We start from the raw sequence: 55570 nt of genomic DNA on the forward strand, positions 1-55570 counted from the left end.
TCCCCGCGTCCATGTCGACGTTCATCTGCTGGCCGTACTCTCGGAGCGTCTCCGCATCGTCCCGCGCGGGGTCGAACGTAATCGCCAGGAACGTCACGTCCCCGTCGATTCCCTTCTCGACGGTTCCCTGCTGGACGCCGGCCAGCTGCCCGATGAGGCGGACACACTCTACCGGACAGGTCGCAAAGAAGCCAGTCACGACCAGCGTCTCGCCCAGGTCGGCCGTCGAGACCGTCTCCCCGGCCAGCGGGTCCGGAACGGAAAAATCCGGAAACGCCTGTCCGTAGGCCGGATAGGGGATGTCCTCACTGTCGTACTGCTGGTCTGCGGGCCTGTCGAGTACTGGCTCGCTTTGTCCGTCACTGTCTCCGAGGACTGACGTGAGACAACCTGCGCTCGCGACGGCAGTCCCGATGCTGGCTGCAAGATACGTCCGTCTGTCCATCACTCAGCAGTAGCGGACTGACGCAGGTAAGCAATCTGGTGCACTTCTCGAAATACTTCGATGGGTGCACCAGACTACATTTGTATTTCTCTGACGTACCTCTCGGTATGCCCAGACGAGACGGTCCAGCCCTCGACCGACGAACGCTGCTCGCACTGCTCGGAACCAGTTCCGCTGCCGCCCTCGCGGGGTGTGGCGGTGACGACGGAAACGGCGGCGATGATGGAAACGGCGACGACTCCCCGGACGCTACGCTGACCGACGATGTCCCCGACGAGTACGAGACGGCAACCGCACTGAACGGGCAACAGCGCGACCCCGACTCGCTCTCCTCGAAAGACGCCGTGAGTTACCAGGACCAACCAGAAGGGGGCCAGCAGTGTTCTGGCTGTGCCTTCTACATCCCGGACAAGAACGGCGACGACATCGGCGCCTGTGCGATCGTCGAGGGGAACATCGAGCCAGATGGCTACTGTGTCAGCTACGTCGCACACGAAGAGGACGGCGACGGCGGCGACACCGTTCAGGCCGTCGACGTGCCCGAGGACGCGACGTGTGCTGTGTGCGATATGGACGTCGCAAACTTCCCCGAATGGAACGCGCAGACGGTCCACACCGACGACACGCGGGAGTTCTTCTGTACGTCGGGCTGTGCGACGACCTACTACGCAGCCACGGACGAGTTCGCCGAGACAGACGCCGATATCGCGGGGCTTTGGGTCAGGGACCTCGAGACGAGAGAACTCGTCGACGGGACGAGCGCGTACTACGCGCTGGAGACCGACTCGGACCGACTCGACGACCCGATGCGCCTGAATCCGGCGCCCTTTGCGAACCGCGAGGACGCCGTGGCGTACGTCGACGAGGTGGATACTCTCACAGAAGAGGATATCGTCGAACTGTCCGCGTTCGACCGCGACCTGGCGAGTCAGTACCGCGGACGGTTCCTGGAGTAGCTCCCACGGCCGCAAGCCAGCGGGAACTCTGGCACGGCGAGGCCGCGAGTTTTCTCACGAAGGGCTTAGTCCGACAGTATCAGTCGGCGAGATTGGCATCGACCAGTCGGGTGAAGCGGTCGACGAGTCGGTCCGGCAGCGAGGGCGTAATCTCGTCGAGGAGACGTCTGGTTTCGTCGGGTCTCGTCAGTCGGATGTAGCTCCGGCCGTGTTCGTCGTAGCACTTCTCGGCGACATCGGCGTCGACGAGCGTCGAGACGTGCCAGGAAATCGTACTCCGCGCGACATCGATGTCGTCGGCCAGGTCCGCTGCCGCCGGCTCCGTCTCCTCCAGGGCGTAGACGATGATACTGCGGACAGTCTCCCGCCGGAGCAGTGCGATCGTCCGCTGCTCCCACGGGTCGTACCCGTCCGGAAAGTAGTGGGTCCGTCCGCGGACCTCAGTCGTGTCTAGCGTCCCCGAATCGAGCAACCGGCGGATGTGGTACTGCGCTTGCCCGGTTGCGATATCGAGGTTCCGGGCGAGTTCGTTGAAGTGGACTCCCGGATGGGACTCGACATGCTGGTGGACTGCACGTCTCACGTCGCTCATATCACTCCTCGCTAGCTCCCTGTCACATAAATAGGCCACACCTGTTCCCGGGCAGCGAGAACGAACGAGTCAGACCGACGGCGACGGAGGACCGCTGCGATAGAGCGCGTAGAGAACGAGTGTCGCCACCGCGAAATCGGAGCCGTGTTCGATGAGGTGGTGAATCGGCATGGGGACGATCCCGAGTGCCGTCCCGAACCCGACGACGGACCGGCAGACGAGCAGCCCGAGTGCGACTGTCAACAGCAGATACACACTCGTCCCGCGGCGTCGATACCCTGCCACCCCGACCAGAAACAGCGCCGCCGTCCCGAGTGTCGCCAGTCCGAGAACGACGAGCAGTACCGCCGCTTCGGTCCCACTTAACCACTCTCCGACTGCCTGGTACATCGCTCTGTCGCCTCTACACGCTCGGTTGGCGAGTGTGTTACGACTTCGAGCCGCTCGTCGCACCTCGGGTATTGTGAACTTTATGCAAAATTATTTGACTCTTCCGTCCGAAGCACGAATATGGAACAAAACGTCGGCGGACTAGACAGAACTGCACGGCTCGTCGCAGGGCCGCTCCTGGCACTCGTCGGCATCGCTGCGCTCGTCGAAGTCCTCCCGCTGGGGACTGTTCCGGGAGCAATTGCGCTCCTGCTCGGGGTCGTCTTCCTCGTCACCGGGCTATCGCGCACGTGTATCCTGAATCGACTGCTCGGCATCGACACGAGTGGCCGATAGCACTGGGACGTAATGGTTGAACCGCGCGCTGCGGTGACCGCGTTTCTGGAGACCCACCGCGAGTCGCTGGTCGAACAGGCACACGACCTGCTTGCCGTCGACACGCAGAATCCACCGGGCGAGACGGCGTCGCTTGCCGGGAGTCTGGAGACCACGCTGTCGGCGCTGGGCCTCGATACCGAGCGCATCGTTGCCGACCCGGCGAAGCCGAACCTCCTCGCGACCCTCCCCGGCGAATCCGACCGGACGTTACTGTACAATGGCCACCTCGATACGGTCCCGTTCGACGAGGAGACGTGGACCCACGACCCGCTCGGCGAGCGTGACGGTGACCGCCTCTACGGGCGCGGCGCGACGGATATGAAAGGCGCTGTCGCTGCCATGGTTCTGGCCGTCCGGGCCTTCGCCGAGACGGAGACGACACCACCAGTCACACTGCAGTTTGCCTTCGTGAGCGACGAGGAGACGGGTGGCGAGGCTGGCCTTCCCACACTCCTCGCCAATCGGGACCTGGCTGCTGACGGCTGTGTCATCGGGGAAACAACCTGTGAACAGGGCCGTCACTCGGTGACGGTCGCCGACCGGGGGAGCATCTGGCTCACGCTCACTGCGACCGGGACGGCGGCCCACGGCTCGCGGCCGATGCTCGGCGAGAACGCTATCGACCGACTCTACGACGCCGTCGAGCGCATCCGGACCGAGTTTAGGACCGACCGCCTCGACCTGGACGCAGCACTCGACCCCATCGTCGAGGAGTCCGTCGAGTACTACGCGCCACGCCTCGGTGAATCCGCTGCCAGAGAGCTGTTCACCTATCCGACGGTCAACCTCGGAACTATCGAGGGCGGTGAAAGCATCAACTCCGTCCCACAGTCGGCCCGCGCTCGCGTCGATATCCGACTTGCGCCGGCCGTCGACACCGAGCGTATCCTCGCGCGTATCCGTGAATGTGTCGACGGTTGTACTGGCATCACCATCGAGGAGGTGAGCTGGAGCGTCGGTACCTACGAACCTGTCGATAGTCCGCTGGTTAAGGCCGTCGCCGAGACGGCCGAAGATGTCACCGGCGAACGAATCTACCGACGGAGTGCCACCGGCGGTGGTGACGCGAAGACACTCAGAAACGCTGGTATCCCAACCGTCGAGTTCGGACTGGGAACCGATACTGTCCACGCCGCCGACGAGTACACCACCGTCGAGGCGCTCGCCGGCAACGCCGCCGTTTACGCGGCGCTCCCGTTCGCGTTTGCGAGCGCGTGACCGGCGGGGCCGGTCTACTCCGTCTCGATGGCGCAGGTTGTCGGATCGCCCGTCCGTGAGAGATAGCCCACGAGGACAAGGATACCCAACCCGCGCAGGAGGTTCCCGTGAAACGGCATGAGAGCGACGACGCCGGCAACGCCGAGCAGGCCGAGCACACCCGCCCCGCAGCTGGCACAGCCCGCTGCAAGCACTCCGGGGAGGACTCCAGTGAGACCACCGGCTCGCTGGACTCCTTGAGTACGAATCTGGGCGCCGGCAACGACGACGGCCACGCCCGTGAGAACTGCGTAGACGACGACGAGGCTCACCCCGAACCACCCCGCCGTGGCGTAGGTGTTGGCAGTCAGCGCAAACACCGTCTCGTCGAGATAGCCGAGGTCTGTCTGGAGCATCTGAATCGTGTAAGTTGGGAACGCACTCAGGATGAGCAGACCGTAGGTTACGACCGCGATAAGACCCGAAAGTAGCGTTCGTGTCCCTGTCGTCAGCGGGTACACGAGCGCGGCCACGAACCGGTCAGCGTGGCGGGCGACAGCGTCAGTCATGCGGTCAGCTGGTCCATCGCGCGTTCGAAGTTCTCGTAGGGCTGTGCGCCGACGAGTTTACCGGCCTTTTCGGTTTGTCTGTTGCCAAAGAGGAACGATGGCGTCCCTTCGAAGCCGTACTCCCGGGCGACCCGGCGCTCTGCCTCGACGTGTTCTTCGAACTCGGCTCGACGGCCGTCCAGACAGGTCCCAACGGCATCACTGTCGACGCCGTCGACAGACGCCGTCATCGAGAGCAGGTTCTCACGGTTTGCCCAGCCGGAGTTTTTCGGCTCCTGATTCGCGTAAATAGTCGACCGCCAGCGCCAGTACCGCCCGGGTGCAGTATCGCGGACCTGCTCCCAGACGCACCGGTCTGCAACTGCGGCGGTCATCGAGTCTTCACCCATATACGGGAGTTCGAGGAAGACGACGCGTACGCGGCCACTTCGTACGTCGTTTTCGATTAGTTTCGGGAGCGCTTCGTCTTCGAACTGCTTGCAGAAGGGACACTGGTATTCGCCCCAGTAGAGTAAATCGAGGTCGGCCGATTCGCGCCCCATAATCGGGTTGTCGGTCAAATCGACGCCAAAACTGGTCGCAGTACTCTGGTGAAAGGGTGGCGGGTTACGTTCCGACCCGGTCGTCGGGTCTGACTCCGTAAGTTTGGACGCACCGTACACGACGCCACCGCCAGCGCCGAGCGTTGCAACCCCGGCAGCGAGCACACGCCGACGGCTTACTGAATCTGGAAGGGCCATCTAGTATTGCCCCAGAAGGACAATACAGGTAAATGTTACAATCCCGGGACTGGTCGCGGTTGGTGACAGGGCATCCGTCAGCAGTGCCGTCTTTGAGAGTATATTTTAGATCGAAAAGCTCGGGCCGTGGCCCTGAACTCCCCTCTCCCGCGTTACTTCGGGTTGCTCTCCAGACACTCGGCCAGCGGTTCCAGAATCTCGTCGGAGACCGAATATGGGTCCGTTTCGCGGTCGTGGACCTGTGCTGCGTACTGGTCGAGGCCGCCGCGATTCTCTATCTCCGTTTCGAGTAACTCGCTAGTGTCCTCTCGGAGCAGTGTCCGAATCTCCTCGGCGTAGCGCATCCGTGCCTGCTCTTCGAGTTCGCCGCTCGTTGCGAGATAGTCGCGGTGGTCGGCCAGCGCGTCGAGGACGTCCTGGACGCCCTGGCTGTCCTTGGCGACTGCCTCGACGACGGGGGGCACCCACCCGTCTTCCTCGTCGGTCTCTCCGTCTGCCATCTCGTCTGGATGGTCGAACCCGCCAGCGTTCGCGCCGTGGTGGCCCACGCGCGATGGCATTCCGCTGTCGCGATACTCGATCATCTCTTTGAGCTCCATGACTGTCCGGTCTGCGCCGTCGAGGTCGGCCTTGTTGACCACGAACACGTCGCCGATTTCGAGGATGCCGGCTTTGAGCATCTGCACGTCGTCACCGCTACCCGGCGGAACCAGGACTGCGACGGTGTCTGCCATCTTCACAATGTCAATTTCGTTCTGGCCGGCACCGACGGTCTCGATGATAATCTTGTCTTTCCCGAAGGCGTCGAGGGCTTTGACAGCGTCCGTCGTGGCCGTCGAGAGGCCGCCCAGCGAGCCACGGGCTGACATCGAGCGGAAGAACACGTCCATATCGCCGGTGTTCGAGGCCATCCGGATGCGGTCGCCCAGCACCGCGCCGCCGGTAAACGGTGACGAGGGGTCGATGGCGATGACTCCCACGGTGAGTCCTCGGTCGCGATAGGTCGCGGCCATCTTGTCGACGAGCGTCGACTTACCTGCACCCGGCGAACCCGTGATACCGATGACATCGGCGTGGCCGGTGTGCTGGTGCAGTTCCGAAACCAGGTCACGGTAGCCCGGCGCTCTGTCTTCGATTTTCGTGATGACGCGTGCCAGTGCGCGGTGCTTGCCGGCGAGGAGGTCGTCGGTGAGCTCGGTCGTCATCGCCGTTCGGGGACGTGCTCGCGGACGTACTCTATCATCTCGTCCATCGATGCGCCGGGACCGAACACTTCGGCGACGCCTGCGGCTTTCAGGTCGTCTTCGTCGTCGTCCGGAATGATACCACCGACGAGAATGAGTGTGTCTTCGAAGGCGTCGTACTCCTTGAGCCCCTCGACGATTCGCGGGACGAGTGTGTCGTGTGCCCCGGAGAGAATCGAGATACCCAGCACGTCCACGTCTTCCTGGACTGTCGCCTGGACGATTTCGTCAGGCGAGCGATGGAGGCCGGAGTAGATAACTTCGAATCCGGCGTCGCGGAACGCACGCGAGATAACGTGGGCTCCCCGGTCGTGCCCGTCCAGTCCCGCCTTGGCGACGAGACATCGAATCGTTCGCTGCTCCTGGTCTGCGCTCATACACCATACCTACCCCGTTTTCTCGTTTCACTGTTACGGTCACCCAACCCAACCCTGGCTGAGATAGTACAACCAGCGTGGACCGCTGACCGCCCGAATCGATGACTCGGGACTGTGCTTTTGTCCGTCTGGCCCCTCCGTCGGGGTATGCAACGGTCCCAGCAGTCGGCCCCGCGCGGACAGGAATCCGCTCCCCTCTCAGCGGGCGGTGACCACGCCCTCCGCGTCGAGGGGCTCTCCAAGCGGTTCGGCAGCGGCGACGAACAGGTCGTCGCCGTCGACGACGTCTCCTTTACTGTCGAAACTGGGTCGGTCGTCGGTCTGCTGGGGCCAAACGGCGCTGGAAAGACGACGACGATCAAGTCCATTCTCGGGATGGTCCTGCCCGACGAGGGGTCAGTCCACGTCGACGGCATCGACATCCTCGCCGAGCCGCGCGAGGCGTACCGCCACGTCGACGCGATGCTCGAGGGAGCGCGAAACGACTACTGGCGACTCACTGTCCGCGAGAACCTCCGGTATTTCACCACGATCAAGGGTGTCGACCCGGATTCGATTGCCGACCGTCACGACCGCCTGCTCGAAAAGTTAGACCTCGCTGAAAAGGCCGACGAACCAGTTCGCAGCCTCTCCCGCGGCATGAAGCAGAAAGTCTCGCTGGCGAGTGTGCTGGCCAGCGAGGCCGACGTCGTCTTTCTGGACGAACCGACGCTGGGACTGGACGTCGAGAGTTCCCGAACGCTCCGGCGGGAACTCCGTCGTATCGTCGAGGAACGCGACCTGACCGTCGTCGTCAGCAGCCACGATATGGATGTCATCGAGGATATCTGCGACCGGGTCATCATCATGAACGACGGCCGAATCATCGCCGACGACAGCGTCCCGAACCTCCTCTCGGGTGGGGGAACCCGCAGCTATCGGGTCACCAGCCCCGACTTCGACGAAGCGCTGCTCGGGAACGTACGAGAACGCTTCGACGTGGTCGATGTCCACCGGTTCGACGACCGAATCCGTATCGAGGCGGCGACCGACAGCGACGGCTTCTACGCGCTCGCGGCGTACCTACGCGACCACGACGTGCGACTGGATGCGGTCAATACCATAGAAGCGGACCTCGAAGACGTGTTCGTCGACCTTACGGGGGGAGAACGGTGACTGGACCAGAGTCAGAGCGAGTCGAACCCGCTACCGAGGCCCGTCCGGCAGGCTACCTGCTGCTGGCGAAGGCAGTACTTTACCGGGAGTGGCTCATCTTCGTTCGCTACCCGGCCAACGCTGTCGGTGGCATCGTCATCTCGCTGTTCTTTTTCGGGGTGTTGTTCTACGGTGGACGGATGATTGCCGGCCAGGCACTGACCGATTCTCTGGAAGGGATTATCGTCGGCTACTTCCTCTGGACGCTCTCGGTCGGGGCGTACTCAGCGCTCTCGAACGACATCGCGAGCGAGGTGCAGTGGGGAACGCTGGAGCGACACGTGATGACGCCGTTCGGATTCGCACCGGTTGCCTTCCTGAAGGGCATCGCCAAAATCGTCCGGACGTTTCTCACCTCGTCGCTCATTCTCGCGGTGATGCTGGTGGTGACACAGACGCCGCTGCAGTTGCCCGTCGGGACTATCGTGGTCGTCTCGACACTCGCCATCGCGTCGGTTCTCGGACTGGGGTTTGCGGCGGGGGGCGTCGCCGTCCTCTACAAGCAGATCGGCAACTGGCTCAACCTGTTGCAGTTCGGCTTCATTCTGCTCATCTCGGCACCGGCGTTCGACCTGGGATGGGTCAGATTGTTGCCACTGGCACAGGGGAGTGCCCTCCTCCAGCGGGCGATGGTCGACGGGACGCGCCTCTGGGAGTTCCCGCTGCTCGACCTCGCTGTTCTCGTCGGGACGGCCGTCGGCTACGTGTTCCTGGGATACGTCGTCTTCGAGCGGACCACCCGTCGGGCGCGCAAACTGGGCGTCCTCGGTGACTACTGACCGACGAAAATCCAAACCAACTACTCTCTGCAGACCCGACTGAGACGTATGGCAGTCGCCGATAGCGTCCGGTCAGGTCTTCGTGCTCGTCCGCGTGCCATCACCGCCGTCCTCTCGGTCATCGGGTACATACTGGTTGGCGGGGCACTCTACGGCTTCATCCCGCTCTTTCCGGAACTCTCTCGGGAGACGGTCAATCTCTTCAGTCACATCATCGCTGGCATCAACACGCTGGCACTGACTTCCCTCCTCGCCGGCGTGTACTTCATCAAGACGGACCAGGTGCGCAAACACCGCGCCGCGATGTTGACCGCGTTCTCGCTCATCCTCCTCTTTCTGGTCTTCTACCTCTGGAAGACTGGCGGGGGGTTCGAGAAAGCCATCGTCGCGCCGGAACTGGCGACGCTCGCCTACCTCGCGATGCTCGGCATCCACATCTTCCTCTCGGTCGTCGCCGTTCCGGTCGTGCTCTACGCCGTCATCCTCGGCCTCACGCACACGCCGACGGAACTGCGCGAGACCAGCCACGCCCGCTACGGTCGGATTGCCGTCACGGCCTGGAGCGTGAGCCTCGCGCTGGGCATCATCACGTACTTTCTGCTCAACCACGTCTACGCCTGGGAAGTCAGACACGCGGCGTTGCTCCTGCTCGTCGCCGTGCCATCGTTTCAGTCTGAAACAGCGGGCGCTCAGGAAGTTATGGGGAGCGAGGAGTAACTACCCGAGCTGTGCGTTGTTGAACCGCCAGAAGCCGACAGCCAGCGGCGCGACCACCCAGAACGCCAGGATGACCAGCATGAACCACCCCTGGATGTAGAACGGGTCGGCGGTTCGACCTGCCGTCCCGACCAGTTCGAGGAACTCGTCGCTCATGAACAGCTTCGTTGAGTTCAGATACGCGCCGGTCGGACTGATCGAGAAGACGAATTCGAGGAGGTTCTGGTAGTTGTCGGGGTCGCGACCGAGTTGTTCGAGGAGGAAGCGCAGCATCTCGGTGGGCTGCACGGGAAGGAAGTTCCAGACGAGGTTGAACAGGAAGAAAAAGCCGATGCTGCCACCGATGGCGCGCGACCGCGACCCGGTGGCCGCGGAGATGCCGACGGCGACGCTCACGTACGCCAGCGCGTAGAGCAGCGTCACCGCGATGAATACCAGATAATCGCCCCACTCGAAGGTCATGTCGGGGACCAGAACAATCCCGGCAACCGTGCCGACGACAAAGGCGACGAGGATTCCGGCGACGACGATTGCGGTCCGCGAGATGAGTTTCCCGAAGATGACCGAGGAGCGCTTGACTGGCGCACTCAGCGTGAACTTGATGCTCCCCGATTCTCGTTCGCCGGCCACCGAGAGGTAGGCCGCGACGAGCGCAATCAACGGGATGACGAGCGCGCCGCCGAGGCCGAGCAGCGACCACACGATAGCGTAGAAGTCCGGGTTCTCGGCGGAGCTCTGTCCCCAGAAAAACAGGAGCATAAAGAGTGTGTACAGCACGACGGGGCCCCAGACGAGTCGTGCGCGGCGCACGTCCAGGAAGTCCCGCTTGGCGATTGATCTCGTGCTCATGCCGTCACCTCCGGAGCCTCGTCGCTGGCTTCACCGTCGCGTCTCGTGGTCGCGTCGCTTCCGGTGTAGCGTCTGAACACCTCTTCGAGCGACGTATCCTCCGAGAGGATGTCCAGCACATCGGTCTGGCGGTTGACGTGCTCGATGACGTCTACCTTCGCTGCGGGGTCCGTACAGGTGACCGAGACGATATTCCCGTCGACGGTCACGTCCTGAACCTCCGCGATAGCGTCGAGTCCGAGGTCGTCGGGAACCGCGTTCACTTCCAGGTCGATAGTAGCGATCCCGCCTTCGTCGCGCAGCGTCGCCAGGGAGTCCTCGACCATCAACTTCCCCTCGCTGAGGATAGCGACGCGGTCACAGACGGCCTCGACTTCGCTGAGGATATGACTGGAGAAGAAGACGGTTGTCCCCTGCTCGGCCTGCTCCTGGATTATTTCGCGCATCTCCTGCATCCCGGTCGGGTCCAGCCCCGAGGAGGGTTCGTCGAGGATGAGCAGTTCCGGGTCGCCGACGAGCGCCATCCCGAGTGCGAGGCGCTGTTGCATCCCCTTCGAGAAGTCGCCGGCTTTGCGGTCGGCGGCCTCCGGGATGCCGACCGTCTCCAGAATCTCCATCGTATCCTCGTCGGCGTCTTTCGTCTCTTTCATCCACTCGATGTGCTCGCGGGCGGTCAGCCGTTCGAACACTTCACACCCCTCGGGCAACACGCCGGTGCGCTTGCGGACGTCCATCGACTCCGACTGGACGTCGTAGCCGAGCACTTCTGCGCTCCCCTCAGTGGGGTCGAGGAAGTTCAGGAGGATGTTAATGGTGGTTGACTTTCCGGCACCGTTGGGACCGAGAAAGCCGAACACTTCACCTCGGTCGACTGTGAGGTCGAGGCCATCCAGGGCGACGATGGCCGCTTCCCCAGACCCGAACCGTTTGGTCAGGTTGTCAGTCTGGATTGCGGGCATACACAAACGACCACCGATGTGACAGCACAAAATATTTTTTATATCTTGTGGCTGTTCCCGGGTCCAGTTCGGGTATTCCGGACCTGTCAGTCCGTTCGCGGGAGTGCGCGCGCACCCAGTGCGAACGCGACGACGGCGAGCACGGCGACGACGAGCAGGTACTCGACGGCACCTAGCCTCGCCGGGCCGTCGAAGGTGGCGAGCACGCCCGGCTGCTGGGCCGCGTCGTAGGTCACCGCGCGTACGCCGCGAGCGAAGTACGTCAGTGGCGACAGCTCTGTCGGGAGCCAGTCTGGTAACATATTCGGGTGGACGAACGTCTCGGAGAGAAAGAGCAGCGGCAGGGCGATGCCGTTGCTCGCGGCGATGACGCCGTCCTGGGAGTCGGCGTAACTCCCGAGCATCGCGCCGACGCCACAGAACAGCGCGACGCCAAGCGCGACGAAGGGGACGAGCAAGACGACGAGCGGCGAGACGGCAATCGTCGCTGTCGTCGCGACGACGAGCAGGCCGAGCAAGAGTAGTCCCGCCGCGCCGATGACGACGACGTTGACGAGCGTCTGTGCGACCAGCCACTCCGCGCGGGTCAGGGGCGTCGTGGCCAGTTTCTCGAAGCGGTTGCCGTCGCGGTGGCGCGCCACTTCGCTGCCCACCCGCGACAGCGGCGTAAAGAGCACGACGACGGCGAGATAGCCGGGCAGATACCAGCCCGGTGGTTCCGCGAAGAGGCCGCCGCTTGCGGGCTGGGTCTGGATGAGCACGCCGAAGATGACGACGATGATGACCGGGAAGAAAAAGGTAAAGAAGACTGCCGTTCGCCGCCGGAGGAAGGCTCTCCAGGCCGCCCGGAACTCCGCGCCGATGCGTCGGAGTCGGCTCACGAGGAGACCCCCTCGCCGGTCACGAGCGGTTTGTCGCCGCTCTCGAGTGACTCCCCGCTCGCAGTGACTGCCTGTCCCGTCAGTTCGAGGTACACGTCTTCGAGGTCCGGGTCGGTCCACGTCAGCGATTCGTAGGTGACACCAGCAGCCGAGAGCGTCTCGACGACCGTCCCGATAGCCTCCGGTGGGACGTTTTTGACTGTGAGTCCGTGGCTGGTCACTTCTGTGGGGTAGTCGAGACGCTCGGCAACGCCGTCCTCGATGTCGCCCTCGATACGGAGCAGACTCTCGCCACCGTGGGTCTCGATAAGTGCCGCCGGCGAGTCGACGGCGACGAGCTGGCCGTCGGCGAGCAGTCCGACGCGGTCGGCCAGGCGCTCGGCTTCCTCCATGTAATGCGTCGTGAGACAGATGGTCGTCCCCTCCTCAGCCAGGTTCTCCAGCAACCGCCAGAGTGCGCGCCGGCCGGCGGGGTCGATGCCGGTCGTCGGTTCGTCCAGCACGAGCAGGTCGGGGTCGTTGACCAGTGCCGTCGCCACGCAGGTTCGGCGCTGCTGGCCGCCCGAGAGATTCTCGTAGTGGGTGTCTGCGTCCTCCTCCATACCAACGTCGGCGAGAACGCTGTTGGCGTCGCGAGACTCGTCGTAGAGGCCGCCGTAGTACTCGACGAGTTCGCGAGCGGTCAACCGCTCGGCAGGCGTGAAATCCTGCGGAAGCAGGCCGATGCGCTCTCGGTCGACGTCTCTGGGGTGTTGGTCGAACACTGCGACGGACCCCTCGGCGTCGGTCGTTCCGGTGAGCGCGCGGACGAGTGTCGTCTTCCCCGCCCCGTTTGGGCCGACGAGCGCGAACACCTCACCCTTTCCGACGGTGAGGCTGACGCCATCGAGTGCGACCGTCTCGCCGTACCGGCGATACACGTCTTCGGCGACGAGCGCGTCCATACTCGGCAGTTGGCCGCCGACAAGAAATGGGGTTCGATTAGCCGCTGGTCGCGAGTTTCGCCGGGACGACGGTCAGCGCCCCGATTCCGATTGCGAGCGCGGCGGCGAGCGTCAGGACCGCCACTGCCTCCCCGTTGGCCGCGAACAGCGCGGTCACGACGCCCATCCAGACGGCGAACGCGAGCATCATCCCGATGATGAACTGCCGGTACAGCGCCATTCTCCGAAACTCCTGCCACGTCAGGACCGATTTGTACATGCCATGTGAGACGGGTTCGACGCCCATCAACGCTCTCCCAAAACATAACCGGCAGCCGCGCGACTCGTTGCTCGATGGCGACCCCGACTGCGATCGTTCGGTCGACGCTCGAATCGTTTACCGACGGCGTTCTCGATGCGCTTCCGGAAATTCTCTCTGGATTGCTGTTTCTGTTCATCGTCTACCTGGGCATCGCACTCGTCCGATGACTGCTCCGGACAGCGCTGTCGCGGGCGTATCCCAGCGAGCAGCAACTCGTCGTCGACTTTCTGGTCATCGTCGTGACTCTCTTTCTCTGGTTCGGTGCCGCGCTCCTCTTTCTCGACATCGTCGGTAGGGGGAGATCGCCGCGAGCCTCGGCACCGCCGCCGGGTTCATCGCACTGGGCGTCTCCTACGCCCTCTCGGAGATGATCGAGGACACCGTCGCCGGCATCTACCTGCTCAAAGACCCCGAATTCAACCCCGGCGACCGGGTCAATGCCGCGAGCATTACCGGGACTGTCACGGCTATTGGACTCCGCAAGAGCCGATTCGAACTTGACGACGGCGACGTGGTCGGGGTCGCAAACCAGGACGTGGAGTCGAAGTGGACGAAGAAAGCCGGCGACGCAGCTGCGGCGTAATATTCTTGGGCCGGTACTGGCTTGATCTGCTGGTTCGTCAGGCTTCTTCGACCAGTGTCAGGTAGTGGCCGTCGGGGTCGCGCAGTCGAACCCCGTCGTCGATGTCTCGAACCGTGAGTGCATCGTCGGCGACGCGTTCTGCCGTCGCCTCGGGGTCGTCGACGCCGATGCCGAAGTCCACGTGAACGCCACCGCGTGCATCGGCGAGGCCGAGGTGTGGCTCCCAGAGTTCGATGTCGAACGCGCCGGCGGTCATCCGGACACGCTTGCGATCGTCACCCCAGTCGACCGGTTCGAACCCGATAGTTTCGTAGAATGTCTCAGCCCGCTCTAACACCTCGACTTCCAAGACGACCTCGAACAGCCCCGACATGCCGGGTCCTGCTACGTCTGACTCACCGAGTTCGACGCAGTTGCCCTCCGTATCGTAGAAGTACAGCGACCGGGCGTCGCCGAAGGTGTGCTCGACGAGGTCGAACCGCTGGTCCAGTCGGTCGTACCAGCTGTCGTACTCCGCTGCTGGAATCGACAGCGCGTAGTGGGTGTGGAGACCGCCGCGGGGGACGCCGCTCGGCGCGCGGAGAATCAGGTCCGTCTCGCCGACCTCCAGCGCGACTTCGTCGTCACGTCGCTCGCGCACGTCCAGGTCGAGAAACGCCTCGTAGAACGACTGTGCGCGGTCGAGATACTTCACCTCCAGCGCAAGCCACCGCGGGTCTGTGAGCATGTGTGACCGTTCGGTTCGCCCGCACAAATAGACTGGTTTCCCACTGTCGCGCCGACGCAGTTTGGCGGTCTTTTTTTGCGTGGTCGAGTTCATAGTGTAGGTATGCCAATGAAAGGCTCCGGCCTGGCGACGGAGTGGAAAGAGATAGACCGGTTCGGCGACGAGGAGTCGGGCGGCGTCGGCTGGATTGCCTACCCTGACGAGCGGATGCAGCGGGCCAGCCACGCTATCGCCGTCGACGGCGACGTATACGTCATCGACCCGGTCGACGCCGAAGGTATCGATGACCTCTTTGCGGAGTTCGGTGAGGTCGCAGGAGTTGTCATCCTGCTCGACCGGCACAAGCGCGATGCAGCCGCAATCGCGACTCGTCACGACGTTCCCGTCTACGTCCCCCACTTCATGGCCGACATCAGCGACGACATCGCGGCCCCGGTCGACCCGTTTCACCGTGAACTGGCCGACACTGGGTACGCCGCGCATCCGATTCTCGATAACGTCGCCTGGAGCGAAGCCGCACTCTACAGTAAAGACACGGGCGTTCTCGTGGTCCCGGAATCGGTCGGGACCGCGGAGTACTTCCTGACTGGTCGGGAGCGACTGGGGGTCCATCCGGCACTCCGACTCGTTCCGCCGAAGAAACTCGGGCGACTTGCCCCCGACCGGGTACTAGTCGGCCACGGCGAGGGCATCCACAACGACGCTAGAGCGGCGCTTCGAGACGCTATCTCCGGCTCTCGGAGTCGGACGCCGAGTCTCTACTTCAATATCTTCAAGCGCTCGTTGCCGGTGTGACCGGCAATCCCCGACCGTGGTGATAAGTGGCCCGGTAGCGTAGACCGGGGTGTGCTGTACGCGACAGAAGGCCTGGTCCAGACGTTGCTTCGACTCGCCAGTGAGCGCGACCCGGACGAAGCGACCATCTCACTGGCAGTCACACCGGCTGGAGAGATTCCCGATACAGACCTGGATCCAGAGACGCCGGTGTTTACGCATTTTTACCTGCCCAGCGCCGGGAGCTCCGTCAACGCCGTCTTCGGTGTCGACCTCGGCACGCCGCCCGGGCAGACGCAGGGGCGTTTCGTCTCGCACCCGCAGGGAGACTTACGGCTTTCCCAGCGGGACGACTTCCACGAGATTATTTTCATCGCGGTGCCGCCCTGGACCCAGGACTCCATTGCTGCGTTCGACCGGACGGGTCACGAGCAGGAGCTAACCATCCTCGATGTGGAACCGCCCGAAGAGCAAACCCCCTGACACCGACACGTTCAGTCGAGATAGCCGAGGTCTTTCAGTTGTGCTGCGATTTCGTCGAACTCCGCCTCGGTCAGTTCCCCTTCTTGCTGGTGTTTGATGACGATACTCCGGAGTAGAAAACGGACCAGGTCGCTGGTGCTGGAGAAACTGGTTCCTTCGATAGTCTTTTCGACGCGGTCACCGAGGTCTTTCGGGATCGAGACGGTGGTGTACTCGGTCATGCCCGGGGAATAGGCAGCAGCGGGGATATGCGTTGTGTCACCCGGCGCAGCAGCTCGGGGTGAGGCAAATACGTAGTAACGCGTCGATCACTCCTCGGTCGCTGCCCACTTGTCCGCGAACATCGACGGACAGGGGTCGGTGTTGTGCGGGTCGAACGTCTGTGGGGCGTCCCGTGTGGTGAACTGTGTTGTCGCGGTACGCGTCTGTGCTATTTCCGTGGTCGGTGTTTGGATACTCATGGGTTCGGTGTTGGGCGAGATACATTCGAAAGACGACACTGCCGGGGAGTCAGAGTGAACAGCCTACCGCGCGTACTACGACCATCGTAACTCTACATCTATAGCCAACCCTAATAAATGTTCATGATGATGGTCAGGCCGTGAGAGCGAGTGTCGGTGTGGAGATATCCGCCGCTGTAATCAAGTGACGCAGTTGCGAAGCGTCAGTATGGGCCTTCTCGACCACAGAACGGCCGCAGATAACTGGTTCACACGCGTCTCGGCGTTCTACGACCCCGTCGTCGCCGAGACGTTCTGGCCCACGACGCTCCAGCGCCGACTGCTCGACAGATTGTCTCTCTCCGCAGAGGACGACGTTCTCGACGTGGGGTGTGGGACGGGGCAGACGAGTGCGTCCGTCGCCGAGCGTGCTGGCACGGTCGCCGGCGTCGACCGCAGCGCGCCGCAACTGTCTCGTGCCAGACGAAAGCACACGGCAGTCCGCGTTCTCCGTGCTGACGCTGAACATCTGCCGTTCCCCGACGACACGTTCGACGCGGTCGTCTCCGTCGGCGCTGTCATCTACTTTCCCGACCCCGTCGCGGCCCTCACCGAAGCGCGGCGGGTGACACGTCCCGGCGGGTCCATTCTCGTCGCGGGATTCAACCGTCCGGAATTTCCGTCGCTGGTTCCGACTCAGAACTGGGCGACAGTCGTCAACGAAGCACTGTTTCACACGTGGACCGACGCAGAGTCCCGCGAACAGTTCGCTGCTGCTGGCTGGGACGACATCGAAAGCGTCGTCACCGGCCCGCCGTGGCACCCACGACTCTCCCGGGTCGTCACGGCGACGACCAGTTGAGCGACTCCCGCGGGGACTCACTCACCGACGACTAATTGCTCGGGGTAGTCGGTGAGATTCTCGTAGCCGTCCTCCGTGACGACGACGAAGTCTTCGATGCGTACGCCTCCGACTTCGGGGTCGTACAGGCCCGGTTCGATAGTGATGACGTGGCCCGGCTGGAGTTCCTCGCCGCCGGGGCTGACCCGGGGGAGTTCGTGGACATCGAGTCCGACGCCGTGACCGGTGCTGTGGATGAAGCCGGTTTCGGTGCGTTCGTCGCTCCGGAGCGTCGGCAGGCCGGCGTCTTCGTACACGTCACAGACCGCGTCGTGGACTGTCTTACCAGTCGCGCCCGGTTCGACAGCGGCGAGTGCTGCCTCCTTGGCTTGCTGGGTGAGGTCGTACCACTCCCGGACCGTGTCGTCCGGTTCACCGCGACAGAACGTGCGGGTCATGTCGGCGTGGTACTTCGACGATTTGTCCCGCGGGAAGATGTCGACGATTATCGGCTCGTCAGCGAGGAGCGGACCGCTCCCCCGGTCGTGGGGGTCAGCCGCCTCGCGTCCGCACGCGACGATGGTTTCGTCCAGCGCGCAGCCATGTCGGAGTAGCGCCACCTCGATGGCCTCCTTGACGCGCTCGCTCGTCAGTACGTCGCCGTCGTGGCGGAGGCGCCCCTCCTCGTCCACGTCGGCCGACGCGATGAGGTGTTCGGCTCGCTCCATCGCGGCCTCGTTGGCTCGCTGTGCGGTCCGGATGTGGTCGACTTCCGCCTCGGTTTTTGTGGCGCGAATCTCGGTAATCGTGCCGTCCTCGTCGGGGACGACCTCGATACCCTGCTCACGAAGGCCGTCGGCAGTCCGAAGCGGGAACCGTGGCGGGACCGCGACGCTGTCGACACCGTGGGCCGACAGAAACGCGGCGTGGACGCGGTCGACGGCCTCGCGCTGTCCGGACTCCTCGATTTTTTTCTGGTGGTCGAAGTCGACGTATCGCTGGACGGTCGTCGCCGCGCTCTCTTCGACGGCCCGCCCGTATTCGAGACTGCGCGCAAAGAGTAGTCGAATCTCGCCGTCGTACAGCGTCAGGAAGGGATCGGGCGCATCGAACCCCGAGAGGTAGTACTGGTCCGAATCGTCAGAGGCAGCGTCGATGAGATAGCCGTCGACGCCCTGCTCGTCGAGCGCTGTGTCGAGTGTCGAGAGGTCACGGTTCATACCCGCTCTCCGGCGGCCACAGATAAATATCTCCGCAGACGCCGACACGATAAATATGAATACTTATCATCATGGTGTCAAACTACAGCTACATGAGCGAGCGGAGGGCGACGCGGCGGTACTATTTGCGTGGACTTGGAACGGCTGGCATCGTCGGTCTCGCTGGTTGTATCGCCGAAGACGAGACGCCGACAGACGGAGACGACGAACAGGCTGAGGACGACCCGACGCCTGCGGAAACACCTGCTAGTTCCGGATTGGAAGAATGGCCGGATTTCGGCGGCCACCTCGCCGGCGCAAACAATTTCGACGGAACCGTTGTCGACATGACCGGGCAGGACGAAGTGACGGTCAACGTCGGTGCGGGGAACTCTGGGCTGGCCTTCGGTCCCGCAGCCGTTCACGTCGACAACGGCGCGACGGTCGTCTGGGAGTGGACCGGTGAGGGCGGCGCGCACAACGTCGTCGCCGAGGACGAAACATTCAACTCCGGGTCGCCCACGTCATCGGGAACCTACAAGTACACGTTCGAAGAAGACGGCGTCTACAATTACGTCTGTGTGCCTCACGAGGCAAGCGGGATGCTCGGTGCTCTCGTCGTCGGGAACGAGTACCCGACGGCTGGCGACCCACCTGGTGAACAAGAAGTAGCAGTGGACTACCTCGCGGACGCGAACGACTACGATGGGTTCGTCGACGCTCGGGGGTTCGACGAGGTGACTGTTGCTGTTGGTGCAGACAACGGCCTCGCTTTCGGGCCACCCGCTATTCACGTCGACCCTGGAACGAACGTGTCGTGGGTCTGGACCGATAAAGGCGGGGCGCACAACGTTATCGCCGAAAACGATTCCTTCGATTCGGGCACCACCGTTGCCGATGCCGGGCACGTCTACGACCACAAATTCGCCGAGAGGGGCTTTACCCGATACTACTGCGCACCGCACAAAGGTGCTGGAATGAAAGGAGTGGTTCTCGTCGGTGGCGATACTCTCGACTCGTACAGCAGGAGGTACGACCCGTCTTCAGAGACCGACAACGGAACTGAGAATGGTGGGTCAGATGACTACCGGCAACCGGATTTCGACGGATACCTCGAGAATGCAAACAACTACGATGGGACTCTCGTCGATATGACAGGGCAGGCAACGGTGGAAATCAGTGTTGGGGGTGGTGAAACCGCACTAGCCTTCGGCCCGGCAGCCGTCCACGTGGATACTGGCGCGACGGTCGTCTGGGAGTGGACTGGTGAGGGCGGCGCACACAACGTCGTCGCCGAGGACGAGACGTTCGCCTCCGGTGACCCCGTCAGCGATGTGGGAACGACGTACAATTTCACCTTCGAACAGCCAGGAATCTACACGTACTACTGCGCCCCGCACAGAGCCGCCGGTATGAAAGGCGCAATCGTCGTTGGCACTGATCACCCGGTAGAGTAGCGGTTCAGTCCCGAACTACCTTTGGTTCAGAACTGGTAGTGAGGAATATGACGGAACGGACCACCGACGACTGCGCGTCGAATCCGCCGATACCCGGTGAGTACGACGGGGGTCACCCCGCGACGGAGCTTTTCTCGCTGCTCGGGCGTTCACACGCGATGGCGATTCTGTTCTACGTCGTCCGAGAGGAACAGCGACCCTGGCGCTTTTCCGAGTTAGAGGAGACGCTCGGCATCTCGCCGAACACGCTGTCGAGCAGGCTGGAAGAACTCGTCGAGGGTGGTCTGCTCGAACGCCGCTCCTACGACGAAATTCCGCCGCGGGTCGAGTACGAGGCGACCCAGCGCGCGCTCGACCTCGACCCGATATTCCGCGAACTCTACGAGTGGGCGAAAGAACACGGCGAGGAGACAGAACTGGTCCACGGCTCTCCGGAGTAGCCCTTAGATTGGCGCGCCGAGAACCGGCGTCCGCGCTACCGCTCCCTGAAGTAACGATACTACCAACTCCGGTAGTCGCTACGAACTACCTCGCTCGAACGCTTAACAGTTCAGCTTCCGTAGTGGGGCTACATGACCGAGTACGCCATCGAGGCCAGAGACGTGGAGTTGACCTACGCCGACGGGACGAAGGCCGTCAGGGGTATCGACCTGACGGTCCCGCGCGGTGAGTTCTTCGGGTTTCTCGGTCCCAACGGTGCGGGGAAGACGACGACAATCAAGATTCTCGCAACGCTGTTGAACCCGACCGGCGGACAGGTGACGGTCAACGGCTTCGACGTGCGCACACAGGCCCGGCAGGTCCGCGCTTCCATCGGCTACATGCCACAGGAGACCAGTATCGACCCCGAACTTACCGCACGAGAGAACCTGCGATTTGCCTGTGAGTCCTACGGGGTCCCGCGGGGGGACCGAGGCGAGCGCATCGCGGAACTGCTGGACCTGGTCGACCTCGCCGATGTCGCGGACAAGCGTGCCGACGGGTTCTCCGGGGGAATGCGAAAGCGGCTGGATTCTGCGACTGCCCTCGTTCACCGCCCGCCGCTGGTCTTTCTCGACGAACCGACGACTGGATTAGACCCAAAGGCTCGCAACCGACTGTGGGAGTACTTCGAGCGTATCAACGAAGCGGGGACGACCATCTTTCTGACCACGCAGTATCTCGAAGAGGCCGACCAGCTGTGTGACCGTATCGGCGTTATCAAGGACGGTGATATCGTTGCCGATGGCTCGCCCAGTGAGCTGAAGCGCCGCGTCGGCGGCGAGATTCTCGACATCGAACTCGCTGACGGCACGGACGCCAGCGAGCGCGCGGCCACGGTGGCCCACGAGTCTGATCTCTTCGAGAGCGGTGTCACTATCGACGTAACCGACGATGGCATTAGCATCACGTCCGAGCGCGCCCGCTCGCACGGAACGGATCTGCTGGTCGCGCTCACGGAGGCAGGCCTCACGGTCACCGGATTCAACATCCGCGCGCCGACGCTCGACGATGTGTTCCTCGCGATTACCGGCGAGCGTGCCGAAGATGTCGAGGACGGCTCGCAGGACGATACTGCTGGTGAGCCGGAATCGCAACCGTCGGAGGTGTCACAATGAGTACGCCGTCAGCCGACGGGGAGACGCCCGACGAGCAGTCTCCTGGAATCGGGAGTGCCACGACCAGCAACACCTTCGTCGGCGATTTCTGGGTCAACTTCAAGCGCTGGAATCTGAAGGCCGTCCGCAATCCATTCGTGCTGGTCGTCTCGCTCGTCCAGCCGATTATCTTCCTCGTTCTCTTTACCCAGGTCTTCGGCGGAATCGCGACGGAAGCCATCAACCGGGGTGGCGCAACCATCACCTACGAAACCTACCTCGTCCCGGCTATCGCGATGCAGGTGGCACTGGCGGCGGCGGCAACGTCGGGCGTCGGACTGGTCAACGACATCGAACAGGGGATGTTCGAGAAGGTGCTGGTGAGTCCGATGAGTCGCGTCGGCGTCTTCGCCGGCAAGAGCGGCGCGGAACTACTCCGCATTGCCTTTCAGATTGCTATTATTCTCGTCCTCGGTATCGCGCTCGGCGCGACCATCGAGACGGGTATCGTGGGCGCACTCGGAATCATGGCCGTCGGCATCCTCTTTGCCATCTGGTTCATGTCGCTGTCGAATATCATCGCCGTCATCACGCGCGACCAGGAGTCGACGATCATCGGCGCGAACCTCCTTCAGTTCCCGCTGCTTTTCGTCTCGACCGCCTTCCTGCCACTCGATGCACTCCCCGACTGGATCGGTCTCGTCGCCACGTTCAACCCCGTCACCTACGGGGTCGACGCTGCCCGCGCTATCATCCTCGGCCAGGACGTGATGACAGTCATCGAGGTGACCCAGTTCGGTGGGATCTGGAACACGCTCGTTCCGGCAATCGGTATCTTGCTGGTACTCGACATCGTCCTCGGGGCGATTGCTGTGGTGATGCTCCGCCGTGCGACGAGCGCGGACGTGCAGTAAGGTCTTTTCTCTGTCCGAGGTTTTCCAGTGTTCTCGCTCCCGCACGTGTCATGCACTGATCGGGAGGCGTTATCCTCATGACACGGCCCCACAACGTGTCCGTATGGACGTAGACATCTCCCGGTCGACGGTCAGTGGGGAGGCGCAGGCGCCGCCCTCGAAGAGTTACACGCACCGCGCGATTCTCGCAGCAGGCTACGCCGACGGCGCGACAGTCCACGACCCGCTCGTGAGTGCAGACACCCGCGCGACCGCACGCGCTGTCGAAGCTTTTGGGGGTAGCGTTGCCCGCGACGAAAACGCCGGCACGATGGAAATCGACGGCTTCGACGGGACGCCCGACGTACCGGACGACGTCATCGACTGTGCCAACAGCGGCACGACGATGCGCCTCGTGACGGCAGCGGCCGGACTCGCCGACGGCCTCACCGTGCTCACCGGCGACGACTCGCTTCGCTCGCGCCCGCAGGGTGCACTCCTCCGTGCGCTTGACCAGCTCGGCGCGCGCGCCGAGAGTACGCGCAGCAACGGCCAGGCACCGCTCGTGGTCGGCGGGCCAATCGTCGGCGGCACGGCCGCCATTCCCGGCGACGTGTCCTCGCAGTTCATCACTGCCCTCTTGATGGCCGGCGCGAACACCGACGCCGGCATCGACATCGCTCTAGAGACCGAACTCAAATCTGCACCCTACGTCGATATCACGCTCGAAGTGATGGACGCGTTCGGCGTTCAGGCCCGGAAGACCAAACGCGGTTTCTCGGTCGCCGGCCACCAGACCTACGATGCTGGTGACGGCTACAACGTCCCCGGCGATTTCTCTTCGATGTCGTATCTGCTCGCGGCGGGCGCGCTCGCGGGCGACGACAGCGTTACGGTCACATCTGCGTATCCGAGTGCACAGGGCGACCAGGCAATCGTCGACATCCTCGAAGCGATGGGTGCGGCCGTCGACTGGGGCCGCGATACCGGCGAGATTGTGGTACAGAATAGTGCCCTCGAAGGCATCGAAGTCGGGGTCGAAGACACGCCGGATCTCTTGCCGACGATTGCGGTGCTGGGTGCCGCCGCCGACGGGACGACCCGAATCACCAACGCAGAGCACGTCCGGTACAAGGAAACAGACCGCGTGAGCGCGATGGCCGAGGCGCTGACGAAGATGGGTGCGAGCGTCGAGGAAGAGCAGGAGACGCTGACCGTCCACGGCGGCGACACCGACCTGCAGGGAGCGACTGTCGACGGGCGCGCTGACCACCGCATCATCATGGCGCTGGCTATTGCCGGACTGGTCGCCGAGGGAACGACGACGATTCGGGGTATCGAACACGTCGACGTGTCCTTCCCCGAATTCTTCGACGTGATTTCGGGACTGGGTGCGAGCGTGCGGCGGGAGTGAACAGGGCGACGAAAGATTCAGCCGAACGCTTTTGCGTTCGTATGTACAACGTACATACACAGATGGGGACCAAGCGGGTGAACTTCAGATTGCCGGAGGAGTTGGTCGAGAAGGCAGACCTCGCAGCGGAAGTCACACACAGAGACCGAACGGACATTGTCACGGCGGCGCTCCGGGAGTATCTGGACGAGGTCGAGGGAGACGATTCGTTCCGGGAGGCAGTCGTCGAACTCTACCTCGACGATCAAATCGGTTTCGAGGAGTTGACTGCGGTTCTGGGTCGACAGGACGCCGAATCGGTTCGGGCGTCGAAATCCCTGCTCGACCGCGGCGAGGAGATAGCCGACGGCCTCGCGGAGTTGTAGATGCTCGTGGCCGACACCAGTGCGCTCGTCTCCGTAGCGACTGCAGATCTGTTAGAAACACTGCTGGCCGAGTTCGACGTACACACTACCGAACGTGTCGTGACCGAACTCGAGAAGACTGCGGACTACCCGGACAGTCACGGAAACGCGGCGGACGCGGTACTCGATATGCAAGAATCGCTCACCGTACACACCATCGACACTCCTCTCGAATCAGCACGTATCGACGAAGGGGAAGGGAGCTGTGCGATACTCGCCAGTGACCTCGATGCGCCGTATCTGCTGACTGATGACCTTCGAGCACTCCCAGAACTGGAAACTGCGACGACCGCCCAGGTTGCTATCTCACCGTTGTTACTCCGGGCACTGGTCAAGCGGGGTGTGCTGGACGACGAGGAAGCGCGCCAGCGTCTCGAACGGCTAGCGGAGAAACGTGATTGGCTCGGGGCACCGATCTACCGCCGCGCTCGGCAGTTGTTCGAGGAGTGAATGGTCTTTCTCAACATCTAAATGCCAGCGCCCCACAGAAACTCCCAATGAACGGGAATCGCTTTGGCAGACTCTTTCAGGTGACGACCTACGGTGAGTCCCACGGGGAGGCGATGGGCTGTACCGTCTCCGGCGTCCCCGCCGGTGTCGAACTCTCCGAAGAGGACATTCAGGCGGAACTGGACCGCCGAAAGCCGGGCCAATCGATGATCACGACGTCGCGGGGAGAACCCGACGAAGTCACGATCAACTCGGGGATGCAGGACGGCTACACGACGGGCACCCCTATCGGGATGGTCATCCAGAACAAGGACGCCCGCTCAGGCAAGTACGAGCCGTTCGTGACCGCGCCGCGGCCCTCCCACGGCGACTACACCTACTCCGCGAAGTTCGGCACGCGAAACTGGGGCGGTGGCGGACGCTCCTCGGCCCGCGAGACGGTCAACTGGGTTGCCGCCGGCGCGATTGCAAAGGAGATTCTCGACCAGTCCGACTACGACGTACAGGTCAAGGCCCACGTCAACCAGGTCGGCGACATCGAAGCGCCAGCGGTGAGCTTCGAGGAGATGCTCGAACACACAGAGGAGAACGAAGTACGCTGTGCCGACCCGGAGACGGCCGAGGAGATGCGCGAGGCAATCGACGAGTACCAGCAAGCAGGCGACTCCATCGGTGGCTCCGTCTATTTCGAGTGCCGCGGCGTCCCGCGCGGTCTCGGTGCCCCCCGTTTTGACTCCTTTGCGTCCCGTCTCGGACAGGCGGTCTTCTCGATTCCCGCGACCTCCGCCTTCGAGTTCGGGAAGGGCAAAGAGACCAAGACGATGCGTGGCAGCGAGCGCAACGAGGACTGGGAGTTCGACGACGGCGAGAGCCACCCCGAGACGGTCAGCGAGGAAGGCGACCCCGTCCCGGTCGGCAACGACCACGGCGGCCTCCAGGGGGGGATCACGACCGGGGAACCAATCTACGGCGAGGTGACCTGGCACGCCCCTACCTCGATTCCGAAGACCCAGGAGACTGCAGACTGGGAGACCGGCGAGCGAAAGGAGATTCAGGTCGTCGGCCGCCACGACCCGGTGTTGATGCCGCGCGGCGTCCCCGTTCTCGAAGCGATGCTCAACCTGACGATTCTGGACTTCATGCTCCTCGGTGGGCGTATCAACCCCGACCGTCTCGACGACCGGCCCGGCGAGTACGACACCGACTATCACCCGTCCAGTCCCGTCAACGACCCCGACGATGCGGACACGCACGCCGAAACTATCGACGACGAATAGATGTATCCTCCACTGCAATTCTCGACGGCTGTCGCCGGAATCGCTCGCGAAAAGTACGCCGAATGGGGGATGATCCAGCCCGACGTGCCGGGTTCGTATCTGGAACAGCGGTACACCGACGAGGCGTCGGCGTTCGTCGACGTCGACGGTGCCCGCGTCCACTACCGCGACGAGGGGCCCCGTGACGCGCCGGTTTTGCTCGCACTCCATGGCGTCTACTCCTCGCTGCATACCTGGAATGGGTGGGTCGACGCATTCGAGGACGTGCGGGTCGTCCGTCTCGACTTGCCCGGCTTCGGTCTGACCGGCCCGAACGAGAACGGGGAGTACAGCCTCTCGTACTACGTCGGTTTCCTCGACGCGTTCTGTGAGACAATCGGACTCGACGAGGTGGCACTCGCGGGCAACTCACTCGGCGGGGCAATCGGCTGGCGATTCGCGGTCAACCATCCGGAACGGGTCCGAAAGCTCCTCTTGCTGGACGCTGGGAGACAGCAACTCGTCCCACCGGAGACAGAGTGGCTCCTCTCGCCCGGATTCGACGTGGTGCCGCGGTACTGCACTCCGCGGGCGTCGACGCGGGCGATTCTCAGGGACGCGTACGGTGATACGGACAAATTGACGGGTGACATCGTTCGACGGTACCACGACCTTCTCTTGCGGACGGGCAACCGCAGGGCAGTCATCAAACTGGCGCAGAACGCGACGCCGGCACCGTTCGAACCCACTGCAGTCTCCTGTCCCACGCTCGTCCAGTGGGGTGAAGAAGACGACTGGCTCCCACTCTCGCTCGGCAAGCAGTTCGTCGACGAGATTCCCGACGCAACACTGCAGACCTATGCCGGTGTGGGGCACGTTCCGATGGAGGAGGCACCGGACGCGACGTCCCGCGACGCCGCAGCGTTCCTGGACTGACACGCGCCTGCACTTGTCGAAGCCTGCCATCAGCGAACGGAAAGGGCCAAGACGCTACCGGGCCGAGCGAAGGTATGGCCACGCTCGTCGTTCTTGCAGACCCTCCGGTTGAAGGGTTCGTCCTCCCGGAGATAGTCGAGTCGACACCGGTGACAGCCGCGGAAGCGGCGCGGCTGTACGAAGCGATGCTCACGGACCTCTGTCGGGGAATTCAGGCCAGCGCTGGCGACTTGCTGGTGAACTACCGCCCCGCAGAGCAGGTGCCCGCGGATGTCGACCCCGAAGCGTCGCTCCGTGCCGTGCTCGACGACGCGCTCGAAGAACCGGACGAAGCCCGGTACGAGGTGCAGGTCGGTGAGACGTTCGCCGGCCGCGCCGGTAACACGGCGACACATTTGCTCGACGAGGAAGACGAGGACAGCATCGCCATCGTGAAGCCAGCCACGCCGTTCCTCGGACGGCAACAGATCGGGTCGGCAGCGATGAAGATTCGCTCCAGTGACGTGGTACTGGGGCCGACGACCGACGGTCGACTCTACTACGCAGGGTTTTCCGAGTCAATCGACTTCGAGAACGCCTACGCCGCGCCGGCCGTCGAGACGCTGACCGCTCGCGCACGGGATGCCGACCTCGATGTCGATTTCCTGTCTATGGCTCCCGTCGTCGAGACTGGCACAGACCTCGCCAACGCCGTCGCACAGATCCGTGCCCGACTGCGCGCAGAGCGCAACGTCCCCATCGAGACGGCGACAGTCATCGACGACCTGGGACTGTACGTCGAAGAGAGCGAAGGTGGGATTGCAGTGGCGCGGACTTCCGACAGTTCTTAGGGTACTGGCTGGAAAGGTACGACTGCGGTGGGGTGGCAGAGCGGCCTAATGCGCCTGCCTTGAGAGCAGGTGTCCGAGAGGACTCATGGGTTCAAATCCCATCCCCACCGTATTTTGCCGCGAACATCTCGTGAGCGGCAAATACGTAATGTGGGATTTGAAGTAGACGAGTCACAGCCCGCGCAGGGAGCGGAGCGACCGACCAGGACTATCTCGGCGTGGTTCAAATCCCATCCCCCCGTCAGATTCCCGTTGGTCATCTGACGAGCCCTGTCTCCCAGAACTCGACGCAACACCGTCATTTCACCTCCCGACGCGGTCGCGGATATTCGAAACCAGCGACTCGAAGTTACCGAGGTCTTCGACATCGTGAACCTCGTCGCCGACAGCGAATTCGCCGGGTTCGGCGACGCGAGCACAGATGCCGCCGTTGCCGTCGGCGAGCGCCCGCATCAACCCATCTTGTCCGGCCACCTGTTCGACGTGCCGACAGGGCGGACGCGGGCGGGTACCTTCGAACGTAACGCTACCGAGCGAGAAGCGGTGGTTCAACAGGTCGTGCACGTCGCCGCCGCGGACGACGACGTTCCTTCGGTGTTGGCCGTCGGTCACGTCGAGTCGCGTCTGGTCTTCGATTGTCTCCAGTGCCTCGGCCTGAACGAAGGTGACCTGGCAGACGTCGAACGGGGAGTAGTAGCCGCGGCCGGTGCAGTAGCGGTCGCCGTCGAGTCCGCCGTCAACGGCACGAATCGAGCCACGGCGTTCCATCGGTTCGCCGCCGGCCTCGGCAACGTAGATTGCCTCGACTTCCATAGACCGGGTACGGTCTGCGGCCGTATCTCTCTTGCCGCCGGGTTACGGTGCGCCGGCGATGATCATCTGGCTTTCTTCCTCGAAGGCGAGTTCACGGGCTGCATCGGCCGGGACGCGGACGGCATCACCCGCGTCGAGTGGTACGTCTTCGCCGTCGATCGTCAGCGTCGCAGCGCCATCGACGAGGAAGTAGACCTCTTCCTGATCGTCGTGCGAATGATCGTGTTCTTTCCCTTCCCAGCCGGCACTCGCATCGAGGACGGTGAATCCGAGTTGGTCGCAGTCGAGCGCGTCGCGGAGGAAGTGCATGCCGGGCGCGCGCGGTTCGACGTCGTCGTAGCTGACTCTGGTATGAGACATCCAACGGTGGGTTCGAGCGCCAGCGGCTAAAAGATTCGTCGCGGGTGGTTTTTCTGACTACGGCACCAGATGTGGCTATGAGCGACGACACTACTGCACTCGTCTACGGCGCGTACGGCTACACTGGCGAACTGGTCGCACGGACCGCCGTCGAGGCAGACATCGAACCGATACTGGCCGGCCGGCGCGAGAACCCACTGCGGAAGCTCGCAGCGGAACTGGAACTGGAGTATCGCGCATTCGGCCTCGACGACCCCGTTGCGCCGCACCTGGCCGACGTGGACGTGGTGGCCCACTGCGCCGGGCCGTTCGTCGACACCTACCAGCCGATGGTCGACGCCTGTCTGGCGACCGAGACGCACTATCTGGACATCACCGGCGAGATACCCGTACTGGAGGCCATCAAACAGTACGACGAACTGGCGGCCGACGCCGGCCTCATGTTCCTGCCCGGCGCGGGCTTCGACGTGGTGCCATCGGACTGTCTGGCAGCACACCTCCACGAACGGCTGCCAGACGCGACGGAGCTAACGGTGGCGTTCGACGCGGGGGGGATAGAAGCCTCCGCGGGAACGATGAAGACGATGGTCGAGGGACTGGGTGAGGGGTCGGCAGTTCGGGAAAACGACCACATTGTCTCGGTCCCCTACGGCGAGCGCACTCGGGTGATCGACACCGGAGAGGGGCCACAGACGATGACTGCCTTCCCGTGGGGCGACGTGTCGACGGCCCACCACAGTACGGGGATTCCGAACATCGGCGTGTACGTTCCCGTCTCCGAGCGCGGACAGCGGGTCATGCGTGCGATGGATGTTCTCGGTCCCGTTCTCAGTGCGGAACCGGTCAAGCGCGCATTACAATGGGGTATCGAGCAGACTGCGGAGGGTCCGGACAAACACGAGCGTGAGACCGGGTCGGCGTCGTTCTACGGCGAGGCGACAAACGGCGAGGAGACTGTCCGCTCACGCGTTCGTACACCCGAGACCTACCAGTTCACCGCCGAGTCCGTCGTCGAGATACTGGATCGCGTCCTCGCTGGTGAGGCGGTCCCGGGCTACCAGACACCGTCCTCGGCGTACGGCTCCGAGTTCGTTCTCGCAATCGACGGCTGTTCGTTTGAAGATCTCGATTAACAGTGGAGAACGGGCAATCTAGACGCTGTTGCGTTCGATAGCCCGCTGGGTTCGCTCGTCAACTCTGACGAGATGGCAGAGCGGATTCCCTGGATAGACGAGTGGGTTCTGAGCCACTCCGATGAGGAGACCGGTAAACGGAGCTTCGACGACGGTGCTGGTCGAGCCGAAGGGATTGCCGATTGTCGCAATCGTCTCACCCTCGTGAACGAGTGTCCCCCGGTTGGCCTGCATATCGACGAGCCCGCCGGTGTCGGCACGAATCCACGTCTTCTCGGCGCTCCCGGCGACGATGGTCCGCCAGCCAGGCCACGCGACGAGTTCGGACTCGAGTAGCCCAAATTCGGCGAAGACGCTGCGGATTCCCTCCAGCGCGGGGTCGATAAACTCCCGCTGGAAGCGGTGTGCTTCGCCCATCTCGACAGTGACAGTGGGCACACCGCTGTCGGTCGCTTCCCGGCGGAGCGTCCCCGTGGGGCCCTGTTTGTCGATGATGACGTGCGAGGCGAAGGCGTTGGCAACGCGGGCGACGGTGTCGTTGTCCAGATCAGCGCGAACGTGCAGCATGTTCGAGCGCCCACGCGTCGAGGTGTGAAAGTCCAGGCCGAAATCACAGGGTGCGACGAAGTTCCGGAAGATGCTGTGAGCCATCCGCTTCGCGCTGGTGCTGTCGGCCTTGCCGGGAAACGAGCGGTTCAGGTCGCGGTCGTACACCGGGAGATAGCGCTGCTGGGCGATGAAGCCGGGAACGTTCAGAACCGGCAGACAGACGAGCGTTCCACAGAGGCCGGTGAGGTCCCACTCGTCGGCCACCTCGCGGACGACTTCGACGCCGTTGAGTTCGTCGCCGTGGGCGGCCGCCGAGAGAAAGACTGTCGGTCCGGGTTGTTCGCCGTTGACGATGGTCACTGGCATCCGAACCGGGTCTCCCAGATACGTCTCGGTCACGGTGTAGCGGAGGCGCTGGGTCTCTCCGGGGTCAACCCGCCCTCCCTGATACGTGAACGACTCGGCTGTCGGCATAGTGTCGGATGCGAGGTCAGAGGACATACATGTGCCGCCGCCGCGCCGGCCGTGGGCCAGTTGTCCGACAATAGCATTATTCAGGGGTAGACTAAACTACATGCATGGCAGACGACGCCTCTACTATTACCGTCGGTGTTCTCGGACTCCACAGCAGCAAGGAGAGCAAGGCAATTCTCAACGCTATCGACGCGCTCGGTCACGACACCGAGTGGCTCCGTCGCGAAAACACGGCGGTCTCTATTCAGGACGGTGACCTCACACTCGAACCGGACGTGGACGTGGTCGCCAACAGACTGTTACTGTCGACCAGCACACACCCCGCCGAGGAACTGGGGCTTGCCCGAATGTTCGACCACGCACGACCGATGTTGAACCGTCCGGCGGCGGTGACGACGGCGATGCACAAGTTCGCCACCGCGGCCGCACTCGCGGAGGCCGATATCCCGATTCCGGACGCGCTGCTCGCGCTCTCTGGCGAACGGCTCAACGAGGCCCGCAAGCAGTTCGGCGAACAGGCGGTGTACAAGACGGCCATCGGCACCCACGGCGGCGGCGCATGGAAGGTCGACCTCGACGACCCCGTCAACCCCCGTGTTGGAGACCGGCAGGCGTTTCTCCAGCACTTCGTCGACAGCCCCGGTGACATCCGCGACGCCCGTGTATACGTCGTCGATGGAGAGATACTCGGTGCGATGTACCGGCACGCACCTGAAGGCGAGTGGCGGACGAACGTCTCACTGGGCAGCGACGTTCGGGATGCGACCGAGAACCTGCCCGAGGAAGCCAGACAGATGGCAATCCGAACGGCATCGACGGTCGGACTCGACTACGCCGGGGTGGACCTCATCGAGAACGGCGACGGGTGGGTCGTCCTCGAAGCGAATCCGACGGCGGGATTTCGCGGTCTCTACAAGGCAACGGGGACGAGTCCAGCGCCGTACATCGCCAAACTCGCCATCGAACGTGCGGGCGGGACTGTCGACGACAACCGAGTCGAAGAGCTCGCGGGGACGCTCGACGACTCCATGCCCGCGTGTACCCCCCGAAAGAAACGGACTTCGCCGTCGAAACCCGGCGTCATCGGCTTCATCGAGGACGTCGTCGTCAGCGGGACGCGCGGCTCGCAAAACGTCCTCGCCAAGTCCGACACCGGTGCGACGCGGACGAGTATCGACTCGCAACTGGCCGCCGAAATCGGAACCGGCCCGATCAAAGATATCGTCCACGTCCGCTCGGGGAGCGTCAAAGCTGGGAAGACGAGACCAGTCGTCGACGTCGTCGTCGGCGTCGGTGGTACCCAGCACACCGTCAGTGCCAGCGTCGAGGACCGCGGCCACATGGACTACCAGCTCTTGCTCGGGCGCGACATCCTCGAACACTACCACGTCGACGTGACCAGGAAAGCACAACAGGACAACGGCGAACGAGAAGAGTAGTTCCGCGGCGCTGCTCACCGCTCACTCTTGGAGACCTCACTTCGTTCGGTCTCCCTATCCCTCGCGAGTACCGTCTCAACGTAGTACGCCTGAATCGTCTCGTGCTCGCCGAGGTCGATGTCGTCGACAGCGTGGTCTTCGACGACGTGCCCACGGTGCATGATTGTCACGCGGTCGACGTACTGCTCGAAGTCGTCGATGTGGTGAGTCGAGACCAGCACGGTGTTGCCGTCGTCGGTGTAGCTGTCGAGAAATGCCAGCAGCCGAGTCTTCGACACGTCGTCGAGCGCACCCAGCGGTTCGTCCAGCAGGAGATAATCGGGCTGGTCGAGCAGCGCCAGCGCGAGGTCGAGTTTCCGTGCGAACCCGCCTGACAGCTCCGATGCGGTCCGCCCCATCGCGCGGCGCAGACGGAGTTCCTCAATGAGTGTCTCGCGCCAGTCGTCGTCGACCCCGCCTATCATCCGCGCGAACACGTCGACGTTCTCGGCGACGGTCAGGTCCGGGTAGAAGTTCGGCCGCTGGAACCCACACCCCACTCGCTGGCTGGGCACCGAGAGCGTGCCACTGGAGGGTCTGGTCAACCCGAGCATCAGCCGAAAGAGCGTCGACTTGCCCGAGCCGTTCGGGCCGAGCAGACAGTGAAACTGTCCGTCGCCGATTGTCAGTGAGACGCCGTCGACTGCCGTCACGTCGGCGTACACTTTCCGTATCTCGTCGAGTTCGATTGCCATCAGGCGCTCACCCGGTAGTAGACCGCCGACAGTTTGAGCACGACCAGCGTCGCGAGCGTGAACCCGCCCAGCAGGGCCAGCCAGTCGACGAACAGCGACAGGTCCAGCCCCTTCAACATCGCACTCCGGGCGACAATCATCGTGTGGTGGGTCGGAAGCAGTCGAACCACCGTCTTACGTAGTGCCGAGAAGTAGCCGACGGGATAGCCCAGCCCCGAGAACCCGATGACGCCCAGCAGGAGGACGACGTTGACGAACCGACCCATCGTCGAGAATCGAAAGAGGACCATGACGGCCATGCTGAGTGCCGAGAGGAAGACGAACGTGAGCGCAAGCGCGAGCACGCTCCCCGGTGCGAGCACGTCGATGGAGTACTCCAGATAGTTCGACGCCGCCTGAAAGACCACGAGCGGAATCGCGAGGACGGCAGTGAAGTAGACGAGTTTCGCGCCGAGGACAGCTTCCAGCGATGCCTCTGCCCGAAGCCGGTCGATGACGGCGCTCTCCCGCGCGAGATTGTACGGGACGTAGGTGAAGGCGACGAGGATGACAAAGAGCATCACCATAATCGAGAGCAGGTACTCCGAGAGGGAGCTCTCGGGGGCGACCACCTCGCGCTGGACGGACACGTCTGCGGGGAGCGCCCGGTCTAACTGGAAGGCCGCGATGTTGCGGATTGCCTTCGAGGGTTCCTTGAACGGGACGACGCTCCCGTCGACGATGAATCGGAACGTGGCGTTGTCCTCGTTCTCGTCGGTTATGTTGGGCGGCACGGTTACGATAGCGTACACCGACTCTTTGCGGAGCATGTCACGGGCGCGCTGCTCGCTCTCGACGACCTGCGGGTCCGAGAACTGGACGAGCGACCCCTCGATGATCTTCATGTCGTTGTCGGTCACCTCCTCGTCCTGTGGCACGACGGCAACCGGTGCGTCCCGCGGGATGACCGTCTCGAAGGCGACGCTCGTGTAGGCGAAAAACGACGGCAGGAGAATGAGCAGGAAGACCAGCGCGAGCACGTTGTGTTTGCTCCAGTGGACTTCCTTGCGCAGGAGCGACCGTAGCGACATCGCTCACCCCACCGTCCCGTGAGAGTACGTCAGTTTCGTCTCCTCGCGTGGACCAGCCGTCGCCGCTGTCTCGACAGCGAAACCGACGAGGGAACGGCGACAGACTGGCATCGAGCTAGTGGTGACCATCACCACGGGGCAGTTATCTCTTGTGGATTCTGCAAACGAGTGGCGAGGAGAGGTGGTGTTTCGGTGGTCGAGCAGCGACAGAGAGAAATCCTTTTGCATGGGTCGCCAAACTGTCGAGTATGGACTGGCCACACGACCCCGACGGCGAGGAAGGCAGCGAAGGCCGCCGCAAGTACGGTCACGCGGTCCTCGCAAAGAAGGTAGACGAGGGCGAGGACTTCCCCTTCACTGCGGGAGAGTACGCCGAGCAATACGGCGATCACCCCGTCCGCATCGACTACGAGACTGTCGTCAGCGTCGACGAGATCTTCGCCGATATCGACGACGACACCGAGTTCGAAGGCTTCCCGGAGTTCCACAAGCGCGTCGGGAAGGAACTGCGTGCGAAAGATTACTGGCCCTACCGGCTGGAACACGCCTGAGTCTGACCGGGTGCACCTGATCGGACAGCGCGCGCAGCGTTCTAGCGGCCACTCTCTTCGGAGTCGACAGCCTCGATACTCCCGATGTCGGGTGCCGGACCCTCCGCTCGCACTGACTGGAGTTTGCCCAGTACCACTGCAGCGACGTAGATGGCGACGGCGACGAGCACGATGACGCCGCCAGCCGTCGCGCCGACGTAGTACGCGACCGTAATCCCCAGCACGATTGCCAGCTGTGAGAGAACGACGGCGACGAGCAGCGACTGCGTGAAACTCCGGGAGAGTTGCGTCGCGCCGGCGACGGGGACGACGAGCATCGCCGCGACGAGGATGACACCCATAATCTGCATCGCGCCGACGACGACGAGCGCCGTCAGCATGACCATTACGCGATTGTACCACGCGACGGACAGCCCCGACACTTCCGCGGCCGTCTCGTCGAAGGTGACGTAGAGCAACTGGTTGCGGGTGACGCCGACGACAGTCGCGATGACGCCGAACAGGACCAGCATAATGACGGCGTTCTCCCGGGAGACTGTCGAGAGATTGCCGAAGAGATACTGGTTGACGCCGACGGCCAGCCCCCCGGCGTTGATGCTGATGAGAACGGTCCCGAGAGCGAAGCCAGTCGAGAGGACGATCGCCATCGACACGTCGTTGTACGCGTCGGTCACTTCGGAGATGAGTTCGATGAGCAGCGCCGCGATGACGGCGACGACGACGGCCGTCAGATACGGTGACACGCCGAGTTCGAGGACGCTGTTGAGAAACAGCCCGACAGCGACTCCAGCGAAGGCAGTGTGTGCCAGCGCGTCACCGATGAGCGCCAGCTGGCGGTGAACGAGGAACGTGCCGATGAGTGGCGCGATGACGCCGATACACAGCCCGACCAGAATCGCCCGATGCATGAACTGATACTGCAGGAGTTCAAGTCCGGTGAGGTCGCCGAGTGCGAACAGCAACTGCGACCAGAGTTCGAGTAGCCGGTACAGTGGTGTGAGTACGCCCGATTGGGCGACGGCAGCACTCGTCACTGCGGGACACCTCCCGTGTCGACTGCTGTCCCGAACGCGCGAGCGAGGGCGTCACTGTCGACGAAGTCCGCGGTCGCGCCGTCGAAGTACACCTCGCGGTTGAGACAGACGACGCGGTGGGCGTGCTCAGTGACCGCTCGCAGGTCGTGTTCGACGAGCAGAATCGTGATGCCGCGGTCGTTGAGCGCGTCGAGTAGTTCGTAGAACGCGTCGACCGACTCTGCGTCCACACCGACGGTCGGCTCGTCGAGGACCAGCAACTCGGCTTCGCCCGCCAGCGCGCGAGCGATGAAGGCACGCTGGCGCTGGCCGCCCGAGAGTTGCGTAATCCGCCGGTCGGAGAAGCCGGTCATGCCGACCGTTCGGATGGCCTCGTCGACTATCTCCCAGTCGTCGGCGGAGAGGCGACCGAAGCCGACGTGGGGGAAGCGTCCCATTTTGACCACTTCTCGAACGGTTATCGGCATCTCCTTGGCCGCGCTGGCCTGCTGGGCGACGTAGCCGAGGCGTCCGCCGTCGTCGAAAGTGTGCGCTGGCTCATCAAATAGCGTCACACGCCCGTGGTCCGGTTCCAGCAGACCCAGGACGAGTTGCATCAGCGTCGACTTGCCCGAGCCGTTCGGGCCGACGATGGCGGCGTACTCGCCGCTCTCGATGATGAGTGAGATATCCTCGACGACCGGCGTTGCCGTGTATCCGAAGGTGACCTCGGAGAGGTCGATAACGCTCTCGCGTTGCTGGCTCCCGTCTGTCTCCGCACGCTCCCGTCTGTGTCCGTTCGTCATTGGGTCACTCATTCGAAGTTCCGCCATTCTTCGCTCCAGCCGTCGGGGCCGGCCTCTGCCGGTGAGACGTTCCCGAGAACGACTTCGAAGGTCGGCATGTTGATGTTGTACGCGATCTCCTCGTACCCCCACGCTGCGTCGACCCAGTCCTCGCGGACGCCCGCGTACGGCGTGACCGGATAGTACGCCTCGACGGTGGTTTCTGCGAGCAGTTGCTCGGCCGGTCGCCTCGTCTCGAAGACGCCAGCGCCGATATACTTGATATTGTTTTCGTCGATGACGCGCTTTGCTTCCGTGATGTCGTCGGGACTCACGTCACCGCTGGCTGCGAGATTCGTCACCAGCGGGCGCATCTGTACGCTGTAGCGAGTGCCGATGTACTGGAATGCGTTGTGTGCGGCCAACTGGACCACGTCGCGCTCTGCTGCGTCAAATATCTCCTGGTAATCCGCGTCGATTCGCTCGAGCACGTCGTTCTTGTACGCCGACGCATTGGCCCGGAAGGCGTCTTCGTGGTCGGGTGCAAGTGTGACAAAGCCTTCTGTGATATTGTCGACCGACTGCTTGGCGCGCTGCGGGTCGAGCCAGAAGTGTGGGTCTTTGCCGCGATTCGCGCCGACGCCTTCCTCGTCGGGGTCGAGACTGGCCGCGAGCGATTCCAGTTCGATACCCTTCCTGACGTTGATTCGCTGGGTGTCGATACCGTCGTCTTTCAGCGTCTGAATCGTCCGGTCGGCCCAGGGCTGGAAGTCCTCGCCGACGTGAATGAACGCGTCGGCCTCGATGATGTCCCGGGTGATGGACGTGTTCGGCTCCCAGCCGTGACCGTGGAGTCCCGTGGGAACCAGATTCCGCACCTCGACCGGCGTGTCCCGGGCGACGTTCCGCGCAAAGTCGTAGAAACTGAAAAACGATGCCACCGCTACTGGGCCACCGTTCCTGCCCCCAGTCGTTGCGTCGCCAATACAACCGGCAAATCCAGAGATGGCGAGTCCACTCGTCGTCGCGAGGAAGGCCCGCCGCGACAGCCCGAGGCTGTCGGACTGTAAGCGTGACTGAGTCATCCTATTGAAAGAGTGCAAGCCGCCCAAGTATTTAATAGCTTCTAGCTAACTCTAACTTTAGACTAGTCAAAACAATTGTCGGGCGGGAAAAAACTCGGCTGCCCGACTGCGATGTCGCTGATTTCCTGTTCGAAGACAGTCGGTCGCCCGCGTGTGTGTATATCCAAAGACAAATAGCTGTAGATGCCAAACCGACCGGTATCGTGACAAACACGCAGGTCACTCACATCCAGATAGACAACTACGGCCCGTGGACAGTGACGCCGGAACCCCGCCGCGAGGTCGACCTGCAGACGCTGCAGTCGCGGCTCTTTGCCGACCTCTCGCAACTGGTTGGGAATCGCGACGGCTACGTCTTCTTCTCCCGGTTCGACAACATGATTGCGGTGACTAACGGTCTCACCGAGGCCGACCACGCGCTGATTCAGGAGTCGGTCGGCAACCGCTATCCGGTGACGATGAGTCTCTCGGTCGCGACCGGCCGCTCACCGGCCGAGGCACTCGGGACTGCCACGGAACAGTTGCAGGATGCCGGCAGCGCACAGGATCAGCATCGCCGCGAAATCCTCCGGGGGCGACCCATCGACGAGCAGTTCCGCACGGCCGAGGACGTGCAGATTGCACACTTCGACGTCAACGACGCCACCGGCAAGTACACCGACAAGCTCAACGAGTTCGACACCTTTATCAACATCGAACAGGGGTACGCGGAACTGATGCGCCACATGCGTCAGGCCCACGACGCCCTCTCTTTCTTTGTCGGCGGAGATAACGTCATCGCCATCTGTCCGGACATGGACGAAGCCGGGTATCACGAGGCCATCGACCACGTCAGCGACGCCGTCGGCGTGGAATTAAAAGTGGGTGTCGGTCGGGGTGAAACCGCATCCAGTGCCGGGATGGACGCCAAACACGCCCTCGAACGGTGCCGAGCGAACGGCAGTGACGTCGAACTAGAGTTCTGATTGCTGCTGGCGAAAACCCGCTGTGACCTTCGATTACGAACCTACGGTACAATCCGGCTTAAACGTACTGGAGATACCTTTTTCCCGGTTGTGAGATAACAACACACACATGAAGACAGAGGTCTCAGTGCGGGAGGTGATGGACCGAGAGTACGTCGGTGCGAACGAGTCGGACAACCTCGTCGAGACGGTCGAGTTGCTCCTCCGAGAAGAGGCGGAAACGGCAGTGGTTCTCCGTGGCAGCGAGCCGGTCGGTGTGCTGACAGAACGCGACGTGCTGGCGCTCCTGGTAGAGGGGCCGGACCCCCAGACGGCGACCGTCGGTGACGCGATGACAGAGAGCGTGCCGACTGTCTCGCCGGATACGTCACTGGATGTCGCGGCCGACCAGATGTCGACGCGATCTGCCCGGCGACTCGTGGTCACGACTGGCGGCGAACCGCTCGGACTCATCACAGAACACGACCTCCTGACGACCCGGACACACAGTCCGACGGCCGAACACGAACAGGAAGCGACAGCGTCGGTCGACGCGGGCGCAGGTACGGCACTCGCGGCCGAGGCCGAAACCGAAGCCGAAGACAATTTCGAGGATCAGGGGATCTGCGAAGTCTGCGGGACCTTCACACGCGACCTCTCGTCGTTCAACGGACAGTTGCTCTGTGCCGACTGCCGGGATATGTGATCAGTTGCGTTCGGCCGGGTTGGACAAGAGCAAGACCTTTGCGTTGGCTGGCCGATTCTTTGGACGAACTGGATGGACGGAGTTACGATTGGGACTGCACGAAGCGACGAGAGTTCGGTCCTGGCGTCGCTGTGGGTTCGACTGGCCGAGAGCCAGCAGGCGTACGGCTCGCATTTGCTTCCAGACCGGAACAGACAGCAGATACGCGAGACGATCGTCCGACATATCGTCAGCAACACCTTGCTCGTCGCACGCGACGACGGCATCGTGGGGTTCGTCATGTTCACGATGGAGACGACCGGATACCAGCAGGACGAGACGCGCGGCATTGTCGAGAACATCTTCGTCGAACCGGATTATCGCGATTGTGGGCTGGGCGCAGAGCTGCTGCGGGCCGCCGAGGACGAGTTAGCACAGCGCGGTGCAGAGACGATTGCCCTGGAAGTGATGGCCGAAAACGAGGATGCCCGACGATTCTACCGTCGGCTGGGGTACGAACCCCATAGGGTGGAGTTGGAGAAGCGAGTCGAAAGCGATACGCACTCAAAGGGGGACGAATAACAGTCGACTGCGCCAGGGGAGCTTGGGTGGTTCAAGCACCCGACTTGTAATCGGGAGTTCGAGGGTTCAAATCCCTCCCCTGGCTTCGCGTCAAACCTTCACACTCCAGTCTTCAACTCACCCTGAAGTCGGGGACTGTGAAACCGAATCGAGGATTCGTTTCGGACTCCACTACCGAGTCAGGAGTTGAGTCCACCGACAAGCCCCACTCTCAACGAGCGAAGCATGGTGGGGTAGTTGACCAAACCATCACACTGGGAGAGACAAACAGAGATTCTCCACCTCGGGCGCGAGTGAGATGACCCGAGCCTTTCGCTGCAATTCCTGGCGCCGGTCTTTGATACGCTGCTCAAGCTTGTTGAGCCGTTCTCGTTGGCCCCGAATGGCGATGTCCATATTCGACCCGGCCTCTGCCTTCCGTTCGTATTCGTCGATGAATTCCTCGATCCGTTGGCGTTCGGATTCGGCATACTCCTCAAGGTCTCCCAGTTCTTGCTGGGTCTCTTCTCGGCGACGTTCGTGTAGTTCCTCTCTCAAGGAAGTTACCTGCTGGCTGATGTAACGGTCAGCCGCTGCCCGCAGCTGATCCTGCCTCTGAATCAGCAACTGCACACGGTCAGCGTCGGGCGACCCTTTGACGCTGTCTCCCTGGACAACACGCTGACCCAGTCGCTGTCGGGGGTCCTGATGGTGGGCATCGACATACACGGGAATCATGTCTTCTTGGATGACTTCGCCCGTTCCGTCTTCGAACGTCACGCGGTAATTGTACGTAATTCCCGGCTCGTCGACGAACGGGAGGAGCTTCAGCCCCACATCGCCGTGCTCACTATCCAGCACGTGCTGCATGAGTCGCTGGACTAGGTCGTCATCCGGTGACACGTAGTCGATGCCATCATGGTCCATTGCGAAGCTTCGACTGAACGTGAACGGCCCGTACTCCTCGTCCGTTCCTTGCCGAAGGGAACGAGGGAGCGTGGCCCTGTAGAGATTGCTTCCGGCCTTCTCGACATCACCACCGAGCGCCTCGACGCCGCGCTCGACGAATTCGTGAATGTCTGCCTCGGTTCCGTAGACGTCCTCGGACTCGTCCATAACCTCCTGAATCTTCTCTCGGCTCTCCTGATCGAACGTGCTCGTATCGATGAGGCTGCGTTCGTACCACTCCTGGAGCGTGCGTTGACGCTCGTCGATGAGCTCCTCGAGTTCTTCCTTCGTGGCACTCGCCGGGTCCTCGTTCTGGATGGACTCCATGATGAGCGAGTCGACGTTGATGTCGTCGAGCATCCCCAACACGTCAGCCGTGTTACCGAGCTTGCCGCGGATGTTCTCGACCTTGTTCTGAAGCATCTCGAAGATCTCGCCCTCGCGAGTGTCTTCGAACGTGAAGTTCCAGACCTTGACTTCCTTGTCCTGCCCGTAGCGGTGGAGACGACCGATGCGCTGCTCGAGGCGGTTCGGGTTCCACGGCAGCTCGTAGTTCACCATGATGTGGCAGCTGTGCTGGAGGTCGATTCCCTCGCTCGCTGCGTCGGTCGCAAAGAGCAGCCGGGACTGGCCGTGGTTGAACTCTTCCTCGATGCGGGCCCGTTCCTCCTTGTCGACGTCACCGTGGATTACGAGTATCTCGTCGGCCCAGGGTTCGTCTTTCACTAACTCAAGGAGGTAGTCCAGCGTGTCGCGATACTCGGTGAACAGCAGGAGTTTCTCGTCGGGTTGCTCCTCGAGCAACTGCTGGATGTAGCGACGCACCTTCTGGGCCTTCGAGTCGACCGAGATGCCCTCAGCGAGCGAGACGAGATCGCGAAGTGTTTCGATCTCTTCCTCGAGTTGCGCGTCGCTCTCGGTGACGGTCAGCGCGGAGAGTTCTTCCTCGGCCCGTTGTTTGTCCTCTTCGTCGAGGTCCTCGCCGTCAAGATACGCGGACGCTTCCTCCGAAAGGCTGGTCGAGGTCGACTGCTCGTCGACCAGATCGCCCAGGCGACGACTCAGTGTCGCCTGGATGGCGCCGATGCTGCTGACGAGGCGTTTCTGCATGAGTGCCATCGCGAACCCGACCGCTGGCTCGTTCAGTTTCTCGGAGCGGTTGTAGACGTTCTGCACGTAGTCAGTAACCGCACGGTAGAACTGCCGCTCGTCGTGGGTCATCTCTACGGGAACCGTGTTGACCTCGCGGTCGGGGAAGATCCGTTCGCCGTCATCGTCGTACAGCGTCTGCTTCCCGCGGCGGATCATCACCCGGTCGACGGCTTTCTTCGAGAGGTCCTGGTCCTCGGCGACGAGGAAGGGGTCGATGTACTCGACGAGCGAGCGGAACGCCTCGCCCTTGCCGTCGTGTGGCGTCGCGCTGAGCAGCAGCAGGGAGTCGGAGTTACCAGCCACCCGTTCGACCATCTTCGACGTCTCGCTGGGCGACTCGCCGCGCTTGGCGGCCTTGTGTGCCTCGTCGACCACCACGACGTCCCAGAATACCTCCTCGAGCGCAGGCTGGAACTCGTCCTGCCGGAGGAACGCTTGGCTGGTGACCATCTGCTGGTGATCTTGGTCCCAGATGTTGGCTTCCTCGCCGAGTCGGCGGCGTTCCCCCTCGACCCACTGTCGGTCGGCCGGCGTGAGACCAATGTCGAAAAAGCGGTCCATATCGCGGATCCACTTCTTCTGGAGATGGGCGGGGACGACGAACAGGACGCGATCGGCGCGGTTTCGCGCGGTGAGTTCTTTGAGGATGAGGCCTGCTTCGATGGTCTTCCCGAGGCCGACGTCGTCGGCGATGAGCGCACGCTGGCGCAGTTTCTGCATCACCCAGTTGACGGCGGCGAGCTGATACGGTTCGAGGCGGACCAGCGAGTTCGAGATACTCAGCAGCTGTCCCTGTTCATGGGCGATCTGAAGCTGGAGCGCCTGCGAACGCAGGTCGAACCACTCGGCGGAGACTGCCTCGTGGTCTGGATGCAACTGCTCAGCTGTTGTCGGGTCCAGCTCGCCAAGCTGGTCGCTTCCCGGCTCAATCTCGACGTCGTCGATACAGACGGTCTTCACGCCCGCGTCTTCGACGTATGCCCGGAGATAATCGAGGTCGCCGACGGAGTAGGTCTTGATGACCTCGGCACTGGCTCCGTTGAGGAGGATCGCGTCGCCGGATTCGAGATCGTCCATCATGGTTACAGGACGTGGTCGTCGACAGTCTTTGGAACGATCTCGGCGTCAGCCAGCGGCGTGATATTGATTTCGACGCCGTGCTTTCGGTTCGGTTGATAGCCGGCGGTCGTGATCTCCGAGAGCGCACGGTCTGACCAGTCGGAGGAGATCTCAGACGAAACCTCCTTACAGTCCTCGGCGATGGATTCGCCAAGTTCGATGTACTCGTCCAAATCACTCGCAAGCTGCGAGATCAGTCGCTGCCGTTGCGAGATGCCGGCGTCGTCGAGTCGGGCCTGATCGGCCTGTTCGAAGTTGTCGAAGTAGTACGTCATGTAGAGGATGCCGTTGCTTGCGAAGTGCGAACTCCCGAGGAGATCGTCGGCGTAGTAATCGAACAGGTCGTAGCGGTGCGCTGCTACGGCCTGATCTGCGTCCGCTGCGTAGGCGTCGAAGGCCGCCTTGAGGTCTTCCAGTGCGTCGAACCACTCCTCACGCTCGTTCTCGACCTTCTTGTAGAAGTTCCCGGTAAACAGTTCGCCCATATCGACATCTTCCATCGCGGCGAGTTCGTCAACAATCTCAAGACGGTCTTCGGTTCGACGGCGGAACTCGGCAACACGCTCGGCGGCTGCGTCGGCGACCTGCTGCTCCTCGGTCGACCACTGTCGAGGCTCGGGCTGCGCCAACTCGGCGAGTCGATCCTCGAACACTGCGATCTGTTCGAGCCCGCTCTCACACCGGGCGTACTCTTCGGCGGCCTCGGCCTGCTCGCTCGCGGAGAGGGAGTCGTCGCTCCGGCGTCGATTTGCGGCGCTGCGGCGCTCGCGCAGAAGGTTCTTCCGCGGTTCGAGATAGCGGTTCTGCAGACGGTCGAATACGCCCTCGTCCAATTGGTGGTAGTCGACCAGACAGCCGAACCCTTCGCCCTCTGGGTCCGAGACGAGACGCTCGGTTGTGAACCGCCAGAGGATGGGCGTCCGGTCGAACTTGGAAACGTGGTAGTCGAACAGATCCTCTTCGAGCCACGTTCGGAGATTGGGGTAGGCCTCCTCGGCGGCGGATTCGGTTCCGAGAATCTGGTCGACTTCTGCGAGGCGAGCAGCAGCGTGCTCGCCGAAAATTCGCTCGAACTCGTGCTCGATACGGGTGAGTAAGTCGTCCTCGCGCTCCACATTGGAGAGCGGGACGACGCCATCGTCGTCTTCGTGGACTGCACGAATTGCGAGGTGCAATAGGAGGTCTTTCACCATCCCCGGGAAGTCATCGGACGGTTCGGTGATGGCTTCCGGGGTATGTTCTTCGCGTTCCCGCGGGTCCTCGATAGTTCGAAGAGCGATCTCCTGGAGAACGGTCTCTCGCTGCTCGTCCGTGATGTCAAAACAGTCGAACACCGCCTCGTCGATGGCATCTGCACACGACTGGAGATTCGATTCGATCCGTTCGAGATACCGCGCCGCCGCGGTGCCAATCTCTTCGAGAGATGCGGACGGTGAAACGGTCTCTACGGGGTCGTTGAGTGTGAGGTCCTCGCGCAGTTCGCGGTGTGGATGGTCGTACTGGGGTAACGGGCCGTCGACACCCAGAACGTCGAGGAGTACAGGCCCGTTATAATGGGGAGAAACGAAGTCGTACTGACGCTTCGATACAAGATGCCCTACGGCTTCACGAGAAAGTTCTGCCAGGCTTTCGATTTCTTCAAGTTCTTCTCGCCATGGGACCTTCGAAACCAAACCAATCTCCCAGTTTCGCTCGGACGTCTGCATTAGCATGAGATACGTGAACAGGTGGCTGTTCGTGTACGATAGTGCGTTCCAGGTGGCGCGATCCGGAACAAGAACTGATCCCATGTGCCCGAAGATTGATGAATCGTGGAGGTATCCAAATCTCCGGCCACTCCGCTTGGAGAGCGTGTAGGAGAGCGACTCTTGAAAATAGTAGTCGGTATTACGGGGATACGACTTCGGGTATCGCTTCACTTCTTTTCCGGAGTCTCCCCACAGAATCGTGTTCTTCACACGAGGCAACAGCCACGCATCGGAACCACCTTTTGCGAACGGTGCCCACTCAGCGTTCCCGGCCGTGACCCAGAATCGACGAAGGAATCGTCCATCGTCGGCCGTCGCGGTGCCTTGTTTTATGACCGAATAACTCTCTTTCCCGGGAAGATTTGCGTTCTCCGAGTCAAGAACGGTATCTGAATCATACAGTTCGCGTAATTCTTTCGGAACCCAATAGGAGAGGGGAGTTCCGGGTACGATAGTAAATTCGGAAAGTGATCGTTCATATAGACGTTTGACGTCATCCGCATCCGAATTGCTGAATGCGGCGTCGAGGAATGTCTGTTCTTTTTCCGCTTTTGCGACATCTGGAAGACGGATGAACGTGCCTGTTTGTTGCCCATCTGCCTCAGAACGAACAACAGTACCGACAGTTCCAACCGTCGCATTATCGAGAATATCGTACCCAAATTCCGAAAAGAAATCGAACGCACCACGGTCACCGATGAAGTCCTCGCGGAAGTCTTGGAATGATCGACTGAACATGAACGAGTGTGGGACGAGCATCCCAATGCGACCGGTCGTTCTGACGAGTCGGTCACACGCCTCGAAGAAATTGATATAGTATTCTGTCTTGTACTCGTAGTGTCCTTTCACGTAGTCCTGTACTTCGTCGGGCATCCTCCCGCGGGAGCCATACGGCGGATTCATCAGGGCAACGTCATAGTCCTGCGTGAGCACGACGAGCAGATTCAGGAAACTTCGAAGATTCTGCTCACCGAATGAGTCTGACGTTCGTTCTTCGACTGCGTCCTCGAGTTTCCAGAGAAACTCGTTTAGAGTGTGCGGGCCGTCTCCACCCCACTCCATAACGTCGGTCTGTTCTTCCATGAATTCTTCAGAAAGTGCCCCTTGAACGTCGAGGAGGCTTCCGAGGGCCTCAGTGGTCTGGAACTTGTCTATAACCTCGTCAAGGGCCTCACGGACCTCGGTGCCCTCTCCCGTAATCTGGTCGAGGACATCGACGGCTTCCTCGATCTCGGCAACGCGGGCATCAGCACAGACGACTCCGAGGTTCGGCATGTCAAAGCTACCGACGCTCTCCTCCTCAGCACGCGTTCGCGCTTTCAGATACAGGTTGAATGCCGAAAGCTGACAGGAACGTAGGTCGATGTCGACGCCGTAGAGGTTGTGCTCGAGTACCTTTGCCGGAATTTCCGCTCGGCTCAAGTCGGTCTCGGCCCACCAGATGCGCTCCAGAATGTCGAAGGCGTACAGGAGGAAATGCCCGCTGCCACAGGCCGGGTCGATGACGCGAAGCTCTCGCGGATGATCGAAATCCGGGGCGTCGCCGGATTCCTCGTCCGGAATGAGGTACGTACAGAGTTCCGGAACGCTGGGGGCGTCCGCCGGCGTGACCAGACGGTCCTTACGCTCCTCGGGAGACAGTGATTCGGGCTCTGGGATATCGTCCGCTTGATCGGTCGCTTCGAGATAGAGCTTCCCGAGGGAGTTGTCCGCGAGCATACGAACGACCCAGTGAGGCGTGTAGAACTGGTTTGCCGGCCCGACGTCCTCCGGTTCGAGGGTATTCTTTGCATCCAATGCCTCGACGACGGGGCGGTTGTAGTACTCATACACCCACCCCAGCACGTCGTCGGCCCGCCAGACTTCGTCCTCGATGGAATCTAGCATTCCGCAGAGTGCCTCGAAAGTGTCGTCGTCGGGGTCGATCAGACTGTACGCAGATGAACGGTCGAACAGAATCTCGATCTCTTCGGCCAGGTCGTCGCAGGCGTTGTGATAAGCCTCGAGGATGGCCTCGTCCTCCAGCAGGAACTCCTCGTGGACGAGCGTCTCGGCCGCGGGTGTCAGGCCGTTCTCCTTGAAGACGGTCACCTCCTCGTCGATGAACTCCCGTACCTCCATGCACCGCAGCGCGGCGAGGCGATTGACGATGGTGTAGCCGACGCCGGTGACGTACTGGTCGAACGCCTCTGACCAGGACTCGTCGTTGGGCGCTTCGAGTTCGATGGCGTCGACGAGCTGTTGTGTCTCCTCGTCCGGCGCGTCGCCATTCTCGGGCTCGTCGTCGAGTCCGCGCTGGGTGAGCTGGAACTCGACGTTGTCCTCGACGCGGTCGCGCATCTCGGTGACGACGTCTTCGAGATGCTCGCGCTCTTCCTTATCCAACTGTGCTTTCCGTACGGGTGTAGTTTCTGACATTGGTTATTCCTGTGTGATAGTGACGAAGTTCAGGATGAACTCCTGTGGGAGAACTCCCCCATGATAGAAGCGGGCATCGGGAAGTCCCTGATTGCGGAAGCGCTGAATCGGGTCCGCGAGGGCACTGATCTTCGTGTCGTCGTCGAGATAGCCGAGGTGAGCGTTTTCGTCGAGGAGGATGCCGGGTACATCTTCGTCGATGTCCGCGCCAGCAACCCACCGACGCGTCACTTTCTCGGCCTCGTCTGGCGGATGGATGTCGTCGATGCCGACCCGCTGTGGGAGGGAGACGAAGCCGTGATCGGCGAGGATGTACGCGCGGTCCCACTCGCCCTGACCGATCTTCTCGCAGATGATGTCCGAGATTTTCTCGATCCGGTCGCTGAACACGGTCTCGAAGTCAGTCAGCTCCTCTTCACCGGCCTTGTCGAGATCGTTCCAGTAGTACGCGACGCGGGTGTTGCTCCAGCCCGACGCGTTGTCCTCGCTCTGCATGATGTAACTCCAGCCGTCGTCCTTCAACATCTTCTCGCGCTGGTAGTTCGTGATCTTGCGACCGTTGCGTTCCGGAACGAGCTCTCCGTCGTCGAGTTCGATGTTGAAGCTGAACTTGCTGCCGGGCGTGAGCGCGGCCTTCCCGAACTCGGTGTCCGAGGGGAGCGTTCCGACCCAGGCGGTCTCGTCGACTTCGAGGCTGGGGAGTTCGCGACGGACGGCTTCGGCCAGTTCGTGCGCGAGGTCGAACCGCAGCGCGTCGACGATGAACAACGCGACGCTCTGGCCGCTCTGGAGGTGTTCTTGCTCCTGGTCGAAGAACTGGTGGGCGTAGTTTTCGCCGACGAACGGCGAGCCCGCCTCGATCTGGTCGACGACGAGATCGCCGAGGTCGCTGAGGTAGTCGAGGTACCGCGACTCAGTCAGCGACGTGCGCAGGTCGTCGAGCGTCGCCGTCGCCGGATGCTCTTCTGGGAGGCCATCCTCGGGTTCACCCGAGATGATGAGTTTGAAAACGGCGTTGTCGATCTGCCAGGTGCCGTCGTCGACGTCGCCGTAGAGGTCGACAACGTCGGTCGTGTCGCCGCGCTCCTCCCACGTCTCGAGTTCGTGCGCGAGTGTGGCGACCTCGATGGCCTGTTCCCAAACACGCGTCCACGGGACGTCGCCGTAGGTCGTTTCGAGACGCTGGTGGCGCGTTGCCGCCTGCGTTGCGCACATCTCGTACTCGCCGCTGTGGAACGACTGCGTCCAGTCATCCCAGAGCTCGTGTTCGAGCGAGGCGTCGACCGGACAGTCGGCGAGTTCCCACGGGTTGTCGTAGGTGCGCAGGATGTCGTGCCAGAACTGGGCGTCGGGATCGAGATAGACGTGCGCTAATTCTTCGGCCCGCTCGGGGTCGACCTTGCTCAGTAGCGACTGGAGTTCGGGTCGGGAGACGCCGAGTCCCGAATTTGGCTCAGGCTGGTACTCGGCGTCGAGGACTGATTTATCGAGGCCGTCCTCGACGAGCCACTCGGCGACCGCCCAGCGGCGCGTGCGCGTCACGAGCACGTCCTTGTCGGTGACACCCTCGACGGCTGCGACCCCGTTGTCGACCAGCAAGTCGCGAATCTTCAGCAGGTCGTCGGTCTCGTCGGGGAGGTTTCCGGCGCCGTGTTCGAGGACGAACTGTACCGGGTCGTCGTGTCCGTCGAGGACGATCTTCGTCTGGAGGCCCTGGAGCGTCGGCAGGCCACCCTCGCCGTTGAGCTCGTGGAAGAGCGTCTTCGCGACCTGCGCGCGTTCGTTCTCGGCGGCGTCCTCGCGAGCGTGCGAGCGGTGGCCCGCGGAGTCGTGCTCTGCGGCGTCTTCGTAGGCCGTGCGGATCGAGGCGGCCTGTATACGGTCGTTCTCGAAGCAGCGTGCTGCGAGCTTGCCGATGTGAGCTTCGACGACACCCCCGCTGTTTTCGACGTCCTTGAACCAGTCTACATCGTCGCCGTGGGCCTGCGGCACGTACCAGACGGTTCGGTCGCGAGGTGCGTCGGCGCGGAGTTCCAGTGGCGTCTGTTCGGCCGCGTGGAACTCACAGCCCAGCGAGCGGCTCACGCTCTCGACGATGTCGCGAAGGTAGCCACCGTCGTCCCACCAGAGCACGATCGGATTTACGTCGGCCGCTTCGTCGATAGCAGTTTCGATGGCGTCTTCAGCGCACTGTGAGAGGGTCTTTGTCGCGGGCATGGTTACAGGACGTGGTCGTCGACAGTTTTTGGAACGATTTCGGCGTCAGCCAGCGGCGTGATATTGATTTCGACGCCGTGCTTTCGGTTCGGTTGATAGCCGGCGGTCGTGATCTCCGAGAGCGCACGGTCTGACCAGTCGGATGGTATGAGTTTGCCTATGGTTTGGCAGCGATCATCGATTTCCTCGGCCAATGCCTTGAATTCAGCGAGCGGAGGGAGGTCGTCAACGTCGTCGACGCCCTCGTCGTCGGCGATCGCTTCGAGGTATTCCTCGTCGATAATCGAGGAATTGTCAAGCCCAGTCGCGAGCGAGGCGAGCAGGCGCTCATCCTCAGTCAGAGTCTCGTGTGGTTGGCCGTCATCGTCGAGTAGATCCGCGCCCTCTCGCTCGAAGTAGTAGGTCATGAACAGGATACCCGTGCTGGAGTAGTGGTCAGAGCCCTTGAGCCGCTTGTTAAAGTAGTCGAACAGGTCAGCTAGGTGGGCCTCGACGGGCTCGTCGACTGGCTTGGCGTACGCTTCGCAGGCGTGTTCGAGTTCTTCGAGCGCATCGAGCCACTCATCACGCCACTCGTCGACGGCGTTCCAGAAGTTGTTCGAGAACGTATTCTGGAACCACTCTTCGTTATTGCGGTCGTGCAGTTTAGACAATGTCTCTACACGACCGCGAGTCTCCTCGCGGAACGCAGCGACTTTCGGTGCTAGTTCCTCCACGCGCTGGCGCTCTTCGCCGGCGAAGTCTCGCTCGTCGGTACTGCCTAGCTGTTGAATCACGTCCTCGAAGACGCTGATCTGATTGAGTCCGCCCGCACAGCGCTCGTACTGCTCGGCGGCCTCGGCCTGTTCGCTGGCCGACAGTGAGTCGTCGCTTCGGCGGCGGTTCGCAGCGCTGCGCTGCTCCCGGAGTTCGGCCTTCCGCGGTTCGAGATACTGGTTCGAGAGTCGGTCGAACAGGCCTGAATCGAGGCTGTGGTAGTCGACAAAGCACGCGAATCCCTCCCCTTTTGAGTCCGCGATGAGGCGTTCGGTGGTTAGTCGCCAGAGAATCGGCGTGTTCTCCATCGTGTTGACGTGGTAGTCGAACAGGTCGTCCTCGATGAATGCTCGGAGATTTGGATACGCTTCTGCAGTCGCCGATTCGACCCCGAGAATGTCGTCAACTTCGACGAGACGTTCTTCTGCGTGTTCGCCGTAAACGTCCTGGAAGCGCTCGACGATTCGATCAAGTATATCGGCCCGATCGCCGGTGCTGGAGAGGGGGATGATGCCCTCTGTCTCCGCGCGAACGGCCTCAAACGCGAAGTGGTGAACGAGCTCCTTACCCTTCTCTTCGATGTTGTCGGGGACGTCGGAAACTGAGTCCGGATCTGGGAATTCGCGGTCCTCGGGAGATTCTGCTGTTCGAAGAAATATCTCTTGGCGAATGCGTTCTTCCGTCTCTGCCGAAATGCCTACTGTGTCGAATATGAGTCTGTCGATGGTGCTGGAAATCTCTTCGAGTTTGGAGCGGCGGCGGAGCCTTTCACGTTCCTTCTGAGCCGCCTGGTTCGCCAAGCTTGTACTCTCCGCTTCTTGTGTTGGGTCGACATCGACCATCTCCGATATTGTTGCCACATGGCTGTGATCGTAGACCGAGTTGTTTGGATACCCTGTCGGGAGCAGAGCAGGTCCTGTATAGTGGGGACTGGTTGGATTCGTCGACTCGTTTTCTAGTTGAAGCGCGAACTGTTCCTTGGCCAAATTGGCGAGTCTTCCAAATTTGTCGATACTATCTACCCAGGGCATCCGCCCCACGTCTCCCACCTGCCAGTGGCGCTCGACAGTGAGCGACAAGAACAACGCGTGGTACAGGTTAGAATTGAGTATCGCCATTAACCCCCAGTTCGAGATTTTATCTGTGAAGAACATACAACCCGTACCGTCAAAAGCCCCGCCCGCGGGGAAGTAGCCGAACCGGCGACCCGTTCGCTTTACGTACGTCCAAGTCAATCCCTCCTTCCCAAATTGTTCCTCGTTCTTCAGTGACGCCCCTGATCGACGGAGTTCGTCCCCATCGTGAGTCCAGTTGAGGCTCGTTGAGATTCGTGGAAGCACCCAGGCATCTGTCCCGCCCTTCGCGTACGGTATGAACCGATCGTCCCCGTCAACCTCCCAGTGGTGCCGGATGTGGCGGTCGTTGTCGTTTGTGTCCATACCCTTCGCTGCTGTGCCCAGCGCCTCACCTTCAACACGCGCAGCGTCCGGATCCAACTTCGTCTCCGTATCGTGGAGCCGGCGTATCTCTCCCGGTGTGGAGTAACAGAGTGGGGTTCGAGGAATACGCTTGAACTCATCGTAGGGCACGTGGAACACTCGCTTTATATCTGAATCTGTTCCTCGATTGAATACTGCCTCGCGAAACACCTGTTCCTTTTCGTAGCTATCGACATCATGGAGCCGCAGAAATGTCCCCTGATCGCTTTCGTTCTCGCCAACAGTCACGACGGTCCCGACGGTTCCGACCATTGCATTATCGAGTATCCCATAGCCGAACTCTGCGAGGAAGTCAAATCCGCCCTGCTCCCCAACGAAGTCCTCGCGAAACTTCTGAAACGTATTCTTGAACATGAAGCTGTGGGGAATGAGCATCCCCACCCGACCAGATTCCCGAACGATCCGACTCCCGACTTCGAAAAAGTTGATGTAAAACTCGGGCGGGTAATCGTATTGTGAGCGCACATAGGTCTGAACGATGTCTGGCATCCGATTTTGTGCCCCGTAGGGAGGATTCATCAGTGCCACATCGTAGTCCTGTGCCAGAATGTCCAGCAATCGTACGAAACTACGCAAGTCCTGGGCGAGAAACGAATCAGATTCTCGCTGCTCCTCCACAGCTTCGCGCAGTTTGTGCAGGACTTGCCCGAGCGTATGGCTCTCCCGCGGATCGTCGCCAAGGGTTAGCTGCGTACCGCCAATGTCGCTATCGTCCTCAAACAGGTCACCGAGCGTCCCGCGCACGTCAAGTAGACTTCCGAGTCCGTGAATCTCCTCGAAGGCGTCGAGGATGCGCCGCAGCGCCTGCTCCACCTCGCTGTCGTCGCCAGCAACCTCCTCGAACACCGTTTCAACGCCGTCAATCTCGGCGATTGTCGCGTCGGCGCACACAATTCCGACCTCTGGTATATCGAAGCTGTCCGCACCCTCGGCCTCAGCGCGGGTTCGCCCCTTCAAATAAAGATTAAACGCTGCGAGCTGGCAGGCTCTCATGTCCAAGTCGACGCCATAGAGGTTGTGTTGTAGAATCTTGCGCGGGATTTCTTTGTGGTGAACGTCAGTTTCGGCGCGCCAGATTCGCTCCAACACGTCGAAGGCATATAGGAGGAAGTGTCCGCTCCCACAGGCGGGGTCGATGACGCGAAGCTCCTTGGGATGATCAAAGTCAGTCGGGTTGCCTTCCTCCTCGCTCGGGACGAGGTAGGTACAGAAGTCGGCAATATCGGGTGACTCGTCGGGTGAGAGTGCTCGATTCTTGCGTTTGTCGGGGGAGAAATCCTCCTGCGCTTCGACGACGTCCTGCAGCTCGCCGGTGTGTTCAAGGTAGAGCTTTCCGAGTGAATTGTCGGTGAGCATCCGGACGACCCAGTGAGGGGTGTAGAACTGGTTCGCCGGCGGAACGTCTTCAGGTTCGAGGCCTTCGCGGTCGCCCTTGCGGCGCAGATCGTCGAGTAGTTTGACGTTGTAGTACTCATACACCCAGCCGAGCACGTCGTCGGCCCGCCAGACTTCATCGGGAACCGAATCGAGCATCCCGCAGAGCGCCTCGAAGGTGTCGTCGTCGGGGTCGATCAGACTGTACGCAGATGAACGGTCGAACAGAATCTCGATCTCCACGGCGAGGTCGTCGCAGGCGTTGTGGTAGGCTTCGAGGATGGCCTCGTCCTCCAGCAGGAATTCCTCGTGGACGAGCGTCTCGGCAGCAGGAGTCAGGCCGTTCTCCTTGAAGACGGTCACCTCCTCGTCGATGAAGTCCCGTACCTCCATGCATCGCAGCGCTGCCAGGCGATTGACGATGGTGTAACCCACACCCGTGACGTACTGCTCGAATGCTTCAGACCAAGATTCACCGTCGACAGCTTCGAGTTCGATTGCCTCAACGAGCTGCTGAGCACCCTCACCTAGCGAGTCGATGTCTGCGGGCTCGTCGTCGAGCCCGTGCTGCGTGAGTTGGAACCCAACGTTGTCCTCGACCCGGTCCCGCATCTCGGTGACGACGTTTTCGAGGTGTTCACGTTCTTTCTTGTCCAATTGGGCTTTCCGTTGGGAGAGAAAATCGCCTGACATAGGGCTAGTTGTGTATAGTGCCTTCGAGAAACAGCAGGAACTTGAATGTTGTCTAATAAATGATGGACTGCTTACAGCGGTAGCGAGGCGAAGCCCCATCGGCTTTAGCCGTGTGGAGGATGTCAGTCGATGTCGTCTTGGGGCGTAGATCGCTACTCGGACCGGTTTTCAAGAAGGACAATGCTTCCATCTTCCAAGCCGTCAAGCCGTTCCTTCACATCAAGAATCCGCTCCAAGACTGCTTTTGACTCCGAAAGCAGTTCGTTCACGCATTCTTCACTCGGCCGTTCGTCGGCATCGATGGCTGCAGTGACTTTATCGGTCACACCACTATTCGGAAGTTCTTGTCGCAGTTCCTCGGCAATCGTCTGTAGCTCAGCCCAGGCATCGTCGTCTGCGTCAGGCGGCTTCGGGTCCTTAGCCCGTTCGATAAGTTGTTGCACACGTCGTTTTGTGGGTGGCCGCGAAGAGGTAAGTGCAGTCTTGACCGTTTCAGTCGTCGGCGAGTCTGGATGCTCTTCACGCAGTTCTTGGTCCGCCTCCTGTAGCTGCGACCAGAGACTTGTGCCACCAGTCTCGTCGAAGAGTTCGCGAATCTGCTCGTACGTCTCTGCCTGCTGGACAATGCCCGAGTCGACGACCTCTCTCTCGGATACGTCCTCGCCGTCCCAGACAACCTCGAACATCTCCGCAAGGTCGTCAAGTACGATGTCATCGAACTCATCAGTCGCTGCTTCGATAATCCCTCGAACGTCGTCCTTGTTGGACCGAAGCCACGCACTCAAGTCATTACAGATCTCGTCAGGATCAGATTCGGTGGTGGTGTCCCCCGTGATTCGCCGATACTGTTCCGAGGTTTCATCGACGCGATGTCCCGTAGCGTCCTGAATTCGTGATTCGACCGTCGCAACGCTAGGAACAGTATTGCTCTCCGCCGTCGCTTGCATGCTGGTGGTAATCGACGCGTTCCGATAGAGCGACGTCATCGTGTCCAACACCTCGTTGAAACAGTCCCAGAGCGTCGTGTCATCTTCCTCGACGCCGAAGAGTTCGCGAGCGTCCGCGAAGGTTTTGGCCTCCTCGAGCACCGCCTCGAGGTCGTCCTCACTCCCCAGGTCGGACGTGGAAAGCTCCTCACCGCTAAGGGCTGGATCAATCGTCGCCTCGAAGGCGTCGAGCGTTACGTCGAATTCTCTGGAAACTCCTTTTAGCGTTCGCTTGACAGTCGCACTGTTCTCGTCGACCCATCGACCGAATTCGCTCAGCCACTCGTCCGGACCCTCGCCCTCCGGCTCCTCATCGAGCACCGTCGTAACGAGTTCTTTCACAGTCCTCGGGTCGATAATCTTGACGCCGAAGCGAACCTGGAGTGATGTCAACCCACCTTTGGTCCGTACTTGTCGGCCGATAGTGGCAGGGTCAGACACGTACTCGGTATCCTGCTTCAGTGCGACAGATTCGTTGGAGGTCGCAAGCGTGATGAGGAGTGCTGCGATCGACTTCCGTGGCGTCCCGCGGTAGTCGCCGTTCGCAGTCTGTGTCTGCTGGAGGAGCGTTTCAACGTCAACCGACTTCTGTGACTCGTACGTGTCGATGAACTCGCGACACCAGCCTGTGTCGGCGATCTCGGCGCTGGTGGTGTCGACACCGAGCATCGCGGAGTCTGCGTCCGAG

54 protein-coding genes, 2 tRNA genes and 1 pseudogene (2 of these 57 cut by a window edge) are annotated in these 55570 nt (G+C 61.8%); 28 read left to right on the forward strand and 29 right to left on the reverse strand.

The window, feature by feature from the left end; all coding sequences use genetic code 11:
- Window positions 1-445, reverse strand: partial view of an SCO family protein gene (locus tag WDJ60_RS08145; RefSeq protein ID WP_340099860.1) — the 5' portion only. The gene continues 248 nt to the left of window position 1, outside the view; only the first 445 of its 693 coding nucleotides appear in the window; the start codon lies at window positions 443-445; the stop codon falls past the left edge of the window.
- 107 nt (window positions 446-552) lie between these two features.
- Here WDJ60_RS08145 and WDJ60_RS08150 point away from each other — a divergent pair, with 107 nt between their 5' ends.
- Window positions 553-1401 carry a nitrous oxide reductase accessory protein NosL gene (locus WDJ60_RS08150; protein WP_340099861.1) on the forward strand — a complete coding sequence of 283 codons (849 nt, stop codon included), beginning with the start codon at window positions 553-555 and terminating at the stop codon, window positions 1399-1401.
- A gap of 79 nt (window positions 1402-1480) precedes the next feature.
- Here the strand turns inward: WDJ60_RS08150 and WDJ60_RS08155 are convergent, their stop codons facing one another.
- Window positions 1481-1993 (reverse strand): winged helix-turn-helix transcriptional regulator, encoded by a 513-nt coding sequence (locus tag WDJ60_RS08155; RefSeq protein WP_340099862.1) that lies wholly within the window; start codon window positions 1991-1993, stop codon window positions 1481-1483.
- Window positions 1994-2062: 69 nt separating this feature from the next.
- The gene (locus WDJ60_RS08160; protein ID WP_340099863.1) at window positions 2063-2383 is read right to left on the reverse strand and encodes a DUF7471 family protein; all 321 of its coding nucleotides are present in this window, start codon (window positions 2381-2383) and stop codon (window positions 2063-2065) included.
- Window positions 2384-2503: 120 nt separating this feature from the next.
- On the opposite strand from WDJ60_RS08160, the gene WDJ60_RS08165 reads away from it, so the two are divergent.
- Window positions 2504-2719, forward strand: coding sequence for a YgaP family membrane protein (locus tag WDJ60_RS08165; protein WP_340099864.1), 216 nt, complete (start codon window positions 2504-2506; stop codon window positions 2717-2719).
- Between the two features lie 12 nt (window positions 2720-2731).
- Window positions 2732-3979: a M20 family metallopeptidase gene (locus tag WDJ60_RS08170; protein ID WP_340099865.1), complete on the forward strand. Its 1248-nt coding sequence runs from the start codon at window positions 2732-2734 to the stop codon at window positions 3977-3979.
- 14 nt (window positions 3980-3993) lie between these two features.
- On the opposite strand, the gene WDJ60_RS08175 is transcribed toward WDJ60_RS08170, so the two are convergent.
- The 4 genes from WDJ60_RS08175 to WDJ60_RS08190 all read right to left on the reverse strand — a co-directional run bounded on the left by WDJ60_RS08175 (window position 3994) and on the right by WDJ60_RS08190 (window position 6888).
- Window positions 3994-4527, reverse strand: coding sequence for a hypothetical protein (locus tag WDJ60_RS08175; protein ID WP_340099866.1), 534 nt, complete (start codon window positions 4525-4527; stop codon window positions 3994-3996).
- A complete protein-coding gene (locus WDJ60_RS08180) occupies window positions 4524-5267 on the reverse strand; it encodes a DsbA family protein (RefSeq protein ID WP_340099867.1) in 744 nt (247 codons plus the stop codon). Before WDJ60_RS08180 ends, WDJ60_RS08175 begins: the two co-directional genes overlap by 4 nt.
- Window positions 5268-5419: 152 nt before the next feature.
- A complete protein-coding gene (gene meaB / locus WDJ60_RS08185; protein WP_340099868.1) occupies window positions 5420-6472 on the reverse strand; it encodes a methylmalonyl Co-A mutase-associated GTPase MeaB in 1053 nt (350 codons plus the stop codon).
- On the reverse strand, window positions 6469-6888 hold the full coding sequence (locus WDJ60_RS08190; protein ID WP_340099869.1) for a cobalamin B12-binding domain-containing protein: 420 nt from the start codon (window positions 6886-6888) through the stop codon (window positions 6469-6471). Before WDJ60_RS08190 ends, meaB begins: the two co-directional genes overlap by 4 nt.
- A gap of 147 nt (window positions 6889-7035) precedes the next feature.
- On the opposite strand from WDJ60_RS08190, the gene WDJ60_RS08195 reads away from it, so the two are divergent.
- Genes WDJ60_RS08195 through WDJ60_RS08205 form a run of 3 tightly spaced genes read left to right on the forward strand, consistent with a single transcriptional unit; the run spans window position 7036 to window position 9578 of the window.
- Window positions 7036-8043 (forward strand): ABC transporter ATP-binding protein, encoded by a 1008-nt coding sequence (locus WDJ60_RS08195; RefSeq protein ID WP_340099870.1) that lies wholly within the window; start codon window positions 7036-7038, stop codon window positions 8041-8043.
- A complete protein-coding gene (locus WDJ60_RS08200) occupies window positions 8040-8861 on the forward strand; it encodes an ABC transporter permease (RefSeq protein ID WP_340099871.1) in 822 nt (273 codons plus the stop codon). The genes WDJ60_RS08195 and WDJ60_RS08200 overlap by 4 nt, the downstream gene beginning before the upstream one ends.
- Before the next feature lie 48 nt (window positions 8862-8909).
- Window positions 8910-9578, forward strand: coding sequence for a DUF420 domain-containing protein (locus WDJ60_RS08205; RefSeq protein WP_340099872.1), 669 nt, complete (start codon window positions 8910-8912; stop codon window positions 9576-9578).
- On the opposite strand, the gene WDJ60_RS08210 is transcribed toward WDJ60_RS08205, so the two are convergent.
- The 5 genes from WDJ60_RS08210 to WDJ60_RS08230 form a co-directional block, all read right to left on the reverse strand.
- The gene (locus WDJ60_RS08210; protein WP_340099873.1) at window positions 9579-10427 is read right to left on the reverse strand and encodes an ABC transporter permease subunit; all 849 of its coding nucleotides are present in this window, start codon (window positions 10425-10427) and stop codon (window positions 9579-9581) included.
- A complete protein-coding gene (locus WDJ60_RS08215; protein ID WP_340099874.1) occupies window positions 10424-11386 on the reverse strand; it encodes an ABC transporter ATP-binding protein in 963 nt (320 codons plus the stop codon). Before WDJ60_RS08215 ends, WDJ60_RS08210 begins: the two co-directional genes overlap by 4 nt.
- 86 nt (window positions 11387-11472) lie before the next feature.
- Window positions 11473-12267 (reverse strand): ABC transporter permease, encoded by a 795-nt coding sequence (locus tag WDJ60_RS08220; RefSeq protein WP_340099875.1) that lies wholly within the window; start codon window positions 12265-12267, stop codon window positions 11473-11475.
- Window positions 12264-13211: an ABC transporter ATP-binding protein gene (locus WDJ60_RS08225; protein ID WP_340099876.1), complete on the reverse strand. Its 948-nt coding sequence runs from the start codon at window positions 13209-13211 to the stop codon at window positions 12264-12266. The genes WDJ60_RS08220 and WDJ60_RS08225 overlap by 4 nt, the downstream gene beginning before the upstream one ends.
- A 37-nt stretch (window positions 13212-13248) precedes the next feature.
- Window positions 13249-13497 (reverse strand): hypothetical protein, encoded by a 249-nt coding sequence (locus WDJ60_RS08230; RefSeq protein ID WP_340099877.1) that lies wholly within the window; start codon window positions 13495-13497, stop codon window positions 13249-13251.
- Between the two features lie 47 nt (window positions 13498-13544).
- Between WDJ60_RS08230 and WDJ60_RS18830 the strand changes: the two are divergent.
- A pseudogene (locus tag WDJ60_RS18830) lies at window positions 13545-14095 on the forward strand (mechanosensitive ion channel domain-containing protein).
- A gap of 37 nt (window positions 14096-14132) precedes the next feature.
- Here the strand turns inward: WDJ60_RS18830 and WDJ60_RS08245 are convergent.
- Window positions 14133-14822 (reverse strand): VOC family protein, encoded by a 690-nt coding sequence (locus WDJ60_RS08245; RefSeq protein ID WP_340099880.1) that lies wholly within the window; start codon window positions 14820-14822, stop codon window positions 14133-14135.
- Window positions 14823-14924: 102 nt separating this feature from the next.
- Between WDJ60_RS08245 and WDJ60_RS08250 the strand changes: the two genes are divergently transcribed.
- Both WDJ60_RS08250 and WDJ60_RS08255 read left to right on the forward strand, forming a co-directional pair.
- Window positions 14925-15617 carry a hypothetical protein gene (locus WDJ60_RS08250; RefSeq protein ID WP_340099881.1) on the forward strand — a complete coding sequence of 231 codons (693 nt, stop codon included), beginning with the start codon at window positions 14925-14927 and terminating at the stop codon, window positions 15615-15617.
- Between the two features lie 51 nt (window positions 15618-15668).
- Window positions 15669-16079 carry a JAB/MPN domain protein-containing protein gene (locus WDJ60_RS08255; protein WP_340099882.1) on the forward strand — a complete coding sequence of 137 codons (411 nt, stop codon included), beginning with the start codon at window positions 15669-15671 and terminating at the stop codon, window positions 16077-16079.
- Window positions 16080-16090: 11 nt separating this feature from the next.
- Here the strand turns inward: WDJ60_RS08255 and WDJ60_RS08260 are convergent, their stop codons facing one another.
- Together WDJ60_RS08260 and WDJ60_RS08265 are read right to left on the reverse strand one after the other, a co-directional pair.
- The gene (locus tag WDJ60_RS08260) at window positions 16091-16300 is read right to left on the reverse strand and encodes a ribbon-helix-helix domain-containing protein (protein ID WP_340099883.1); all 210 of its coding nucleotides are present in this window, start codon (window positions 16298-16300) and stop codon (window positions 16091-16093) included.
- 87 nt (window positions 16301-16387) lie between these two features.
- Window positions 16388-16540: a hypothetical protein gene (locus WDJ60_RS08265; protein WP_340099884.1), complete on the reverse strand. Its 153-nt coding sequence runs from the start codon at window positions 16538-16540 to the stop codon at window positions 16388-16390.
- A gap of 208 nt (window positions 16541-16748) precedes the next feature.
- Here WDJ60_RS08265 and WDJ60_RS08270 point away from each other — a divergent pair, with 208 nt between their 5' ends.
- Entirely contained in the window at window positions 16749-17381 is a 633-nt protein-coding gene (locus WDJ60_RS08270; protein ID WP_340099885.1) for a class I SAM-dependent methyltransferase, read from the forward strand.
- Between the two features lie 17 nt (window positions 17382-17398).
- Here the strand turns inward: WDJ60_RS08270 and WDJ60_RS08275 are convergent, their stop codons facing one another.
- Complete coding sequence (locus WDJ60_RS08275; RefSeq protein WP_340099886.1) at window positions 17399-18580, reverse strand: M24 family metallopeptidase; 1182 nt, start codon at window positions 18578-18580, stop codon at window positions 17399-17401.
- A gap of 92 nt (window positions 18581-18672) precedes the next feature.
- On the opposite strand from WDJ60_RS08275, the gene WDJ60_RS08280 reads away from it, so the two are divergent.
- The 11 genes from WDJ60_RS08280 to WDJ60_RS08330 all read left to right on the forward strand — a co-directional run bounded on the left by WDJ60_RS08280 (window position 18673) and on the right by WDJ60_RS08330 (window position 27886).
- Entirely contained in the window at window positions 18673-20016 is a 1344-nt protein-coding gene (locus tag WDJ60_RS08280; protein ID WP_340099887.1) for a halocyanin domain-containing protein, read from the forward strand.
- A 47-nt stretch (window positions 20017-20063) separates the two neighbouring features.
- Window positions 20064-20456 carry a winged helix-turn-helix transcriptional regulator gene (locus WDJ60_RS08285; RefSeq protein WP_340099889.1) on the forward strand — a complete coding sequence of 131 codons (393 nt, stop codon included), beginning with the start codon at window positions 20064-20066 and terminating at the stop codon, window positions 20454-20456.
- Between the two features lie 132 nt (window positions 20457-20588).
- Window positions 20589-21614, forward strand: a complete 1026-nt coding sequence (locus tag WDJ60_RS08290; protein ID WP_340099890.1) for an ATP-binding cassette domain-containing protein — start codon at window positions 20589-20591, stop codon at window positions 21612-21614.
- On the forward strand, window positions 21611-22507 hold the full coding sequence (locus WDJ60_RS08295; protein WP_340099891.1) for an ABC transporter permease: 897 nt from the start codon (window positions 21611-21613) through the stop codon (window positions 22505-22507). Before WDJ60_RS08290 ends, WDJ60_RS08295 begins: the two co-directional genes overlap by 4 nt.
- 103 nt (window positions 22508-22610) lie before the next feature.
- Window positions 22611-23900, forward strand: a complete 1290-nt coding sequence (gene aroA, locus WDJ60_RS08300) for a 3-phosphoshikimate 1-carboxyvinyltransferase (RefSeq protein WP_340099892.1) — start codon at window positions 22611-22613, stop codon at window positions 23898-23900.
- Window positions 23901-23962: 62 nt separating this feature from the next.
- Window positions 23963-24265 (forward strand): ribbon-helix-helix protein, CopG family, encoded by a 303-nt coding sequence (locus WDJ60_RS08305; protein ID WP_340099893.1) that lies wholly within the window; start codon window positions 23963-23965, stop codon window positions 24263-24265.
- Entirely contained in the window at window positions 24266-24754 is a 489-nt protein-coding gene (locus WDJ60_RS08310) for a PIN domain-containing protein (protein WP_340099894.1), read from the forward strand.
- A 47-nt stretch (window positions 24755-24801) separates the two neighbouring features.
- A complete protein-coding gene (aroC, locus tag WDJ60_RS08315; RefSeq protein WP_340099895.1) occupies window positions 24802-26031 on the forward strand; it encodes a chorismate synthase in 1230 nt (409 codons plus the stop codon).
- Window positions 26032-26946, forward strand: coding sequence for an alpha/beta fold hydrolase (locus tag WDJ60_RS08320; RefSeq protein WP_340099896.1), 915 nt, complete (start codon window positions 26032-26034; stop codon window positions 26944-26946).
- 74 nt (window positions 26947-27020) lie between these two features.
- Complete coding sequence (locus tag WDJ60_RS08325) at window positions 27021-27776, forward strand: hypothetical protein (protein WP_340099897.1); 756 nt, start codon at window positions 27021-27023, stop codon at window positions 27774-27776.
- A 26-nt stretch (window positions 27777-27802) separates the two neighbouring features.
- A tRNA-Ser gene (locus WDJ60_RS08330) sits at window positions 27803-27886 on the forward strand.
- 193 nt (window positions 27887-28079) lie between these two features.
- On the opposite strand, the gene WDJ60_RS08335 is transcribed toward WDJ60_RS08330, so the two are convergent.
- Both WDJ60_RS08335 and WDJ60_RS08340 read right to left on the reverse strand, forming a co-directional pair.
- The gene (locus WDJ60_RS08335) at window positions 28080-28589 is read right to left on the reverse strand and encodes an MOSC domain-containing protein (RefSeq protein ID WP_340099898.1); all 510 of its coding nucleotides are present in this window, start codon (window positions 28587-28589) and stop codon (window positions 28080-28082) included.
- A 42-nt stretch (window positions 28590-28631) separates the two neighbouring features.
- A complete protein-coding gene (locus WDJ60_RS08340) occupies window positions 28632-28949 on the reverse strand; it encodes a cupin domain-containing protein (RefSeq protein WP_340099900.1) in 318 nt (105 codons plus the stop codon).
- Window positions 28950-29026: 77 nt separating this feature from the next.
- Here WDJ60_RS08340 and WDJ60_RS08345 point away from each other — a divergent pair, with 77 nt between their 5' ends.
- Entirely contained in the window at window positions 29027-30082 is a 1056-nt protein-coding gene (locus WDJ60_RS08345; protein ID WP_340099901.1) for a saccharopine dehydrogenase family protein, read from the forward strand.
- 18 nt (window positions 30083-30100) lie between these two features.
- On the opposite strand, the gene WDJ60_RS08350 is transcribed toward WDJ60_RS08345, so the two are convergent.
- On the reverse strand, window positions 30101-31105 hold the full coding sequence (locus WDJ60_RS08350; protein WP_340099902.1) for a succinylglutamate desuccinylase/aspartoacylase family protein: 1005 nt from the start codon (window positions 31103-31105) through the stop codon (window positions 30101-30103).
- Window positions 31106-31209: 104 nt separating this feature from the next.
- On the opposite strand from WDJ60_RS08350, the gene WDJ60_RS08355 reads away from it, so the two are divergent.
- Entirely contained in the window at window positions 31210-32544 is a 1335-nt protein-coding gene (locus tag WDJ60_RS08355) for a RimK family alpha-L-glutamate ligase (RefSeq protein WP_340099903.1), read from the forward strand.
- Window positions 32545-32558: 14 nt separating this feature from the next.
- Here the strand turns inward: WDJ60_RS08355 and WDJ60_RS08360 are convergent, their stop codons facing one another.
- The gene (locus WDJ60_RS08360) at window positions 32559-33278 is read right to left on the reverse strand and encodes an ABC transporter ATP-binding protein (RefSeq protein ID WP_340099904.1); all 720 of its coding nucleotides are present in this window, start codon (window positions 33276-33278) and stop codon (window positions 32559-32561) included.
- Entirely contained in the window at window positions 33278-34348 is a 1071-nt protein-coding gene (locus WDJ60_RS08365; protein ID WP_340099905.1) for an ABC transporter permease, read from the reverse strand. The genes WDJ60_RS08360 and WDJ60_RS08365 overlap by 1 nt, the downstream gene beginning before the upstream one ends.
- A gap of 248 nt (window positions 34349-34596) precedes the next feature.
- Between WDJ60_RS08365 and WDJ60_RS08370 the strand changes: the two genes are divergently transcribed.
- On the forward strand, window positions 34597-34899 hold the full coding sequence (locus WDJ60_RS08370) for a DUF5785 family protein (protein WP_340099906.1): 303 nt from the start codon (window positions 34597-34599) through the stop codon (window positions 34897-34899).
- A gap of 41 nt (window positions 34900-34940) precedes the next feature.
- On the opposite strand, the gene WDJ60_RS08375 is transcribed toward WDJ60_RS08370, so the two are convergent.
- From WDJ60_RS08375 to WDJ60_RS08385, 3 genes are read right to left on the reverse strand one after another with little or no spacing between them, the layout of a single operon-like run.
- Entirely contained in the window at window positions 34941-35933 is a 993-nt protein-coding gene (locus WDJ60_RS08375; protein WP_340099907.1) for a metal ABC transporter permease, read from the reverse strand.
- Window positions 35930-36718: a metal ABC transporter ATP-binding protein gene (locus tag WDJ60_RS08380; protein ID WP_340099908.1), complete on the reverse strand. Its 789-nt coding sequence runs from the start codon at window positions 36716-36718 to the stop codon at window positions 35930-35932. Before WDJ60_RS08380 ends, WDJ60_RS08375 begins: the two co-directional genes overlap by 4 nt.
- A gap of 8 nt (window positions 36719-36726) precedes the next feature.
- On the reverse strand, window positions 36727-37782 hold the full coding sequence (locus WDJ60_RS08385; RefSeq protein WP_340099909.1) for a metal ABC transporter substrate-binding protein: 1056 nt from the start codon (window positions 37780-37782) through the stop codon (window positions 36727-36729).
- A 203-nt stretch (window positions 37783-37985) separates the two neighbouring features.
- Between WDJ60_RS08385 and WDJ60_RS08390 the strand changes: the two genes are divergently transcribed.
- From WDJ60_RS08390 to WDJ60_RS08405, 4 genes are all read left to right on the forward strand, one after another.
- Window positions 37986-38747 (forward strand): GTP cyclohydrolase III, encoded by a 762-nt coding sequence (locus WDJ60_RS08390; protein WP_340099910.1) that lies wholly within the window; start codon window positions 37986-37988, stop codon window positions 38745-38747.
- Window positions 38748-38856: 109 nt separating this feature from the next.
- Window positions 38857-39432: a CBS domain-containing protein gene (locus WDJ60_RS08395; protein ID WP_340099911.1), complete on the forward strand. Its 576-nt coding sequence runs from the start codon at window positions 38857-38859 to the stop codon at window positions 39430-39432.
- A gap of 72 nt (window positions 39433-39504) precedes the next feature.
- Complete coding sequence (locus tag WDJ60_RS08400) at window positions 39505-39993, forward strand: GNAT family N-acetyltransferase (RefSeq protein WP_340099912.1); 489 nt, start codon at window positions 39505-39507, stop codon at window positions 39991-39993.
- Between the two features lie 11 nt (window positions 39994-40004).
- Window positions 40005-40078, forward strand: a tRNA-Thr gene (locus tag WDJ60_RS08405).
- 164 nt (window positions 40079-40242) lie between these two features.
- Here the strand turns inward: WDJ60_RS08405 and WDJ60_RS08410 are convergent.
- From WDJ60_RS08410 to WDJ60_RS08430, 5 genes are all read right to left on the reverse strand, one after another.
- A complete protein-coding gene (locus tag WDJ60_RS08410; protein ID WP_340099913.1) occupies window positions 40243-43149 on the reverse strand; it encodes a helicase-related protein in 2907 nt (968 codons plus the stop codon).
- A 5-nt stretch (window positions 43150-43154) separates the two neighbouring features.
- Entirely contained in the window at window positions 43155-47357 is a 4203-nt protein-coding gene (pglX, locus tag WDJ60_RS08415; RefSeq protein WP_340099915.1) for a BREX-5 system adenine-specific DNA-methyltransferase PglX, read from the reverse strand.
- 3 nt (window positions 47358-47360) lie between these two features.
- Window positions 47361-49574, reverse strand: a complete 2214-nt coding sequence (gene pglZ, locus WDJ60_RS08420) for a BREX-5 system phosphatase PglZ (RefSeq protein ID WP_340099916.1) — start codon at window positions 49572-49574, stop codon at window positions 47361-47363.
- A gap of 2 nt (window positions 49575-49576) precedes the next feature.
- Window positions 49577-53896, reverse strand: coding sequence for a BREX-5 system adenine-specific DNA-methyltransferase PglX (gene pglX / locus WDJ60_RS08425; RefSeq protein ID WP_340099917.1), 4320 nt, complete (start codon window positions 53894-53896; stop codon window positions 49577-49579).
- Window positions 53897-54048: 152 nt separating this feature from the next.
- Window positions 54049-55570: the 3' portion of a hypothetical protein gene (locus WDJ60_RS08430; protein WP_340099918.1), read on the reverse strand. 2321 nt of this gene lie beyond the right edge of the window; the window shows 1522 of its 3843 coding nt (coding positions 2322-3843); its start codon lies beyond the right edge, outside the window; it ends in the stop codon at window positions 54049-54051.

Source organism: Salinibaculum salinum (assembly GCF_037645885.1).
GTDB classification, from domain to species: domain Archaea; phylum Halobacteriota; class Halobacteria; order Halobacteriales; family Haloarculaceae; genus Salinibaculum; species Salinibaculum salinum.

What these genes read in the sequence shown, in the direction of transcription:
- WDJ60_RS08150 (WP_340099861.1), top strand. Translation starts at nt 553, where the DNA reads ATGCCCAGACGAGACGGTCCAGCCCTCGACCGACGAACGCTGCTCGCA.
- WDJ60_RS08155 (WP_340099862.1), bottom strand. Translation starts at nt 1,993, where the DNA reads ATGAGCGACGTGAGACGTGCAGTCCACCAGCATGTCGAGTCCCATCCG.
- WDJ60_RS08160 (WP_340099863.1), bottom strand. Translation starts at nt 2,383, where the DNA reads ATGTACCAGGCAGTCGGAGAGTGGTTAAGTGGGACCGAAGCGGCGGTA.
- WDJ60_RS08165 (WP_340099864.1), top strand. Translation starts at nt 2,504, where the DNA reads ATGGAACAAAACGTCGGCGGACTAGACAGAACTGCACGGCTCGTCGCA.
- WDJ60_RS08170 (WP_340099865.1), top strand. Translation starts at nt 2,732, where the DNA reads ATGGTTGAACCGCGCGCTGCGGTGACCGCGTTTCTGGAGACCCACCGC.
- WDJ60_RS08175 (WP_340099866.1), bottom strand. Translation starts at nt 4,527, where the DNA reads ATGACTGACGCTGTCGCCCGCCACGCTGACCGGTTCGTGGCCGCGCTC.
- WDJ60_RS08180 (WP_340099867.1), bottom strand. Translation starts at nt 5,267, where the DNA reads ATGGCCCTTCCAGATTCAGTAAGCCGTCGGCGTGTGCTCGCTGCCGGG.
- meaB (WP_340099868.1), bottom strand. Translation starts at nt 6,472, where the DNA reads ATGACGACCGAGCTCACCGACGACCTCCTCGCCGGCAAGCACCGCGCA.
- WDJ60_RS08190 (WP_340099869.1), bottom strand. Translation starts at nt 6,888, where the DNA reads ATGAGCGCAGACCAGGAGCAGCGAACGATTCGATGTCTCGTCGCCAAG.
- WDJ60_RS08195 (WP_340099870.1), top strand. Translation starts at nt 7,036, where the DNA reads ATGCAACGGTCCCAGCAGTCGGCCCCGCGCGGACAGGAATCCGCTCCC.
- WDJ60_RS08205 (WP_340099872.1), top strand. Translation starts at nt 8,910, where the DNA reads ATGGCAGTCGCCGATAGCGTCCGGTCAGGTCTTCGTGCTCGTCCGCGT.
- WDJ60_RS08210 (WP_340099873.1), bottom strand. Translation starts at nt 10,427, where the DNA reads ATGAGCACGAGATCAATCGCCAAGCGGGACTTCCTGGACGTGCGCCGC.
- WDJ60_RS08215 (WP_340099874.1), bottom strand. Translation starts at nt 11,386, where the DNA reads ATGCCCGCAATCCAGACTGACAACCTGACCAAACGGTTCGGGTCTGGG.
- WDJ60_RS08225 (WP_340099876.1), bottom strand. Translation starts at nt 13,211, where the DNA reads ATGGACGCGCTCGTCGCCGAAGACGTGTATCGCCGGTACGGCGAGACG.
- WDJ60_RS08230 (WP_340099877.1), bottom strand. Translation starts at nt 13,497, where the DNA reads ATGGGCGTCGAACCCGTCTCACATGGCATGTACAAATCGGTCCTGACG.
- WDJ60_RS08245 (WP_340099880.1), bottom strand. Translation starts at nt 14,822, where the DNA reads ATGCTCACAGACCCGCGGTGGCTTGCGCTGGAGGTGAAGTATCTCGAC.
- WDJ60_RS08250 (WP_340099881.1), top strand. Translation starts at nt 14,925, where the DNA reads ATGCCAATGAAAGGCTCCGGCCTGGCGACGGAGTGGAAAGAGATAGAC.
- WDJ60_RS08260 (WP_340099883.1), bottom strand. Translation starts at nt 16,300, where the DNA reads ATGACCGAGTACACCACCGTCTCGATCCCGAAAGACCTCGGTGACCGC.
- WDJ60_RS08265 (WP_340099884.1), bottom strand. Translation starts at nt 16,540, where the DNA reads ATGAGTATCCAAACACCGACCACGGAAATAGCACAGACGCGTACCGCG.
- WDJ60_RS08270 (WP_340099885.1), top strand. Translation starts at nt 16,749, where the DNA reads ATGGGCCTTCTCGACCACAGAACGGCCGCAGATAACTGGTTCACACGC.
- WDJ60_RS08275 (WP_340099886.1), bottom strand. Translation starts at nt 18,580, where the DNA reads ATGAACCGTGACCTCTCGACACTCGACACAGCGCTCGACGAGCAGGGC.
- WDJ60_RS08280 (WP_340099887.1), top strand. Translation starts at nt 18,673, where the DNA reads ATGAGCGAGCGGAGGGCGACGCGGCGGTACTATTTGCGTGGACTTGGA.
- WDJ60_RS08285 (WP_340099889.1), top strand. Translation starts at nt 20,064, where the DNA reads ATGACGGAACGGACCACCGACGACTGCGCGTCGAATCCGCCGATACCC.
- WDJ60_RS08290 (WP_340099890.1), top strand. Translation starts at nt 20,589, where the DNA reads ATGACCGAGTACGCCATCGAGGCCAGAGACGTGGAGTTGACCTACGCC.
- WDJ60_RS08295 (WP_340099891.1), top strand. Translation starts at nt 21,611, where the DNA reads ATGAGTACGCCGTCAGCCGACGGGGAGACGCCCGACGAGCAGTCTCCT.
- aroA (WP_340099892.1), top strand. Translation starts at nt 22,611, where the DNA reads ATGGACGTAGACATCTCCCGGTCGACGGTCAGTGGGGAGGCGCAGGCG.
- WDJ60_RS08305 (WP_340099893.1), top strand. Translation starts at nt 23,963, where the DNA reads ATGGGGACCAAGCGGGTGAACTTCAGATTGCCGGAGGAGTTGGTCGAG.
- WDJ60_RS08310 (WP_340099894.1), top strand. Translation starts at nt 24,266, where the DNA reads ATGCTCGTGGCCGACACCAGTGCGCTCGTCTCCGTAGCGACTGCAGAT.
- aroC (WP_340099895.1), top strand. Translation starts at nt 24,802, where the DNA reads ATGAACGGGAATCGCTTTGGCAGACTCTTTCAGGTGACGACCTACGGT.
- WDJ60_RS08320 (WP_340099896.1), top strand. Translation starts at nt 26,032, where the DNA reads ATGTATCCTCCACTGCAATTCTCGACGGCTGTCGCCGGAATCGCTCGC.
- WDJ60_RS08325 (WP_340099897.1), top strand. Translation starts at nt 27,021, where the DNA reads ATGGCCACGCTCGTCGTTCTTGCAGACCCTCCGGTTGAAGGGTTCGTC.
- WDJ60_RS08335 (WP_340099898.1), bottom strand. Translation starts at nt 28,589, where the DNA reads ATGGAAGTCGAGGCAATCTACGTTGCCGAGGCCGGCGGCGAACCGATG.
- WDJ60_RS08340 (WP_340099900.1), bottom strand. Translation starts at nt 28,949, where the DNA reads ATGTCTCATACCAGAGTCAGCTACGACGACGTCGAACCGCGCGCGCCC.
- WDJ60_RS08345 (WP_340099901.1), top strand. Translation starts at nt 29,027, where the DNA reads ATGAGCGACGACACTACTGCACTCGTCTACGGCGCGTACGGCTACACT.
- WDJ60_RS08350 (WP_340099902.1), bottom strand. Translation starts at nt 31,105, where the DNA reads ATGCCGACAGCCGAGTCGTTCACGTATCAGGGAGGGCGGGTTGACCCC.
- WDJ60_RS08355 (WP_340099903.1), top strand. Translation starts at nt 31,210, where the DNA reads ATGGCAGACGACGCCTCTACTATTACCGTCGGTGTTCTCGGACTCCAC.
- WDJ60_RS08360 (WP_340099904.1), bottom strand. Translation starts at nt 33,278, where the DNA reads ATGGCAATCGAACTCGACGAGATACGGAAAGTGTACGCCGACGTGACG.
- WDJ60_RS08365 (WP_340099905.1), bottom strand. Translation starts at nt 34,348, where the DNA reads ATGTCGCTACGGTCGCTCCTGCGCAAGGAAGTCCACTGGAGCAAACAC.
- WDJ60_RS08370 (WP_340099906.1), top strand. Translation starts at nt 34,597, where the DNA reads ATGGACTGGCCACACGACCCCGACGGCGAGGAAGGCAGCGAAGGCCGC.
- WDJ60_RS08380 (WP_340099908.1), bottom strand. Translation starts at nt 36,718, where the DNA reads ATGACGAACGGACACAGACGGGAGCGTGCGGAGACAGACGGGAGCCAG.
- WDJ60_RS08385 (WP_340099909.1), bottom strand. Translation starts at nt 37,782, where the DNA reads ATGACTCAGTCACGCTTACAGTCCGACAGCCTCGGGCTGTCGCGGCGG.
- WDJ60_RS08395 (WP_340099911.1), top strand. Translation starts at nt 38,857, where the DNA reads ATGAAGACAGAGGTCTCAGTGCGGGAGGTGATGGACCGAGAGTACGTC.
- WDJ60_RS08400 (WP_340099912.1), top strand. Translation starts at nt 39,505, where the DNA reads ATGGACGGAGTTACGATTGGGACTGCACGAAGCGACGAGAGTTCGGTC.
- WDJ60_RS08410 (WP_340099913.1), bottom strand. Translation starts at nt 43,149, where the DNA reads ATGGACGATCTCGAATCCGGCGACGCGATCCTCCTCAACGGAGCCAGT.
- pglX (WP_340099915.1), bottom strand. Translation starts at nt 47,357, where the DNA reads ATGTCAGAAACTACACCCGTACGGAAAGCACAGTTGGATAAGGAAGAG.
- pglZ (WP_340099916.1), bottom strand. Translation starts at nt 49,574, where the DNA reads ATGCCCGCGACAAAGACCCTCTCACAGTGCGCTGAAGACGCCATCGAA.
- pglX (WP_340099917.1), bottom strand. Translation starts at nt 53,896, where the DNA reads ATGTCAGGCGATTTTCTCTCCCAACGGAAAGCCCAATTGGACAAGAAA.